Here is a 57,671-nt window from a genome sequence, read left to right as displayed (position 1 = left end):
GGCGCCGACTTCATGCTCGATTGCCTCGGTGCGGTGGCCGATGTCAACGCCATGAAGGACGCGATGATGGGCGTCAAACGCGGCGGCCGCATCGTCAACATCGGCGGCACCGGCAGCGACATGCTGTTCAACACCAAATGGTGGATGGACAATTCGATGGAGCTTCTCGGCTCAGCCTGGCTGACCACGGCCGAGGGCATGGAGATCGCCGATATGGTCCGCTCCGGCGCGATCGATCTTTCGGTGCTGGAGGCGCGGACGTATCCGCTCGAGCAGATCAACGAGGCCATCAATGGCGTCGCCTCCGGTGACGGCGGCTTCACCAGCTACGTGCTCGAACCCTAGGGGGACATCTGGCGGACCTCACCGTCCGCCGCTTGCCGGGAACCGCGGAACGGCGCAGCGGATCGACGATGCGTCAAATTGTGCGTGAAGAGAACGAAATGATCATCGACTGCCACGGCCACTACACGAGCGAACCGACGGGGCATCACGCCTTTCGCAAGGCGCAGGTCGAGTTCGTCGAAGGCAGGCGCGACGCCATGCCCGCCTATCCCGGCATCGCCGACGAAATGCTCAGGGCGACGATCGAGCAGAACCAATTGCGCCTGCAGCGCGAGCGAGGCACGGACCTGACCATCCTGTCGCCGCGGGCTTCGGGCATGGGCCACCATATCGGCAGCGCAGAGAACAATGCCGAATGGTCGCACATCTCCAACGATCTGATCGCACGCATCGTCGACATGTTCCCGACCAACTTCGCCGGCGTATGCCAACTGCCGCAATCGATGAGCGGTGACCTGAAGCCGGTCCTTGAAGAGCTCGAGCGTTGCGTCGTCGAGCTCGGCTTTGTCGGGTGCAACCTCAACCCCGATCCGTCCGGCGGCTTCTGGTCGGCGCCGCCGATCCACGACCGCTACTGGTATCCCCTCTTCGAAAAGATGATCGAGCTGCAGGTGCCGGCCATGATCCACGTCTCCGGCTCGTGCAGCGCCTGCCTGCATACCACCGGCGCGCACTACATCAATGCGGACACCGCCGTGTTCATGCAACTGATCCAGGGCGACCTGTTCAGCGCGTTTTCGGATCTCAAACTGATCATTCCGCATGGCGGTGGTGCGGCGCCCTATCATTGGGGACGTTATCGCGGCCTGGCGATGATGTTGGACAGACCCGGACTGGCCGAGCACCTGATGCGCAACGTCTTCTTCGACAGCTGCGTCTATCATCAGGCGGGTATCGATACGCTGTTCCGCGTCGTTGGTCCGGCCAACATCCTGTTTGGGTCCGAATTGCTCGGGGCGGTCAAGGCCATCGATCCAGAAACCGGCTTCGCCTTCGACGATACGCGGCGCTACATCGACGCACTTTCGCTCGGTGAGGTCGAACGCCACGCCGTGTTCGAAGGCAATGTCCGAAAGGTCTATCCGAGGCTGGATGCGCGGCTGAAGGCACAAGGGCGCTAGACCAGCCGATGAGCACTGTTCGGGTGCGGCGCCTGGTGCCGCACATCATCATTCCGGGAGAACACTTATGGGCAAAGTCGTAACCAAGACCGAGCGCACGCAGATCGAAACCTGTGATGCTCTTGGCCAACTTGGCGTGGCCACGGTTCACGAGGCACATGGGCGGACTGGCCTGCTCGCCGCGCGCCTGCGGCCCATCTATGATGGCGCCAGGATTGGCGGCAACGCGCTGACCTGTGAAGTCGCACCGGGCGACAACTGGATGATCCACGTCGCGCTGGAACAGGCGCGGCCAGGCGACATCCTGGTCGTCACCCCGACCTCGCCTTGCGAGGACGGCTATTTCGGCGACCTGCTGGCCGAATCGGCCAAGGCGCAAGGCATCAGGGGCCTCATCATCGATGCTGGCGTGCGCGATATCTCGACCCTGCGCTCCATGGCCTTCCCGGTCTGGTCGAAGGCGATCAGCGCACAAGGGACGGTCAAGGAGACGCTTGGCAACGTCCAGGTGCCGATCGTCTGCGCCGGCGCCCACATCCAGCCGGGCGACGTCATCGTGGCCGATGATGACGGCGTGTGCGTTGTGCCGCGCGAAGCCGCGGGAAGGGTTCTCGAAACCGCCCGCAGGCGCGAGGCGATGGAAGAAGAAAAGCGCAGTCTCTATGCCGCCGGCAAGCTCAGTCTCGATGTCAACGAAATGCGCGAGCGCCTGCGGCGCAAAGGCCTCGTCTACGAATAGGCAACCGCATAGCAGGTTCGCCGCCCGCAAGGAAAATCTTGATCCCGCGGGCACGCTCGATCACGCGTGCGCCAAGTCCATTTCAGGACACCGTCGGCCTCGCGCATTGCAGCGCAAGGCCAACGGCTGCCTTAGAATGAACGGCGCAAATTGCTCAGCCAGTGCAGCGAAGCCTGAACTGGCCGTTCTCTGAATGTGGGGAAAGGCGGTAGCGCTCTCCCGCTACCACCTTCAAAATTGCCCAACAATTCTCCGGCCCCTTCATGGCTCCCGGAAGCCCAGCGTTTGCGGGATGTGCGGCCGAAAGCTGGGGAGAGCGGAAACAACCTTCCCATTCAATCTGCTCTCCGAATGTCCATCATTCTCCGAAGCTGGGGAGCCTTTTGGATCTTCGGTCCGGCCCATCCGCGGGCACAATCTTTGCGTTCCCGCCAACGGTTCCGCCAATGGCGTCTCTATGACTTGCCCGCAAGCACCGCCGCAACCTATAGGTTTGCAACTAGCCTTATGGTTTGCTAGCTTCACCGTAGGGATGAGGAGATGCGGATTTTGTACCGCCTTTGGAAGTGGCTCTTACGTCCGAAAGCACAGGGTGCCGGAGCGAACAGGGAAGAGCTTTCACCGAGTCATCCGTCCTCCATCAGCGAAGCGCGTCTCCTGGACTTTTTGGCGAACACGACTGATGGTGTGTCGTTCTATGATCAGGACTTCCGCCTGACGCACTACGCAACCAACCTCAAAAGCATCCACAGCCGCCCGCTGGTTGCGGGCGTCGCTCTGAGGGAGATTTATCCGAACGTCGACACTGAGCTCATCGAAAAATTTGTTCGCGTGCTGCGCGGCGGCACTCCAATAAATGTCAATCTCCAGCGATCGCTGGGGGAGGCGCCCCGTTCCGCTGTCGTTTTCGGCGCTGCGAATGGAATTGGAATCATTGAATCCAGAGAAAGGGAGCGGGGCGGGCGGGGCTCACCGGAAGAGCAAGAGCGTATGATGCTCCTTCATCAGGCGACGCACGACGCATTAACCGGATTGCAGAACCGGCGGGGGTTCAGCGAAAACCTGCAACAAGCTCTGTCGGTGGTCGATGAGCCAAATGCCACTGCCCTGCTGCAAATCGACCTTGACGGTTTCAAAGCGGTCAATGACACACTCGGCCATGGCACGGGCGATACGTTGCTTCAACTGGCAGCAGGCCGGATCCGGGACACGCTGCAGGACGGCGAACGCGCATACCGGTTAGCTGGAGACGAGTTCGCCGTCATTCAATCGCGTACGGAACAGCCCGCCGAAGCGGAACGCCTCGCGGGGGCGTTAATTGAAGCATTCAAGGCGCCGTTTATGATCAACGACATCCCCGTCTTCGTCGGCGCGAGCATCGGAATTGCATTCGGACCGGGACACGCGACCGAGGGCGAGCAGTTGATGAAGGCCGCGGATATCGCCCTTTATGCAGCCAAAAGAGACGGACGCGGCTGTGCGCGAATTTTCAATCGCTCGATGCAGCTCCTGCTCGAACAGCGTGAAAACCTGAGGCGCAGTCTTCGAATGGCGCTGGACCGGAACGAGCTTTATCTTGAATATCAACCGCTCATTCGGGCACCCGAGTCGGTCGTGGGCTTCGAAGCGCTGCTGCGATGGCGGCATCCCGAAGTCGGGACCATTCCTCCGAGCGTGTTCATACCGATCGCCGAAGCCGACGGTCTCATGGACGAGATTGGACGATGGGTGATCGAAGAAGCCTGCCGCCAAGCAACGAGATGGCCGTCTTCACTGACGGTCGCCGTGAACCTGTCGCCGGCGCAGTTCCTGAGCGGTTCGCTCACGGACACGGTTGCTCAGATCGTCGACGCAGTCGGAATCCGCGCCGACCGGCTTGAGCTCGAGATTACCGAAACCGTTCTTCTCGAGCAAACCGTCGACAACATTGACACACTGAATACCCTGAATGTCCTCGGGATAAGGATCGCGCTAGACGATTTCGGCACCTACTACTCCTCGTTGAGTTACCTTAAGAACTTCCCGTTCGACACTTTGAAGATAGATCGATACTTCATAAAAGACTTAGAAACCGATCGAAAAAGTCAGACGATCGTGCGATCGATCATAGGCATGGCGCACGGCTTGGGGATAAGCGTCACCGCGGAGGGAGTTGAAACGCCGGGACAGGCACAATGGCTGATCAGGGAAAACTGTGATTACCTCCAGGGCGATTTCCTGGGACGGCCACTCGGAGCCGAGGCGACGCGCGATTTCATCAGGCGATCTTCCAAGGAACTAATACGCGAAAGTGGGGACGAAATCTGGCGATCCAGCGTCCGGCCCCATGCATAGCGGCGTGGACGAACCTGAGGGAAGCGAGGCAGAGCGATATGGATTTCCAGAGACAGGTCAACTGCCGTCCGGGAAGGGTTCGTCGCACCGCTCGACTAAAATGCAGCCAGAAACGAGTGAGGAACGCCAATGAACATTGCTTCTCATGACGAAGATGGCGAAGCAGTCTTTGAGACAATGATCCAGATCGATTTGGACGTCAAAACTTTTATGTCTGATTGGATACTCTGCGATCAACTCTCGACTTACTCGGCGCGAATGATCAGCCATAACAGACCTGACTCCGTACGGCATTCAAACCTCTTTTCCTCCGCGTTGAACGAATTATTGGAGGTCGCCTTTCGTACGCGGCATTACGGCGGTGAAATAGCCTGTAGGGTGTCACGCCGGGGTGAGACGGACAGGATCGAACTGACATTCCCTTGCATTCCCGAAGAACGACAATTCTTTGAAGAAGCGGTGTTTCAAATTACGGGATCCGAGGCAATGGAGCGCTATCTCAACTCAGTGTCCGGAGACCTCGCGCCCAGTCGTGAAGTCGTTCTCCTGGAACTCGTCATCGACTACAACGCGACCCTTCGAGTCGAGCAAGTCGGCGCTGATATCATCACCCTTGTCGTCGATCTTCCGCTTGAGGGCATGCCAAGTTGAGCGCGTACAACCTTTTCCCCCGTTTCAGAGCGCAATACGATGTAAACGATCAGGAGTTCTCGATATCGGGAATACTGCGGCCCCAGTCGATCGATGAGCTTGCGCCCAGCATTGCCCTGTTGAAGGAATCAATCGCTCGTGTACGCGGTACCCTGTACGTAAACGTCAAACGATTGACGCAAATGAACAACACCGCATTTCATGCTTTCTCGCGGGTCATTATTGACGCCTGTCGCGCTCGACCAGATCTCAGGTTCGTACTCGTAACGTCAAGCGTTGTCGGGTGGACGACCAGAAAATTCGGGCGCCTGAACGGAATCGAAGCGAACATCACGGTTCAAGAGTATGACAGTGATTTCTATCCGGGGCAGAGCTTCCTCGAAGAAGGCGGGTTCATTCCGATCCTCCGCACACAGACGAAGATGACTTGGCGCCACGAGCGCACAATCTTGCCGCGACACGGCATGCAACCCGGTATCATCATGGCCGACATCTGTTGCGGAATTGGTGATTTCGCCGTACTCGTGCAGAAAGAATTTCAGCCGTCACGGATTGTCGCTCTCGACCATTCCAGGTCAAGCCTTGCTTATGCGCGAAGCGTGGCTGCGGCGTTCGATATCGGAGGAATTGAATACACCTATGGCGACGCGTCAGAAATGCTGCTCGACCAAGATCAGTTTGACTTGGTCACATGCCGACACTCCCTGCAGGTGTTCAACAAGCCCGAACTGATTCTCAAGGAACTCTTTCGCATCTGCAAGCCGGGCGGACGCGTCTACATCACGAATGAAAAGAACTCGCACTGTCTGGGCGAACCGCGCGCCGATAGCATCCAGTGGACCTATAGTGAAGTCGCCAAGCTTTGGGCGCACTTCCAGATGGATATCGAGCTTGGCCCCAAAAGCCGTCGATACCTGGTCGAGGCGGGGTTCGAAGACATTCGAGTCGAGTCTTTCGTGGTCACTAACCACGACGGCGATCCGCAGGACTTCGCAGATGTCGTCGCGGCATGGGAGAACGTCTATGCAGGCGAGATGGCGACAAAGCGAGGTGACCCGCCGGCGTTCATCAGACGGTTCCGACAGGGTTTCCAGGATCACATTTTCGCTGCGCTCCACCCCAAGGGATACGCCGGCTGGCCAATCTGGGTTGCATCGGGACGTAAGCCACTGTGAGCGAGTCGCATGCCATTTCCCGCAAACCCTGGTCCGTTTTCCGGCCTAACAGCTTCCGCGCGAAATTCATAATCGTTGTAGGCGGGGCGGTGCTCTTCGACCTCCTGGTCGGTGGGAGCGTGGCCCTTTGGAACGTCAACCGGCTTTCCCGCGACGCGACGTACCAGATCGAGAGCGGCCTCACCAAGGCGAGCCAGGAATACCTCCAGAATTATATCGAGACGACTGCTCTGCGCGCCGATCTCCTGTTCGACCAAATGCACTCCGAGGTTACCGCACTTGCAGGCTCCATGCAGAGACTGATCGATCATCCAGAGGCGAAGGAGGCTATCGGCAACGCGCTGGCGACGGACTCCTATTTCAATGCGCCGCTTGTACATGACCCCAAGGGAAACTGGATGCAGAGCCCACAAGGGTCGCCTTCGGTCTTGAGTATCTGGGGATATCTTCTCTCCCCCGATGGCCGACCGAAGCCCGAAATTCTCCACAAAATTCAGGAGAGTGCGGCGTTCGACATTTTTGGCCCAAGCCAAATGGCAACAGGCGCCAGGAAGTTGCAGGTCTATTACGTTGGACCGAAGGCAGCACCTATCATGCGCACGACTCCTTACTCCGATCAGGCGCAAACCTTCGACAAGCTCTATCCGGGCCACAACAACGCAAATTTCTGGGATTTCTTCTTTCCTGGCGTCTATGAGCGCTGGCAGGGGTGGATCAGGGACCCGAATTCGCGTCCCGTAAAAGGCGATGACATCACGGCGACTGCCCCATATATCGATGCGATTACCGGTAAGCTCATAGTGAGTTTCTTCCATCCGCTCTGGACGAAGGACCGCAAGGATGTCGCCGGCATGGTCGCTTCCGACGTAACGCTCGATCAACTCGCTGAAATCGTCGAAAGCGTGAAGGTCGCTGAGACGGGCTTCGGTTTTCTCACCATGTCGAATGGCAATGTGCTCGCGATCAAGCCCGAAGGCGAGAAAACGCTCGGGCTCAAGATTGCAAGCGGTGCGGCGGGTCAAGGCGTTACCGGACTCGATCGCTCGCTCAAAAAGAGTACGCATTCGGCCGTTGCGGCGCTCGAACTTCCTGCCGACGACAAGACGGTCATCAAGCATATTTCGATTTGGGAGGAGGATGGCGAAGCCGAACCTCACATCGTCGCGCTTCGCCGACTGGAGGCAGTCAATCTCTGGAATAGCACGGGGTCCATCACAGCCGAAAACCAGATGCTCGGCTTCGTCGTCCCGGAGCGGGAAATCTATGCTTCCCTACTTGCAGCGCAACAGAGCATTTCCAGCGCGACCAACCGGATCCTGGTCTCCCAGATCATCGCAATTATCATTTCGCTCCTGATTGTCTTTGCGGCTGTCTTCGGAATCTCAAAGCGGATCACCGCAGGCCTCAGCGCGCTTGCAGCAGCCGCAAAGCGGCTCCAGGCACAAGACTATTCAGTTCGAGTAAGCATTCCGACGCATGACGAAGTGGGAGAGGTGGGGGTCGCGTTCAACCGGATGGCGGAGGAGATCAGCTTCCATACGGAAAATCTCGAGCAAATCGTCGATGAAAGAACGAAGGAGCTTGAAGACGCAAATCAGGAGATTTCCGCCCTCAACAGCAAATTGCGAGATGAGAACCTGCGCCTTGGTGCAGAGCTTGCAGTTGCCAAACATATCCAGATGATGGTTCTGCCGAGAGCCAGCGAACTCGAAGCCATCCACGGGGTCGAAATCGCCGCTTATATGCGGCCGGCCGACGAGGTCGGCGGCGACTACTACGACGTCTTGCAAGAGGGATCGCGGGTCAAGATCGGGATCGGCGATGTCACAGGCCACGGGCTCGAAAGCGGTGTGCTGATGCTGATGGTTCAATCCGTTGCACGCGCACTGCAGGAGACTGGCGAGGACAATCCACGTCAGTTTCTCGATCGACTGAACAGAGCCATCTATAAAAATATCGAACGGACCAACACCGACAAGCATCTCTCGCTGGCCTTTCTTGACTTTGAGAATGGGAGGGTGACCCTGTCAGGGCAGCATGAGGAGGTTCTCGTCGTTCGTGCAAATGGAGAGATCGAGCGTATCGATACCGCCAATCTTGGTCTGCCGATCGGCCTCGAACGCAACATCTTGCCGTTTATCGCAACGCGCGACATTCCGTTCAACAGCGGCGATGTGATCGTGCTCCACACGGATGGTGTGACCGAGGCGGAAGATCCGGAGGGAAAATTGTTCGGTTTGATACGCCTCTCTAACAGTGCGCGCCACTATCATCGCAGGAGCGCCGAGGAGATCAAAACTGGAATTATTGAGGACCTGATGGCCCATATCGGAACACAGAAAATCCACGACGACATCACGCTCGTGATCATGAGGCACAAGTAGGAATGACAACACTGTTCGGAACAGCCGACTTTGCAATTGGAATGAGAGAGAGCGTCAGCCGCGTGCGATTGTTCGATGGACCTCTCGACCTGAGTTGGCATCATTGCGCAACTACTTCGGACTTCATCGCGGACGTTTTTGCCCTGCGCTTCCAGTCTTCTCGCAACGACTACAGGGAAGTGCGACACAGCATTGGCTATCTAGTCAACGAACTGATTGAAAATGCGGTCAAGTTTCGTGCGCCAGGCGAGATCACGATCGAGGCGGCCATAGAATCGGAAAGTTTTAAAATCAAGGTTTCGAATGTTGTTGACGTCGAAACGACCGCTAAATTTCAAAATCTTCTGTCGGAGATCACAGCCGGCGATCCGGGTGATCTCCTGATCCAGCGAATCGAAGAGAATGCCGCGGACCCTCAGACAACAAATTCCGGTCTTGGATTGCTGACGTTGATGAGCGACTATGGCGCGAGCCTGGCTTGGGTCTTCAGCCCCGCCGACGAAAGGGATCAGGTTCGCCTGGAAACATATGCTTCAATTGTGGTATCATCAGAAACTTATAACTAAAACGAAATGAAGACAAAATCGTGGACATAACAACGACAAATTATCGCGTGTGGAACGAAGGAAGCGATGTTTATTTTGACGGCGTAATGAGGTTGTCCAGTTCTGAGGCCTATGCGCCTATTTTGCAGCTAATGATGAACGTCCTTACCTCCAATCCTACTACTATAACGATACATGTATCAGACTTGGAGTTCCTTAACTCGTCGGGCATCAATTTATTGGCCAAATTTACCATAGAGGTCAGAAAGCATCCAGAGATCCAACTCATTGTCCGGGGAAGCTCGGAAATACCTTGGCAGTCGAAATCGCTGCCAAATCTCAAAAAACTACATCCTGCGATGGTACTCTTCGTTGGCTGACAGGCGGTTTATCCAGGCGCCAAAGACCATTCGGCTACACTTTCCGGACGTCTGCCTTTTGAGATGAGAATCGCGGCTCCAAACCAGGACCGTTCCGTCCTTACGCTGCCTGCACGTTTTTCGAGATCCGCGCCCACTCCGGAATCCAGTCGCCGTGCGCGGCGAGCAGGTCGTCGACCAGCGACCAGATCTGGTCGAGATCGAGCTCAGCGGCGGTATGGGGATCCATCATCGCCGCGTGATAAAGATGCTCGCGGTTTTCCGTCATCAAGGCCGCGACAGTCAGTTCCTGCACATTGACATTGGTGCGGATGAGCGCCGTCAGTTGCGGCGGCAAGGTGCCGATGAAGGTCGGCTGGATGCCGGACGCATCGACCAGGCACGGCACTTCGGCCGCGCAATTTTCCGGCAGCGAGGTGATGCAGCCATTGTTGCGGACATTGCCGTAAATAACCGAGGGCTCGCCGGTCCAGACCGAGTTCATGATCGAGGAAGCATATTCATGGCTCTCCTCGATCTCGATGTTCTCGGCGCTCCGGTAGGCGGCCGCCTGCCCTTTCCAACGCTCGATCTGCTCGATGCAGCGTTTGGGATATTCATCGAGCGGAATGCCGAACTTCTCGATCAGATCGGGCCTGCCGTCCTTGATGAAATAGGGCGTGTATTCGGCGAAATGCTCCGAGCTTTCGGTGACGAAATAGCCGAGGCGGGTCAGCATCTCGTAACGCACCTTGTTCGGGCAGCGCGGATTCCAGTGGCTGGGTTTCGGAAATCGCCCGTCGCGGTAGCCGCGCACGAGATCCGGATAAAGGTCGCGGTAGCTGCCATCGGCCTGCCGATGCTCGAATTTCAGGTAGAAGGCCATGTGGTTGATGCCGGCGGCCCGGTAACGGATTTCCTCGAGCGGGATTTCGAGATCTCGGGCGAGTTCGAAAGCCGTTCCCTGCACCGAATGGCAGAGACCGACCTGCTTGATGAGCGGATACTTTTCCGCAATCGCCCAGGTGTTGATCGCCATCGGGTTGACGTATTGCAGGAGGATGGCATCGGGGCAGATTGCCATCATGTCTTCGCAGATTTTCCAGAGATGCGGAACGGTGCGCAAACCCCGCATGATGCCGCCAACGCCGAGCGTATCGGCGATCGTCTGGCGCAGGCCGTATTTCTTCGGCACCTCGAAATCAGTGACCGTGCAGGGCTCGTAGCCGCCGATCTGAAAGGCAACGACGACGAAGTCCGCGCCTTCTAGGGCCTTGCGCTGGCTGGAATGCGTCTCGATGATCGCCGCAGAGCCAAGCGTCTTGACCAGCTTTCCGGCGACGATCTCGCTTTCTTCCAGGCGCTGCGGATTGACGTCCATCAGCGCGATGGTAGCGCCCGAAAGAGACGGCCGCTGCAGCACATCGCCGATGACATTCTTCATGAAGACGGTGGAACCGGCCCCGATGAACGTGATTTTGGGTTGTCTCGTCATGAATTGCGCCTCTTGTCTGCGATTTATGCGGCTACCTCGAACGCGGCCTTGACGAGCCGTTCGGTGTAGGCGGTCCTCGGATGGGAAAGAACCTCGTCGACGGGTCCCTCCTCGACGATTTTACCGTGCTGCATCACCACGACCCGATGACAAAGCGCGCGTACGACCTTGAGATCGTGGGAAATGAAGAGATAGCTCAGGCCGCGCTCGTCCTGCAGTTTGCGCAGGAGGTCGATGATCTGGGCCTGAACGGAGAGATCGAGCGCCGATGTCGGCTCATCGAGCAGGATGAATTCCGGTTCGAGTGCGATTGCCCGCGCAATAGCGATGCGCTGGCGCTGTCCGCCGGAAAACTCGTGCGGAAAGCGCGACAGGATGTTGTGCGGAAGCCCGGCGCTGACAAGCGCCTGCTCCACGCGCTGCAACCGATCACTTTTGTTGTCGCCGAGCCGATTGACGATCAGCCCCTCCTCGATGATCTGGCCGACCGACATGCGCGGATTGAGCGAGGAGAACGGATCCTGAAAGACGACCTGCATGCGCGATCTGAGCGGCCGCATCTGGTCACGTGTCCTTGCGTGGATCGGTTCGCCGTCGAAGAAGATTTCGCCGCCGTCGGCCGTCAGAAGCTTCACCAGCGCCTGCCCGAACGTCGTCTTGCCGGACCCGGATTCGCCGACCAGCCCCAGCGTTTCGTACCGGTGAAGCTTTAGGCTGAGGCTGTCGACGGCGACGAGTTCCTTGAGCCGCGGCTTGAAGAACCCGCCATGCTTCAGCATGAACGACACCCGCACATTGCTGCCCTCGAGAATGACGGCTGAGTCCACCGGCGTCGGATTGGCCATGCCCTTTGGTTCGGACGCCAGAAGATGGCGCGTATAGGGATGCTGCGGGTTCTTGAAGAGCGCTTCAGTGGTGTTGTGCTCCTTCACCTCGCCCTGGCTCATGACATAGACGTAGTCGGAAAACTGGCGAACGACCGTCAGATCGTGAGTGATCAGGATTACCGCCATACCGAGCTTCTGCTGCAGATCACGGATGAGGTTGAGGATCTGCGCCTGCACGGTGACGTCGAGTGCCGTCGTGGGTTCGTCGGCGATGAGTACATCCGGATTATTGGCGAGCGCCATGGCGATCATGACGCGCTGGCGCTGACCGCCTGAAAGCTGGTGCGGATATTGGTTGAAGCGGCTTTCCGGGTCCGGAATCTGCACCTGCCGCAACAGCTCCAGCGTACGCTCCGCTGCTTGCCTGCGGCTCATCTTCTGATGAACGCGGATCGCCTCGATGATCTGCGCGCCGACCGTGTAGACCGGATTGAGCGAGCTCATCGGCTCCTGGAATATCATCGAAATGCGGTCGCCGCGCAGCGCCCGGCGCTGCCGGTCGGAGAATTTCAGCACATTCTTCCCATCATATTCGATCCGCGAGTGCACGGCCACGGTGGCGCGCTTGGTGAGCAGGCCCATGACCGTGCGCGCCGTCACCGACTTGCCGGAGCCGGATTCTCCCACCACAGCGATGGTCTCGCCGCGATAGAGCTGAAACGAGACATCCTTGACCGCGTCGACGGTTCCGCCTTCTATCTTGAACGTCACCGCGACATTGCGGGCGTCGATGATCGGACTGCCGGTCCTCACCGCATGATCGTGACGTTCGTCCGGCGCCATCGAGATTTTTTCCGTCAGAGCCATGGTGCCGGCCTTCTCAATAGGGATCGACGGCGTCGCGAAGACCATCGCCCAGCGCATTGAACGCAAAGACGGTGACCAGCACGAAACCCACGGGGGCAAGGATCCAGGGATAGGACCCAATGACGGAGTATGTCGCGGTATCCTGCAGCATCAGCCCCCAGGAGATCAGCGGCGGCTTCACCGCGAAACCGAGGAAGCCGAGGAAGGATTCAAGCAGCACGACATTGGGGATCGCCAGCGTGACGGCGACGATGACGTGGCTCATGACGTTGGGAAAAATATGCTGAAAGATGATCCGGCGGTCGGTTGCGCCGATCGCCATCGCCGCCCGCACATAGTCGATCCGCGCCAGCGCCAGAGTCTTGCCTCGAACTTCGCGCGACAGCTGTGCCCAGCCGAGCGCCGACATGACGACGATGACGAACGCGAGGAAGACATTGGTCGGCGCCGTCACCGGAATCAGCGAGGTGAGCGCGAGATAAAGCGGCAGTTGCGGAAAGGCGAGCACCAGTTCGACGAAGCGCTGTACCCATGCGTCGAACCTTCCGCCGAAATATCCGGACACCATGCCGACCGTCGTGCCGACTACCGTGATGATGAACACCACGGTCAGGGCGATCATCAGCGAAATGCGCGAGCCGTAGATGATGCGCGACAGCACATCGCGGCCGAATTTGTCGGTGCCGAGGAAATTGACCGGGCTTCCGTCGGTGGCGCCGAAGAAATGCCGCTGCGCCGGGATCAGTCCGAAAAGCCTGTATCCGAACCCTTTGACGAAAAAGCCTAGCGTCTGCGGGTTTTCGTAGTCGGGGCCTACGATCGGCTGGAACGTGACGGGGTCGAATTCATCTGTTTCACGAATCGGATAGCTGCGCGGCGGAAAGAACAAGTTCCCGCCCCGATCCGTCATGCTGATTGTCTGAGGCGGCGCGAAACCGACGCCGGTCAGCTTCGGATCGACGGGTGCGAAGAACTCCGCGAATATCGTCATGATCATCAGGAGGCAGACAAGGATCAGCCCTATCATGCCGGTCCAGGATCGCTTGAGACGGCGCCAGACAAGCGCGGTATAGGTTTCGTTGCCATTGCCTTTGGCCGGCGGCACGGAGGCGCAGATTATGGATTGGACGTCGGCTTTCATGCGTCGGTCCCTCCCCCAAGGCGAACCCGCGGGTCGAGCGCTGCAAGCAGCATGTCGGCGATGATATTGCCGACGATCAGGGTCACCGACAGAACCAACATGAAGGTCGCCGTGACATAGACGTCGCCGATCCACATCGAGCCGACGATGGCCGGGCCGACCGTCGGCAGGGCGAAGATGATCGCGGTTTCGATCTCGCCGGTCAGCATGTAGGGCAGCACGACGCCCTGATACATGACGAGCGGATGCAGCGCGTTCGGCACAGCGTGGCGCATGACCACCGTGCCCTCGCTCAAGCCCTTGGCCCGAGCCGTTTCGACATATTGGGCGTTCAGCGTATCGAGAAGATTGCCCCGCATGACGCGCATGTTGTAGGCGAGCCCGCCCAAAGTGGCGATCGCGATGACCGGCCAGACATGCTTGACCAGGTCGACGAACTTGCCCCACGACCAGGGCGCGCCGCCATAGCGGGCGGAATGGAAGCTGTTGATCTCAGTGACATTGAAGTGGAACACCAGGATATAGACGATGATCAGCGCCATCAGGAATCGCGGTATCGTCATGCCGAGAAACGAGATCCCCGACAGCAGGCTATCCACCCAGGAATATTGCCGGGTTGCCGCCAGAACGCCGAAGGTGATGCCGATCACCGACGCCAGTATGTGGCAGACGAGCGCCAGCGCCAGGGTGCGGGGCAATCGCTCGCCGACCACGTCGGCGACTGGCTTGTTGTAGAACAGGCTGTGGCCAAAATCGCCGCGGGTGACGATGCCGGTGATCCAGTTGACGTACTGGAGGGGCAAGGGCTTATCGAGCCCGTGGGCGACCTTGTAGGCCTGCGCCTGGGCGTCGGCCTTTTCGAAGGATGCGCCACCCTGGTTGATCAGTTGCGAGCGCACATAGTCGCTGTAGTCGCCCGGCGGGGCCTGGATGATCGCGAACGTCACGACGCTCAGGACGAAGAGGACAGGAATCGCCGAGGCGATACGCACAAGCAGAAATCTGAACATGATCGCGTTTGCTTCTCTTGTGGCTCGTGGCGATCTGCTCCTTCACGAGGCGCGGTATCTCCACGGTTCAATTCGCAACCTCCCCTCCGGCGGATGCTCGCCGGAGGGGAAATCGACTGCGGTCAGTTGATCGGACCGCCTTCACCGGGCTTGCCCGGAAGCTGCTCGGGGAACAGCTCGTAGTCGCCCTGCTTGTCGGCAGCGACGAAGACCCGTTCACGGATGATCGTGTCCTCCGCCCAATTGAACATGAAGATCGGCACGCCTTCCGGAATGTTGGAGAAGCGCTTGTTGATGATGAGCGCACCCGGATATTCTGTCAGGCCGATCGTATCGAGATTCGTCGTCGAGACCTTCTGGAACTGCTTCATCAGGTCAGCCCGCTCGTCATTGTCGTTGCTGGAGATGAACTTGTTGACGACGTCCACGAGTTCCTGTTCGAACGGCATCAGATCGACCGTGCCGTCCGTTCCTGCCCTGTGATGCCAACTCGTGCGCGGACCGGTCGGGGCAAGCTGGGTCGTGTTCTGCACAACTGAGGTCTGTTCCTGCTCGTTGCGGCGAACAAGCCAGTCGAAGCGCCCGGCATACTGGGTTGCGTCGCGCTTCGCGCCATCGATTGTGTTCAGCACGACCTTGAGGCCAAGCTGTTCCATCTGGCCGACCAGACCTTCCGCGAGATTGCGATCGGTGCTGTAGTCGGAATTCACCAGAAGCACGATCTGTACGTCCGAGCCGCCAGCTGTACCGGCCGGGAAGTTGACGGCGCCGTTGCCGTCCGTGTCCTTCAACCCGACCTTCTCCAGCAGCGCCTTGGCGCCTTCCAGATCAAACGGGTAGTACACCGTCGAGGCGCGGTCGTAAAAGCTCGTGCCAGAGGAAATGCCGCCGGGATAGATCGCGGTGAAGGGTCCTTTGACGAGGGATTCGCCGAGTTTCTTGCGATCGATGGCCATGGTCACGGCCTTACGGAAATCGACGTTGCGGTTGAGCTCGCGTACGGCCTGCGCCCGCTCGTCCGGCTCGCCCCAGCCATTGGCTGAAAAGTTCATGCGAAGATTGTAGCCGATCAGCCGGGCGCCAAAGGCCAGCCGCGCGGGAGCCGTTTCCTGTGCGGCGCGCTTCAGCGATTCCACGAAATTTTCAGGTTGCTCCAGGTTCGAGATATCGCCGGACCCGGCGATCGCCTGCACGTCGCGATCGGCCCAGGTCGAAAGCTTGTAGTGCAGTTCGTTGAGATAGGGCAGCTGATTTCCCTCTTCGTCGACCTTCCAATAGTAAGGATTGCGGCGAAGCACGATGACGTCGTCCGAACGGTATTCGATAGGCACCCAGGCGCCCATGACGGGCATATTCAAGTATTCCGGCGGAAAGCCGTTCTTGTACTCGTCGTAGGTGGTGCCTGCATATTTCGGATGCTTGGTCTTCAAAATGTGCGAGGGGCCAGGGCAGAAGGTTCCATAGGCCATCGCATAGAGATGCTGGCGCGGGAACGCGTCCTTAAAAGTCCATTTGACCGTATGTTTGTCTACCGCCTTCAGGGTGGTGCCTTCTCCGAACGTTTCCGGTGTTGCACCGTTCAGCGGCGAGACGTTCGGATCGACGACATTGTCGTCCCAATAGAACATCACGTCATCGGCGTCGAAGGGATCTCCGTCGGACCACTTTGCGCCTTCGATCACCTTCATCGTCAGTGTGTGGCCGTCTTCCGACCACTCCCAGCTCCGGGCAAGATTGGGCAGCGGCTCGACGTCTTTGGCATCGACCTGGAAGAGCGGCGCGGTGCGCGTCAGGCATTCGAACATCGCGATGTCAATGCCGCCCCAGCCTTGCGTCTGCCCGGCACTGTAGTTCCAGCCTTCCGGCCGGCCGCCGACGACGTGGCGCATCGTGTCGCCATAGACGCCTATCCCGTCGGGCATGTTGCCTGTCTTGAAGACCATCGGCTCCTTCGGCAGCCGCTCGGCCAACGGAGGCAGTTTCCCGGTCTTGACGAATTTTTCTGTGACCCACTCCGGCTCGCGATATTCGGATAGCGCCTTGAATTCCAGAATTGAATCGCGCGGCACGTAATTGATCGTGCCTTGCGCCGGAAACGGCGGCTGTTCCGGCACGATCGTCGGCTCGGAGGCCACGGCCTGGATCACGAACGCCGATATACCAAACAGGAGCGCGGCGGCGGTTTTCATGCGGCCAAAAATGTTCATTGTCCTGGTCTCTCCCTTATGCTTCGGGCCTGCCGCGATGGCATGGCTCTCCTCCTACAAGCATCGAACGAAGCGGTATTCCGCTTTCTCAGAAGCGGTATTCCGCTTCTCGGATGACAGTGCCGCGCTGCCCGGGCGCATTCGCCGAGGCACGATCCTGTCCGCCCGGTTTTCCGGAACATTGGCTTATCGCAACCAATGTCTCAGCCGGCCGCGCGCAACTTCATGGCGTCCTTTTCGGCCCTGATCTCTTCGATCGAGCGAACCTCGCGGCGGGCGACGCCCTTCCATTCCCGCGTTTTTACCGTCGCGCGGCTCAGCCGCTCCTTGGCGCTGTCGATCGCATGGGCGAATTGCGGTAGCCATTGCGCTTGCGCCACAACCATCTCGTCGACCATCTGCCAGACTTCTTCCGGCGTGCAGACGGCGCCAACCAGCGGATCGTGCAGCACGGCCAGTTTCAGGAGGTCGATGTCGCCGGAGATTGCCGCGTGGACGGACATGCGCTGGACATTGATCGACGAAATGCAGGTCGCGGCGCAGGCTTCCGGAAGCGTGATGCCGGCCACCATGTTGATGCCGAAGCGATCGACGAAACCAGGCGATTCGATGATTGCATCGGACGGAAGATTGGTGATGACGCCTTCGTTCTTGACGTTGAAGTGCCCGCGATAGACCCGGCCGGTCTCGAGCGCCTCCAGTATGTGGCTGGCGTGCTCGTTCGAGCGGCGCCCGGGATCGAAGGGCTTTCCCGCATCTTCGAGGAATTGCGGGAACTCGGTCTCGAACCAGTTCCGGGTTTCGGTCGAATAGCGCAGATAACCGCCGGTTTCGCCGTGGATCCAGTCCGACATGTCGATCCACTTGGCGGTCTCCTCAGGCCGTTTGCGGTACCAGGGCAGATATTCCGACAGGTGGCCGTTACTTTCGGTCGAATAGACGCCGAAGCGCTTCAACACGTCAATCCTGAGTTTCTCCTGCCGCGAGAAGACCGGATGCGCCTCGAAGGCGGCGATGAGCTCATCCTTGCCGATCTTGCGGCCCTTGACGCGAACGTCGACGAACCAGGTCTGGTGGTTGATGCCGGAGCAGACATAGTCGAGCTCGCCTTCCCCGGCGCCGAGGATCTCGGCAATCTGCTCGGCCCCATGCTGGACCCCATGGCAGAGACCGACCGTGTCGACCTTGCCGAATTCGATCGCCGCCCAGGTGTTCATCGCCATCGGGTTGGCATAGTTCAGGAATTTGGCGCCTGGCTCGGCCAGTTCGCGAATGTCCTTGCAGAAATCCAGAATGACCGGGATGTTGCGCTGGCCGTAGAGAATGCCACCGGCGCAGATCGTATCGCCGACGCACTGGTCGACGCCATATTTCAAGGGAATGCGGATATCGTCGGCATAGGCGGCGAGACCTCCGACGCGCACACAGCTAATGATGTAGCGCGCGCCCTCGATCGCCTTGCGGCGGTCCGTCGTCGCGGTCACCCGTGCAGGAAGCTGGCTCGACTTGACGATCCGCAGGAGAATTGACTCGATCATCTTGAGATTGTGCTCGCTGATGTCGGTCAGTGCGAACTCGATGTCGCGCAGCTCCGGCACACACAAAATGTCCGTGAAAAGCTTCTTGGTGAAACCGACGCTGCCCGCGCCAATGATTGCGATCTTAAATCTGCTCATTCGAACCTTCTCCGCAAGCGGATTGGACCGATAGGTAAAATCGGTTCGTGGAAATCCAGTCCAGGCGTGTTATTCGGAAGACACGCAACCAGGCGGCGTGCAACCGGGGTTTCATCCTCATCTCTTTTGTTTTTGGTCAATATGCGTAAGATCACGCCCCTCCGGTAGGGCGTAGATGTGCTTTGTAGGGTAATTTTGTGCTGCAAAAACTCGTCGACCTTGGGCCGGTGATGAAGATGATTTCCCTGCCGCGCGCTCGGCAGCGATTGCACACCATGCCGACGAGCACCGGCTACGACGTGAGAACGGATGCCGGCTACAGCTGGGATGGCCGCAGGCGCGGGCAGACGCCGTTCACAGTGATGCAGCACACCATCAGCGGCACCGGAAACCTGCGTTACGGAACCAGGTCCTACCGCATCGCTCCGGGCGAGACGATGCTGTTGGTTGTTCCGCATTCGCACCGCTACTGGGTCGAAAAAGGCGGGCGCTGGGAGTTTTTCTGGATATCGATGCATGGGGCGGAAGCGTTGCGCATCCATAGAGAGGTCCTGGCAACGAAAGGACCGGTGTTCAGGCTTCGGGCAGCGACCGTCGATAATCTGGCCGACTGCGCCTACCGGCTGGTCAAAGGCGACGGCTCAACGCCGGCACGCGCCTCGGCAATTTCCTATGAGGCGGCCATGGCACTCTATGACGACGTGTTCGAACTGCACGGAAATGACGTGGCGGAGAATTCGGTAGTGCGTCAGGTGACTGACTATATCGGTGCGCATCTGCATCTGCCGTTGCCGGTCGATGAGCTGGCGCGGCTTTCCGGTCTCAGTCGCGCCCATTTCTCACGTGTGTTCGCGGCGCATGAAGGTATTCCTCCGGCTGAGTTCGTCCTCAACCGACGCCTCGACCGCGCCGCAAAGCTACTGACCATGTCCGCCGACCTTCCGGTGAAGGATATTTCCGGCATGTGCGGCTTCGAAGATCCCAACTACTTCGCCAAGGTATTCCGACGTGGCTTCGGCGTCAGTCCGACAGAATTCAGAACCACTGGCATGTATGCAAGCGCCGGTCATCAGCAGGGGCAGATTTTGGACAGATGACAAATAGCGCTGACCTGTCACCTTTGATGGCTGCTTTTAGCGCGAGAGAGACCGTCAACCTGGTCACTCGGACATCAGCTTTCAGGAGGCGGCAAAGCTGGCCTTGTAAGCAAAAAGCGTCCCGAAAGGCGCCTCTCAATAGCTTGATTCCCTTGAGAGAACTTGGAGCGGATGAAGCGATTCGAACTCTCGACCTCAACCTTGGAAACGTCTATTTCTGCCAACGCCGCCTTATCCGAATCTTCGCTGCCAATCCGAGATGATCAAGACCAGAAAATGATGCAGGTTCTCTGGACCAGCGTGGCTGCTGAGCAGACGCAGCTTCCTGGCTTCTGCATATGGACCCTCTTGGGTAATTGATAATTGCGCCGTCATGTTCCAAAACAGGTCGGCAGACCCGCGAGGATGGTTTCGTGCGGGGTCGTCCACGGTCCTCAGGCGAGAATTCCAAAAGACGTTCAACAATGACCCAGCACGTACAAAATGCTCGAATTCTCATGTACAGCCACGACACGTTCGGGCTCGGCCACTTGCAGCGCTGCCGGACGATCGCGCATTCGCTGGTCGAGGATTTCCGCGGACTTCAGGTGCTTATCATTTCGGGTGCGACTATCGCTGGCGCCTTCGACTACCGCGCCCGTGTCGACTTCGTGAAGATCCCCAGCGTCATCAAGTTGCGCAACGGCGAATACACCTCGCTGGAAAAGGATATCGATCTGCATGAGACGCTAAGGATGCGCCAGTCGATCATCCGCCACACAGCCGAGACCTTCCGGCCGGATATTTTCATCGTCGACAAGGAACCGCTCGGCCTGCGCGGTGAGATCGAGGACACGCTGTCCTACCTCAAGACGCGGGGCACCACGCTCGTGCTTGGTCTGCGCGAGGTGATGGACGCGCCGCATCTGCTCGAAGCAGAGTGGGCACACAGGGATGTGATGCGCAAGATAGGCCTGTTCTACGACAAGGTCTGGGTCTATGGTCCGCCGGATTTCTACGATCCGCTGATCGGTTTGGACGTGCCGCCGGCTGTCAGGGCAAAGATGAAGTTCGTCGGTTTCCTGCAACGGAGCCTGCAGAAGAACGAGTTGCCCGGCCACCGGCCCGACGGCGATTATATCCTCGTTACCACCGGTGGCGGCGGTGACGGCGGCGACCTGATCCACAGTGTCATCGATGCCTATCAGCAGGATCCGCAATTGCAGCATAGGGCGCTGATCGTGCTTGGGCCTTACATGCCGGCGCGCAAGCGCAACAAGCTGCTCAAGAAGGGGGCCAAGATCCCCTATATCAAGATCATCGAGTTCGACAACCGCATGGAAGATCTCATTGCCGGTGCCAAGGCGGTCGTGGCGATGGGCGGTTACAACACCTATTGCGAGATACTGTCTTTCGACAAGCCGGCGCTGATCGTGCCGCGCGTCAAGCCCCGCGAGGAACAACTGATCCGAGCACGGCGCGCAGCCGAACTCGGCCTCATTGAGATGCTTTTGCCGGAAGAAGCCGAGGATTCCCAGCGGTTTGCCAATGCGCTGGAGGTGCTGCCGGCCCGGCCCGGCCCATCGCAGAGCCATCCGCATCTGACGCTGGAAGGGCTGCCTCACATTTCTGAAATCGTCGCGGAACTGCTCGACCGGCGGGGCGGCCATCACCTTTCGGTCATTGAAGGCATGATCTGAGTTGCAACATCGCAAGATCGTCGTGGTTCTGAAGGGCTATCCGCGGCTGTCGGAAACCTTCATCGCGCAGGAACTGCTCGGTCTGGAGCGTGCGGGGTTCGACCTGATACTCTTCGCCCTCAGGCGGCCGACCGACGCAAAACGCCACCCCGTGCATGACGAGATCAAAGCGCCCGTCCATTATCTGCCGGAATATCTGCATGAAGAGCCGCTGCGCGTGGTTCGCTCGCTGTTTGCTTATCTGCTTCGGCCGGGCTTCTGGCGCGCGCTCGGATCGCTGGCTATCGACCTCGGCCGCGACTTTACGCGCAATCGCGCGCGCCGCTTCGGACAAGCGCTCGTGCTGGCGGCCGAATGGCCGGAAGACGCGGGCTGGCTGCACGCACATTTCGCGCACACTCCGGCATCGGTGACGCGCTATGCCAGCCAGCTTCGTGGCCTGCCCTGGAGCTGCTCGGCCCATGCCAAGGACATCTGGACTTCGGCGGACTGGGATCTGGCTGGCAAGCTTTCCTCGGCCCGCTGGACGGTCACTTGCACGAAAACCGGCTTCGACCGTCTGAAAAAACTCGCTAACGGCAACGCGTCTGTGCATCTGAGCTATCATGGGCTCGACCTTGATCGCTTCGGCAGTTTCGGCGAGGCGCGAAAACAGCATGACGGCTCGGCGCCGGACGAACCGGTTATCATTCTGAGTGTCGGGCGCGCCGTTGAAAAGAAAGGTTACGATACGTTGCTGGGGGCCCTTGCCCTCTTGCCTGGTGATTTGGCGTGGCGTTTCGAGCATATCGGCGGCGGCGAGGAACTGGAACGGTTCAAGGCGCTGGCGCAAAAGCTCGGCCTGGATGGCCGCGTCTTTTGGAAAGGCGCGCTTGCGCAGGAGGAGGTGCTTGAGCACTACCGCTGCGCCGACATCTTCGCCCTGGCCTGCAGGATCGCCGCAAATGGCGACCGGGACGGTCTGCCGAATGTCCTGGTGGAGGCGGCTAGCCAGCGGCTTGCCTGCGTGTCGACCGATATTTCCGGCGTGCCGGAGCTTCTATCGCCGGATGAAACCGGGCTGCTGGTTCCGACGGAAAACCCAATTGCCCTGGCGCAGGCGCTGGAGCGCCTGATCCGTGATCCCGTGCTGCGCGCCCGCCTCGGCGACGCCGCAGAGCGGCGCGTGCGCGGTAATTTCGATCATTTGGCAAGCATTGGACAGCTCAAGGAACTGTTCGAGCGGGAGTGGCGGGCCGCCGAATGAAGCGGCTGCGGGCTTTCTTCTATGTCCAGCACCTGCTCGGTATCGGCCATCTCGCGCGCGCCAGCCGCATTGCGGCGGCTCTGGTCGATGACGGGTTTGACGTAACGGTCGTGACCGGCGGAGCGCCGATCGCGGGGTTTCCGGGAGTGGGTGTGAAATCTGTAACCCTGCCACCTGTCACCTCCGGTGATGAAGGATTTTCCGGACTTGTCGACCTGCGGGGCAAACCCATCGACGATGATTTCAAGAGATGGCGTTCAGAGATGCTGCTGCAGGCCTTCCGAGATTGCAGGCCTGATATCGTCATTGTCGAGGCGTTTCCATTTGGACGCCGGCAGATGCGTTTCGAACTCCTGCCGCTGATCGAGGCCATCGACGCGACGTCGCCCAGACCGCTGCTGGCGACGTCCGTCCGTGATATCCTTCAGCAGCGCGTCAAGCCGGGCCGAAACGAGGAAACGGTCGATCTGATCAACAGGCATTTCGACCTTGTCATGGTCCACGGCGATCCGGCTTTCGCAACCATCGACAAGACATTTCCACTGGCTGGGGCGATCAAGGCCGAGGTCACCTACACAGGGCTCGTTGCCGCGCCGCCATCGCCCGCGGCCTCCGCGCGGTTCGACGTTCTGGTGTCGGTTGGCGGCGGGGCTGCCGGAAAGAGCCTTGTCAGTTCCACCATCGCAGCGGCGCGGCATGCCAACAACGCTGGGAAATGGTGTTTGATCACCGGCCCCAACCTGCCGAAAGACGAGTTTGACGCGATCACACGCGATGCCTCGCCGGTCCTGTCCATCTTCCGGTTCCGCGAGGATTTCGCCAGCCTGCTGACCGGCGCCCGCCTGTCAGTCTCGCAGGCGGGTTACAACACGGTCTGCGATGTCCTGCGCGCGGGTTGTCGCTCTCTGCTCGTTCCATTTGCAGCCGGCGGGGAAACCGAACAGACGGTTCGCACCCTGAGGCTCGAAGAACTCGGTCTTGCAACGGTGCTGATGGAGAAGGACCTAACGCCTGAAGGTTTGGCGCAAGCGATCGAACAGGCGCTTGCGGGACCGACGCCAGCCGCGCATCGTCTCGATCTGGAGGGCGCGCATCGCTCGGCGCAAATTCTGCGCCAGCGGTATCGAACATGGTCCCTAAAAGTGGGGCCCGGTTTCGGAGAAGTTCATGATCAAAACAGACGATAGATGCTAACGCGCGTCGCGTCTGGCGAGGTTCGTGCGACGCGCTTCATCCCCTCGTTTATGCATGTCGTTGTCCCAAACCGGGCGAAATGCGTCAAACAGTTCCAATCAGCATGAAGCGCGTATAATTTTTTGTCGGCAGTTCGCCGGAGAACCGCACCTCCTGTAACGCCGCCATTGCTTCGAAGGCTGCAAGCGAAGCCACGCAGTTGATGTGCGTCGGCTCGCTGAAATAATCGTTCGATTGCAGCAGTACAGTCGTGCCCCGCGGAAGCAGGGCAAGCCAGGCTCGCAGATCGGCTATGTGTTCGCAGCTCGTATTGACCATCAGGTCGGGCCGCCCGGCCGCATAGTCGAGTGCGTACATATCTGCCGTCAGTGCCCGGAAACGGTCGCCGGCTTCCCGGTTGAGGGTCCGGGCGACCGGCGCGACTTCGGGATCGATGTCGATGCTATCGACCGCCGCGATGTCGAAGCGAGCGTCGTTAAAAAGCATAGCCGGCAATACGCCGTACCATCCACCCAGAACCCATATGCGCCCGAACCGGCCGCCGCAGCTTTCGAACAGCCTGTCGAGCGCCCACATCTTGCAGGCGACCTGCTTGTGGTTGAAGGCGTTGGCGATATCGGCGTTCGGATGCCTGGTGATGACGCGCGCCAGCGCTGCCACCAGGGGGCACTTGACATAGGCAGCAATTCCCCGCGTCAGGTCAAAGGCTTGCTCGTGCCAGTCCATGCCGGCATTGCGTGGTTGCGTGACATCCATCATATTCGTCTTGTAGGTTGGGATTTCGGGCGACACAACGCAATCTTGCCTCCCGGAAGGCTGTTGATTCGCGGACGTGATTATGCTGGAAGCCGCTTCGCCATTGCCCGGTGCCGGAGAGAGCCTGTTGCATCTGTCCGGACCAGCGGCGTCCATTCGCCAGCACCAGCCGCGCAGCTGCTGCCTCGTGCTGCTCGGCTATTCGCCGAAACCCTACCGAAGCCGCGAGCCGTTTGGCCAGCCGCATTCTTCGATGATCAGCAATGCCGATGTCGTTGTTATCGATCATGCGCCGGAACTGGATCGCGCCGCCTCGCATGTTCCTTCCATCGTTGAGCGCAGGACAATCTCCGTGCGCTGCAGCTTCGAGCTTGTCTTTGGCGACGAAGAAATTGCCGATACGCCATTCGCCAGCAGGTGCTTTTACATCCTGCATCGTTCCAACTGAAGGGTCCACAGCCGCATATGGAACCCAGCCTAGCCCGCTATATCTGGACGCACACCAAGAAGCAGCAGCTCTGGATATTGATGATCGTCGTGCTTTCGATGATCCCGTATTTCATGTCCTTCGACCTGCCGAAGCTGATCATCAACGGCCCGATCCAAGGTAGCGGGTTCGAGCAACCGGGCGCGACCCAGCCATTCATGAGGCTGCACTATAACCTGCCGTTCATCGGAGAGGTCCAGTTCTTCTCCGGTTTTCAGCTCGACCGCGTGGCGACGCTGTTTGCGCTGAGCCTTGTGTTCCTCTTGCTGGTCGTCATCAACGGCCTGTTCAAATTCTATATCAACACCTACAAGGGCCGCCTCGGCGAACGCATGCTGCGGCGTATCCGCTTCGATCTGGTCGATCGTGTGCTGCGGTTTCCGCCGTTTTACTTCAAGCGGGTGAAATCCGCCGAAGTGGCGACCATGGTGAAGGACGAGGTGGAGCCGCTGGGCGGCTTCATCGGCGATGCCTTCGTGCAGCCGGTGCTGCTCGGCGGCCAGGCGCTGACGGCCATGCTGTTCATCGTGGTCCAGAATTTCTGGCTCGGAATGATCGCGGCCGGGATCGTGGCGGTCCAGATCGTGCTCATCCCGCGAATGCGGCGGCGGCTGATCGTGCTCGGGCGCGAACGGCAGTTGACGGCGCGCGCGCTTTCGGGCCGGGTTGGCGAAATCGTCGACGGCATCGGCGCGGTTCACGTCCACGACACATCAAATTACGAGCGCGCCGACATAGCTGCGCGGCTCGGGCTCATCTTCAAGATCCGCTTCGATCTTTACCAATGGAAATTCATGGTGAAGTTTCTGAACAATTTTCTCGCGCAGCTCACGCCCTTTCTGTTTTACATGATCGGCGGGTATCTGGTCATCCAGGGGCGGCTGGACGTCGGTCAGCTCGTGGCCGTGATCGGCGCCTACAAGGACCTGCCCGGACCGATGAAGGAACTGATCGACTGGGATCAGGCGCGGCAGGATGTCCAGGTCAAATATCAGCAGGTCGTTGAACAATTCACCGTCGATCGGCTCATTGCGCCGAGGATCGGGGCATTGACGATCGACGATCCCGATCCGATGACCAAGCCCCTGTCGGCGATCGGTCTGTCGATAGCAGATGATGGCGGTGCAATGCTCCTCGACCGTGTCTCCCTCAAGATCAAGCCGGGTGAGACGGTGGCGCTGCTCAGTACCGCAACAGGTGGAGCCGAGGCGCTTGCAGAAGCCTTCGCAAGGCTGAACTGGCCGGACAGCGGAAGGGTCGCTTCGGGCGCCGACGACTTGCTTGAACTCCCCGAAGCAGTGACCGGCCGGCGCATGTCCTATGCCTCGTCGGATGTCTTCCTGTTCCAGGCAAGCCTACGCGATAACCTGCTCTACGGGCTGAAGCATGCGCCGCTGACATCGGTGCCTTATGACGATGCTGCGGCAGACCAGCACCGCTGGAACATGCATGAGGCGCGCCTGTCGGGCAATCCGGATCTTGATATCCACAGCGACTGGATCAACTATGTTTCCGCCGGCGCTACCGGCCCGCACGACCTCTTTGAAGCCGTGCGCCGGGTACTCGACGCGGTTGTTCTATCGCGCGATATCCTGGATCTTGGCTTGCGCTCTTCGGCCGATCTCACGCGTCACAGCGAGCTTGCCCGGCGGATCGTCGAACTGCGTGCGGCGCTGCGAACCCGGCTGGAACACGAAGGGCTGAGCGGACTGGTGGTTCCTTTCGAACCGGGCGCCTACAACAAGGAAGCAACGATCGGCCAAAACCTGCTCTTCGGCGCTGCCGCCGGCCCCGAACTGGCCGACAGGGCTATGGCGGCCAATTCCTATTTTGCTTCTGTTCTGAGGCAAGCCGGCCTCGACCGCACGCTCTACGAAATGGGCATGGAGATCGCCGAACAGGCGATCGAGCTGTTTGCCGACCTGCCGCCCGATCACCCGTTCTTCCAGCAACTTGCCTTCATGAGCGCCGAGGAGATACCCACCTACGAAACCTTGCTGCAACGGCTCAAGAACCGTCCCCACGAGGCGGTTTCGGAGAGCGACCGCGCCATGATCGTCACCTTGAGCTTTGCCTATATCGAGCCCCGGCACCGCTTCGGCCTGCTGAGCGACGAACTGATGAGCAAGATCGTCGCTGCACGCAACCTGTTCTATGAACACCTGCCGCCCGAGCTGCAGAATGCCATCGAACGGTATGATCCCGCCAAATACATTGCCGCGGCCACCGTCATGGATAATGTCCTGTTCGGGCGTGTGGGCAACAACCATCCCGACGCGCCGGATCGCATACGCTCCATCGTCTATGACATTCTTGACGAACTTGGGCTTTATGCCGAACTTCTGGATGTCGGCCTGGACTTCAACGTCGGCTCCAGCGGCAGGCGGCTGACCAGCGGGCAGCGACAGAAACTCGATGTTGCCCGGGCCCTGCTCAAGCGTCCTGATTTTCTCATTCTCAACCGGCCGCTGTCGGCGCTCGACCAGCGCATGCAGGACAAGGTGCTGCGGAACGTGCTCGAGGAAGCCAGGCGCGACGGCCATTCGCCGGCAATTGTGTGGGTCGTGACGAATCCGGCGATGGCGATGATGTTCGATCGCGTTATCGTCTTCGATTCGGGTAAATTGGTGGAAGACGGAACACCCGAGACACTTTTGGCAGGGAACGGTACATTCAAGGGACTGTTGTCATAGAGCAGCGGACATTCAGATGGGATCATTCTGCCGGTGGGAATTTACTGCAAGGTCAAGGGATTCGACGACGGGCGTAGCGAGGCCACATCCCGCCGAAACCCGAAGGGTTTGCCGCAGATTCATCCGGCTCTTCGAGTTTCCGGTTGGCGGACGCCATTGCCAGGCGGCATCGCCCGATCGCACGACATCGGGCTCGCCACCTTTCGCGCGGTTCGTCTCGCCATCCCGGAAACAGAATTCATTCCATCTGGGCGTCCATTGCTCTAGTCTGGCAAACGCGAATTTTGGGAAGGTTTGCGACAATGCTGCTCAAGGATGAAGTTGCAATGCTGCAACGCGTTCCCTTGTTCTCTGCCATCGACCCGACAAAGCTCAAGCTGCTTGCGTTCACATCCGATCGTGTGAGCTACAGCGCCGGCCAGATCCTTTTCCGGCAGGGCGACGAGGGAGACGCCGCCTATGTCATCCTTTCAGGCAGGGCGGATATTCTGGTCGATTCCGACAGCGGACCGATAAAAGTTGCCGAACTGGAGCCAAATTCGATTGTTGGCGAGATCGCCATATTGTGCAACAGCTCTCGCACCGCCACCGTCAGAGCGGCAAGTCCGCTGGAAGTCTTGAGGATCCGCAAGGATCATTTCCTGAGGCTTATGAGGGAGTTCCCGGAAATGACCATCGAGATATTGCGGGTTCTTGCCGATCGCCTAAGCCATACGACCGCGGATCTGATCGATGCACGAAGCACCAAATAACGGATGACGTGCGCTCGATCCTCGCCGTCGCGATGGCACTGGCCTCTTGCTGAGAAGGTTACCCCGGAGAAAACCTGTCTCGCCTAGCAGCAGTTGTTTGGCTACGATGGGCGACGGGGACTGGGAAGGGGTAGCATGGACTACGAAGTTTTCCTGGTCAGGTTTTGGGGCGTGCGCGGCAGCACTCCGGTATCGGGGCCAGAATTCTCTCGCTATGGCGGCAACACGAGCTGCATTGAGATGCGATGCGGCAAGCATACGCTTCTGTTCGACGCGGGCTCTGGCCTACGGCCTGCCGGCGCCGCACTTCGGGCGTCAGGCGTGACCGATTTCGACCTGCTTTTCACCCATTGCCATTACGATCACATCATCGGGCTGCCGTTTTTTGCGCCGATCTATGACCGGAGCGTCAAGCTTACGCTTTGGTCCGGGCATCTTGCAGGACGCATGACGACCCGGCAGATGGTCGATGAGTTCATGCGGCCGCCGTGGTTTCCGGTGAAACTGGAGATCTGCAAGGCAAGCCTCGACTGCCGCGATTTCGTATCCGGAGACGTGCTTCGCCCGCGCGAAGGGGTGGTGGTCCGAACCGGCAGTCTTATCCATCCGGGCGGCTGCATAGGCTACCGGGTCGAATGGGGCGGCCGGGTCGTGGCGGTGATCACAGACACTGAGCACGAGCCGGACAAACTCGATCAGGCGGTGCTCGCCCTGATCGAAGATGCCGACCTCGTCATTTACGATTGCACCTACACCGACCAGGAAATGGAACGCCGCCGCGGTAACGGGCATTCGACCTGGCAACAGGGCGTCAAGCTCTGTGAGGCGGCCGGTGCGCGGCGGCTTGCGCTGTTTCACCACGATCCGACACGCACCGACGAGGAACTGGACAAGATCGAGAAACTGGCCAAAGACAGGTTTGCCGGCGCTTTTGCCGCTCGGGATGGCCAGACGCTCAAATTTCCGGGCTCATTGCACAAAAAGCGCTGAGCTATTTCCTCTACCGGCGCTGCGCCCGATCAATGTCCCGATCGGAAGCCATGCGCAGGCTTCAGTCTGTGCGGTGACTGTGAACAGCCGTTCGAGGAACAGCCAGGCCGATTCATCATGTACGAGATGGTGGGTGAGCAGGCCGACCGGTTCGCCGCCGTCGATTGCACGCTGCAATTGCGCGATAATAGCCTGAACCAATAGGCCATGATCGCGGCAGCCGCGCGTGCCATGCCAATCCATGATGTCGACATTGCTGTTGATGACCGCCAGTGGAGCCGGCTTCGGCGGCCCATAGACCGACAATGCCGCAAATCCTATCGATCCAAGGTTGGGTACCAAGCCGGCGTCGATCCTGTTCCAGGGTGGCACCAGCATCGGAACGGCACGTGCGCCGTGCAGGCCGGTTACGTGCGACAGCCCGCGAGCCAGATCATCGAGCACCGCCTCGCGTGGCCGATGCGCGCCGAGCTCCTGCTTTTTCTGGTCCTCGGGCGCATGATTTCGGTGCGCCCAGCCATGGATGGCGACCGCGGCATGCGGCGCCTCGTCAAGCCGGACGACAAGCTTCTCATCAGTCAGGGCCGGAATGACGGCAAGAGTGACCGGAACCGCGAATTCACCGGTGAGGTCGAGCAGCCGATCGAGCGCAGGCGTCGGATCCACGGCGTCATCGTCACGCAGCCAGAACTCTGCCTTTCGGTCCGCCCGTTGCCGGCACGCCAGTTCTTCCACCAAGGGCTGCCAGATCCGATCGGATGTCATGAGACCGGGATCTTCGCAAGAAGTTCGGCCAGACGCGCCGCCGCAACACCGAGGGAGCGTTCTTCGAGGATGAAACGTCTGGCTTCCGCGGCCATGATGGTTCTTTCGTCGTTGCGGGCGAGAAGCCTTTCAATGGCAGAAGCGAACGCCGCCACATCGCCCGGCGGGGTGAGAAACCCGGTCTGGCCATCCCGCACGACCTCCGGCACGCCGGCGATGTCCTGAGCCACCACCGGAAGGCCGGCGGCCTGTGCTTCAAGATAGGCAACGCCATAGGCCTCGCCGTAACCCGGCCAGACGTAAATTCCCCCACTGTAGAGGACATCCGCCACGGCGGCTGGCTCAATCGCGCCAAGCCATACGATACGGTCGGCGGGCAAGCCGGCGAATTGCGCTTTGACCTCGTCACGGGCAGGCCCATCCCCGACGACCGACATGGTCCAGGGCAGGTGGCCGATCGGACCGAGCGCCTGCGCCAGCATGCGATAGCTTTCGACTTTGTCGCCCGGGCGCATCATGGCGACGGTAACGAGGCGCGTCGGACAACCCCGTGTCGGCATTTCCCGGAATGCCGATGTGTCGATGAAGGGCGAGAGCATACCGAGAGCGGCGTCGGGAATCGCATCTGCCAGTCCCTTACGATCCCTTTGCGTGAAGCAGATGTTCAGCGCTGCCTGTTCGACGGCTCGCGCCACCAACGCCTGCGTGTCGGCCCACAAACCGGCGTTGCGCCGCCTCGAATAGGAGGCTTCTGCTGTCACACAGGGGATAGCAAAGTCTGACGCCAGCTCGGGTCCGATCAGGTCGGGCGCCTTGTAATAGGGATGATAGCTGAACCAGAGATCGGGCTTGCCGTCACGATCCCAAAGCCTTGTCAGCCGCGCGGCTTCCTCTCGGGCCTCGATCTTGAGCGCATCGAAAATTTTCGGAACTGGTTCGCGTAGATAGAAGCGCAATTCGGACGCCAGTTCGACGCTATGCCCTGCATGCTCCAGCGCCTTGACCAGCGTCCGTGCCATCTGGCGGTCGCCGGAGGCAACGGGATGATTGGGCGACTTCAGCGGCGCGTAGAAGGCAATTCGCATCGCCCGACCCTATCATCGGAAAGCCTGCGCAAGTCAATTTCGAAGCATGATCGACTCACTTTCAAGCAGTGGAATGTGGTATCTGATGCTCATGGAAACAGCTGCAGCGTCCGATCCGTTTGTCGCTTCTTTGCCGGTCTTCGCAAGGTTCGAAAGCGTTGCCGATATCGATAACTATCGGCCTCTCCCGGATGGCTGGGCGCTGGCCACCGCCGACATCGTCGGCTCGACCAAGGCGATCGACGCTGGGCGCTATAAAACCGTCAATATGGCCGGCGCCAGCGTCATCTCGGCGCTGCTCAATGCACTGGGTCGGCGAGATCTTCCCTTTGTCTTCGGCGGCGACGGCGCGCTCGTGGCGTTTCCCGGCTCGGCGCTGGAGATCACCCGCAACGCGCTGGCGGCTGTCCAGAGATGGGTGGCGGACGAACTGGACCTGACCTTGCGTGCCGCAATCGTGCCGATAGAGGATATAAGAGCGCAAGGCCTCGACGTTCGCGTGGCGAGGTTCCGGGCCTCCGAAGCGGTCTTCTATGCCATGTTCGCGGGCGGTGGCGGCAGTTGGGCGGAAGCCGAGATGAAAGCGGGGCGCTACCGCATCGATCCTGCGCCAGCCGGCACACGGCCGGATCTTACCGGCCTCTCCTGCCGCTGGAACCCGATCGACGCCCGGCATGGCGAAATCGTCTCGATCATAGCCATCCCGGGGCCGTCGCGCGACTTGCGCGGTTTTCAGTCTTTGGCTTCCGACATCATCGCCCTTGCCGGGGGGCAGGAACGCGATGGCCACCCGTTGCCGGTAAACGGTCCGGCCTACAGTTTTTCGCCCGCCGGCCTCGATATCGAGGCGCGGGCCATGGCGCCGGCAGGATGGCGGTGGCTGTCGAAGCTGTGGATATTGTTCCAGCTGACGCTTACGGCTGTCACCGATAGATATGGCTGGACGATCGGCAGCTTCGATCCGAAGATCTACAAACGCGACGTGGCCAGCAATTCGGATTTCCGGAAGTTCGACGACGGCTTGAAGATGACTATCGACGTCGACGCGGATGTGTTGCAACGGATCGAGACCCGGCTGAAACAGGCGGAAGAGGCGGGCATCTGCAACTATGGCCTGCACCGCCAGAAATCGGCCTTGATGACATGCCTCGTCGCCTCGCCGCTGCAGCGCGATCACGTTCATTTCATCGATGGCGCCGCCGGCGGCTATGCGATGGCCGCCGCAAGCCTGAAGGCGAAGGTGCCGGTCTGACGGCAGCTTGCGGAAATCGATTTTCCGCAATATGCCTCGGGGTTCTTGGGGACCAGGTGAGCCTTGCCATGGGCGCGCGGACGGCCTGTCCGAATTGACGGAAAGCAGATTTTTGGACGCCTCACGATCGACATATGACCGTCTTCTGAACCTGATTTCGACGCGCACCGCGCAAGTCGGTGTGATCGGGCTGGGCTATGTCGGGTTGCCGCTGGCAGTTGCGATCGCACGCGCCGGCTTCCCGGTTTCCGGCTTCGACATCGAAGCCCAGAAGGTCGAGAGCCTGAACAACGGCCAATCCTACATTGAGGCGGTGACGTCGACGGCCCTTGCCGGCCAGGTGGCAAGCGGACGGTTCCGCGGCACTGCGGATTTTGCCGAACTGGCCGTCTGCGATGTCATCATCATCTGCGTTCCGACACCGCTGACGAAAAACCGTGAGCCGGACCTCTCCTTTGTCAGGAACACGGCAGGCACCGTGGCGAAGCATCTGCGTCTCGGCCAGCTGATCGTGCTGGAATCGACCACCTATCCCGGCACCACCGACGACGTGATCAAGCCGATACTGGAAGAAACCGGCTTGCAGTCGAAGATAGACTTCTTCCTCGGTTTCTCGCCCGAACGCGAGGATCCCGGCAACCGCAGCTTTGAAGTCGCGACAATCCCCAAGGTCGTGGCAGGCGACGGCATTGAAGCGGCGATACTCGTGCAGGCTTTCTACCAGGGCGTGGTCAAGACCATCGTTCCGGTTTCCACCACGGCGACCGCCGAGGCGGTCAAGCTGACAGAAAACATCTTCCGCTCCGTCAACATAGCCCTGGTCAACGAGTTGAAGGTCGTGCTCGGTGCGATGGGCATCGACATCTGGGAGGTGATCGAGGCGGCAAAGAGCAAGCCCTTCGGCTACATGCCTTTCTATCCTGGCCCCGGGCTTGGCGGGCACTGCGTTCCGATCGATCCCTTCTACCTGACGTGGAAGGCGCGCGAATACGAAATGCCGACCCGCTTCATCGAGCTGGCGGCAGAGATCAACACGGCCATGCCGCGTCATGTGGTCGATGAACTGGCGAAGGCGCTGGACCAGCGCTGCGGCAAGGCGCTCAGCCGCTCGCGCATTCTCATCATCGGGCTCGCCTACAAGAAGAATGTGCCCGACATCCGCGAGAGCCCCTCATTGCGGCTCATTGAACTCATCGAGGAATGGGGCGGCAAGGCGGAATTCCACGATCCGCATGTTACCGAGATCCCGGCCACACGGGAGCATATGGCGATCAAGGGGCGGCGCTCGGTCGACTTGACCGAGGCGGAATTGAAGGATTTCGATGCTGTCGTCATTGCAACCGACCACGACGCGATCGACTATCAGGCGATCGCTGATCACGCTCTTCTGATCGTCGACACACGCAATGTTTTTGGCCGCCTCGGGCTAGCCCGAGAGACGGTGGTGAAGGCCTGACGGCGTCTGGGCTGGCGAGTTTTTTTGCCGGATGTCAGGATCGTGATTGAACTCCGCCGGCAGCCTCGCCACATAATGCCCCTTCGCCGGCTTTTGCCCCAAGCCGGCTTCATTGATTTCGGGGGTCTTGTCTCTGGGGTCGTTAGCGGAGCGTGTTATGGCGGATCAAAGGAGAATGGCTCGTCTTCGACGGGTCTCAAGATAGCATGAGCACAGCGCAAGCAGAAATTTCCACCATTCTCATGGATAAGGTTGCCGATTGGCTGACCCAATCGGCGCTGGCGGGCGACGCCCTGGAAACATTGGTAAAGGGCTTTTGTGAACGGCTGGCTGCTGCCGGCCTGCCGCTGAAGCGGGTGCATTTGAGCTTTTCGATGCTTCATCCGCTTTATGACGCGCTTGGCTTCACCTGGCTTCGTGGCCAAGGCATGGAAGTGGAAGGCTTCCGCAAAGAGGACGGCGTTCATTCTGACAGATTCCTGACCAGCCCATACTACCATCTGCTCAGCAACAAGCTCGACCATCTGCGGCGCCGGCTCGACCCGTCGATGCCGTCGGAATTTCCTGTTTTCGATGATCTCAGACTTATGGGCGTGACCGATTACATGGCTTTCGTCCATCCCTTCAACGGCAATACCAGTCAGGGCATGATGGGATCCTGGTCCACCGACAGCGCTGCAGGCTTCAGCGACAACATGATTTCAGCGCTGCTGCGCATCCAGAATCATCTCGCTATCGCAACGAAGATGGCGGTGCTCACCAAGCTGGCCGACAACATGATGACCACTTATCTCGGCGGTGACGCCGGCAGGCGTGTGCTGGACGGCCAGATCAAGCGCGGCGAGGGCGACACAATCCGGGCCGCACTGGTCATGGCCGATATGCGCGGGTCGACAAGGCTTGCCGAAACTTCCGGCCGCGAAATCTACATCGATACGCTGAACCAGTTTTTCGATGCCATTGCTGCACCTTTCAATCGCAGAGGCGGGCAGATCATGAGTTTCCTGGGGGATGGCTTCATTGCCGTCTACCCTTGCGAAAGGCACCGCTCGCAGTCCGAGATCGCCTGCCAGGCTGCTCTTGCAGCAGCGCACAAGGCCACCGCGCGCATGATGGATCTCAATCTGCGCAGAAAGGAGCAGGGATTGGGCGACATAAACTTTGGCATTGGCCTGCATGTCGGCAATGTGATGTTCGGCAATGTCGGGCTTACAGACCGGCTCACATTCTCTGTCTTCGGCTCGGCTGTAAACGAGGTCCAGCGCCTCCAGACCCTGACCAAGAAATATTCGCACAGCGTTCTCGCCAGCAAAGACTTCGCCAGCTATTGCGGCGCCATCGGCTGGCTGACGCTCGGCAACGAGGAACTGGCGGGCATCAAGCAGAAGCTGACGGTGCTTTCACCCGATCTGTCGGGTGCTCTCGCACTCGATGAGGACGGTGCGCTGGAGCCGATTTACGACCGAATATCCGACGCCGAGCAGGTCATGCTGCTTCATCGCGATGCCGCGCGGCTGTCGGCGGCCGACCCGAGGAAGCTCCAGTAACCGCCACGATCTGATCCGAACGCCTTTCGGATGCAATCCGGTCGCCGGTTCCGCCAGGGAACTGGCGACCGATTTCGAATCCAAGTTGCTCTGCGCTGCCAATGCGTTAGTCTCGCTTTCTGGGCCCGCCGCCCGGCGGGCTGCCAGAGTGGGGCTGGTGTGAGAATGAATTCGGGTGTTGATCTGCTGCGGATCGAGGATGTTGGCATCTCTTTTGCCATTATCGGCGGACCGTTGCATGCCGTCAGACGTGCAAATCTTCGCGTCTTGCCCGGCAAGGTCACTGCGCTTGTAGGCGAGTCCGGTTCCGGAAAATCGGTTCTCAGCCAGGCAGTGATGGGCATTTTGCCAAACACAGCCCATGTTCGCGGCCGTATCCTGTTTTCCGATCCTGAAAAGCCCGGCACGACGCAGGATATCCTGCAGATGCCGCGTGACGGACCCGAAATCCGGGCGTTGAGAGGCAGCCGCATCGGCAAGATCTTTCAGGAGCCGATGACATCACTGTCGCCGCTGCACACGGTCGGCAATCAGGTCAGCGAATCCCTGCAGATTCATACGCCCATGGCTCGGGTGGAGCGCAAGGCGCGGGCCGTGGAAATGCTCGACCTTGTCGGCTTTCCCAACCCCAAGCGCGCCTATGACATGTATCCCTTTGAACTTTCGGGAGGATTGCGTCAACGCGCCATGATCGCCATGGCGCTTATCTGCCGGCCCGCCCTGTTGATCGCCGACGAGCCGACAACGGCGTTGGACGTCACCATCCAGGCGCAAATCCTGCAATTGCTGCGCGGGCTTCAGGCCAAGCTGAACATGGCGATGCTGCTGATCACGCACGACCTTGGCGTGGTCGCCAATGTCGCCGACGAGGTGGTGGTCATGTACCATGGCGAGATCATGGAAGCGGGACCTGTCGAGGCGATATTCCGCCGGCCAGGCCACCCTTACCTGAAGGGCCTGATGGCAGCCGTTCCTCATTTCGACCTGAAGCCTGGCGAAAGGCTAAAGGCGCTCCGCGAGGTGCCGGTGAATGTCGGGAACCTGCTCGGCAAGCAGACGGCGCCGGCATCGAAGGGGCCGGACGACATCCTGCTGTCGGTCAGGGATCTGACAAAGACCTTCACCATCCGCAAGTCCGGATGGTTCGGCGGAGATCATCAAACCTCTGTTCGCGCCGTCGACGGTGTGAGCTTCGATATCAGGCGGGGTGAGTGTCTGGGTCTTGTCGGCGAAAGCGGCTCCGGCAAAACCACCGTCAGCAAGATCCTCATGCGGGCTGTCACACCAAGCGGCGGCTCTGTGATCTTCAACGGCAGCGATGGTCCAATCGACGTCCTGGAAGCCGAGGGAGACGCCCTGCGCATGCTGCGCGCGAAAATCCAGATGGTCTTCCAGGACCCGGTTTCGTCGCTTTCACCTCGCATGACGGTGGAGAACATCTTGAGCGAGCCGCTGGAAATCCATCAACGTGGCAATGCCGCGTCCCGACTCGTCACGGTCAAGAGCCTGATGCAGGCAATCGGGCTCGATCCGCGCTTCATAAAGCGTTATCCGCACAGTTTCTCCGGCGGGCAGCGTCAGCGTATCGGCATCGCGCGCGCGTTGGCGCTGGGGCCTGAACTCCTGATCTGCGACGAGCCGGTTTCGGCACTCGATGTCTCTGTCCAGGCGCAGATCCTGAACCTTCTGAAGGACCTGCAGAAGGAACTGGGCCTGACCTACCTGTTCATATCCCACAACCTGGCGGTGGTGGACTACATGGCAGACCGCATCGCGGTGATGTGCGGCGGCCGTATCGTCGAGCTCGCGCCGCGCGAAATTCTGCTTAGGAAACCGGTCCACCCCTACACGCGCTCACTGGTCGCCGCAGTACCTTTCCCCGATCTCGACAGGCCGATGGACTTCAAAACGCTGAAGCTCGACGGCGCTTCCGACACCAGCGCATGGGGACCGCAATTCCGCGACGGGAGCGACAAGGATATGCTGTCGCCGCTCGACCTTGGCGGCGGCCACCTCGTGCTGGCCCGGCGTACGGCCGATGTCAGCGAGTTACGCCATTGATCAGCCGGCGCACCGCCCTTGGACTTATGGCTTCGGCATTTCTGCCGGGCACGTCGCGCGCCGGCGATCTGGAGCCGGAATTTCTTCAGCCGCAGCTGAAGGCCAAGGCGCTGCCGGCACTCGCCGAACGCTTGCCCAAGAGCCCGCGCGCGTTGAACCTCGCCGCGATGGGCCGGCAGCCCGGCCAGTATGGCGGCACGCTGCGCACGATCATCGGCAGCCAGAAAGATATCCGGATGATGACGATCTACGGGTATGCTCGCCTGGTCGGCTATGACGAAAAGCTCAACTTGCAAGCCGACATTCTCGAAAGTTTCGACGTAGCGGATGATCGCGTCTTCACTTTCAAGATTCGGGAAGGCCATAAATGGTCTGACGGTAGCCTGCTGACGCCGGAGGATTTTCGCTATTGCTGGGAAGATGTCTGGCTGAACGATGAGCTTTCGCAAGGCGGGCTTGCCCCTGCCCTGCTGGCGAACGCCAAGCCGCCACGCTTCGAGATCGTCGATCCGTCGACGGTCCGCTATAGTTGGGATGCGCCCAATCCCGACTTCCTGCCCAAGCTTGCTGCTGCTTCGCCGCTATCGCTGGTTCTGCCGGCCACCTATCTCAAGCAGTTCCACAAGAAATACCAGGATCCATTTCGGCTCGCCGGCCTGATGAAGGAGAACCGGGCCAAGAAATGGACGCTCCTGCATATCCGCATGTCGCGGCAGTATCGCCCGGAGAACCCGGAACTGCCGACGCTCGATCCATGGCGGAACCGGACCAAGCCCCCGGCCGAGCAATTCGTCTTCGAGCGCAACCCGTTCTTTCATCGAGTAGACGAGAATGGCCGGCAAATGCCCTATGTTGACCGGATTGTCATGAATGTCAGCTCGCCGGCGATCATTTCCGCCAAGACCGGTGCGGGCGAGAGCGACCTGCAAAGCATGGGAATTGACTTCACCGACTACTCCTTCCTGAAGGATGCGGAGAAGCGCTACCCGGTGAAGATGCATCTCTGGAAACGCACACAGGGTTCGCGGCTGGCGCTGCTGCCCAATCTGAATTGTGCCGACCAGGTGTGGCGTGGCCTTCTTCGTGACGTTCGCGTGCGCCGCGCCCTTTCGCTCGCTGTGGATAGGCGCGAGATCAATTTGGCCGTGTTCTACGGACTGGGGCAGGAAAGTGCCGATACGGTCCTGCCGGAGAGCCCGCTCTACCGGCCGGAATTCGCGAAAGCCTGGGTCGCCCATGATCCCGACCAGGCCAATGCCCTGCTCGACGAGGCCGGGCTTCAGACGCGTGACGATGAAGGCATGCGGATACTTCCCGATGGACGCCCTGCGCAGATCATAGTGGAAACGGCCGGCGAAAGCACGCTGGAAACCGACGCGCTCGAACTCATCACCGATCACTGGCGCAAGATCGGGATCGCCCTGTTCATCCGGACTTCGCAGCGCGATATCTTCCGCAGCCGCGCGCTTGGCGGCCAGATCATGATGTCGATGTGGTCGGGAATCGACAATGGCGTGCCGACCGCCGACATGAACCCGTACCAGTTGGCCCCAACTATGGACGACCAGCTGCAATGGCCGCTCTGGGGTGCTCACCACTTGTCTCATGGCAAGGTCGGTGAGGCGCCCGATCTTCCGCCTGTGGTCGAGCTGATGGCTTTGCTCAAGCGCTGGAAGGCATCGACCGAAGCCACGGAGCGTGCCGAAATCTGGAATTCAATGCTGTCGATCTACACCGATCAGGTGTTTTCGATCGGCACCGTGAACGGAACGCATCAGCCGGTTCTGGTGTCCTCGCGGCTGCGCAATCTGCCTGACAAGGCGCTCTACGGCTACGACCCGACCGCCTATTTCGGCGTCTACATGCCGGATACATTCTGGCTTGGAGAGTCCTGAGCGTGCTTCGATATTTTGTCTGGCGCATTGCCGTGATGGTTCCAACGCTGCTGGTCATATCGGCACTGGTGTTCACGATCATCGAACTTCCCCCTGGCGACTATTTCGACAGCTATGTTGCCGAGCTTCGGGCTCAGGGCGAAGCGGTGGATTCCGATCGCATCGAGATGATGCGCAAGGACTATGGTTTCGACCAGCCACCGGTCATTCGCTACTTCTACTGGGTCGGCGGGATGCTGCGCGGCGATTTTGGCTATTCCTTCGAATATGAGCTGCCGGTCCGCGACGTCGTCGGGGACCGAATGTGGCTGACCGTGCTGGTTTCCTTCGTCACGATCATCTTTACCTGGCTCATCGCCTTTCCGATCGGCATGTACTCCGCCACGCATCAATACAGCTGGGGCGACTACGGCCTGACTCTCTTCGGCCTTCTCGGCCTTGCCATTCCGAACTTCATGCTGGCGCTGATCCTGATGTATTTCGCCAACATCTGGTTCGGCACATCCATCGGCCATCTCATGGACCAGCAATATCTCGGCGAGCCGATGAGCTGGGCCAAGGCGAAGTCGATCCTCGCCCATCTCTGGATTCCGGTCTTGATCATCGGCACCGGGGGCACGGCAAGCATGATCCGGCGGCTGCGCGCCAATCTCCTCGACGAGCTACACAAGCAATATGTCGTGACCGCGCGCGCCAAGGGACTTCATCCGTTCAAGGCGCTGGTCAAATATCCGCTGCGCATGGCGCTCAATTTCTTCATTTCCGACATCGGCTCTATCCTACCGGCCATCATCTCCGGCGCCGAAATCACGGCGATCGTGCTGTCTTTGGAAACTACCGGGCCGATGCTGATCAAGGCGCTGCAAAGCCAGGACATGTACCTGGCAGGGTCGTTCCTCATGTTCCTCGCCTTCCTGACGGTCATCGGTGTCCTGATTTCCGACCTGGCGCTGGCGCTGCTTGATCCAAGAATTCGTTTGCAGGGCGGTAGCACCAAATGAGCACGCATTCGCCGCTGCCCGCTCCGGGTGCTCCGCTGCAACACTACGTTTCCACCGCGCCCTTTGACCTGGAGTCGGTCGAGGCGATGACGCCGGAGCAGTCGAAGGTCTTTCAGGCGTCGCAGTTGCGGCTGATGTGGTGGAAATTCCGGGAGCACCGGCTTGCCGTTATTTCAGGCATATTCCTGGCAGCACTTTATTTCGGAATACTGATCTGCGAGTTCCTGGCCCCCTACAATCTGCACACGCGCAACATGGACTACATCTATTCGCCGCCGCAGCGGGTGCACCTGTTCCACAACGGCCAGTTCGTCGGGCCGTTCGTTTATGGCCGCCAGATGACGCTGGATATGGACACGCTCAAGCGGAACTACATCGAGAATCAAGATGATGTTCAGCGGATCCGTTTCTTCTGCAAGGGCGACAGTTATCGGTTCTGGGGCCTGATCGAAGGTGACAGGCATTTTGTCTGCCCTGCCGAAAACGGCCAGCTCTTTCTGGCCGGCACTGACAGGCTGGGGCGCGACGTGCTCTCGCGCATCATCTATGGCGCACGCATTTCACTGACAATCGGCCTCGTCGGCATCAGTTTCAGCTTCCTGCTCGGCATCGTCATCGGCGGACTGGCCGGCTATCACGGCGGTATATTCGACCTGATCGTTCAACGGATAATCGAAGTTCTGCAGTCAATCCCCAGCATCCCGCTATGGCTGGCTCTGGCTGCGATCATGCCGATAACCTGGAGTCCGATCCTGATCTATTTCGGCATCACCGTCATCCTCGGGCTGCTCGACTGGACCGGACTGGCGCGGGCCGTGCGTTCCAAGCTTCTAGCCTTGCGCGAGGAGGATTACGTTCTGGCCGCGCAATTGATGGGCGCCAGAAGCAGCCGCATCATCGGGCGGCATCTCATTCCCGGCTTCATGTCGCATCTGATCGCGACGGCCACGATCTCCATACCCGGCATGATCCTGGGCGAGACGGCGCTGAGCTTCCTCGGGCTCGGCCTGAGGGCGCCGATAACCAGCTGGGGCATCCTGCTCACCGAGGCGCGCAGCGTCAGCGTCATCGCGTTCTATCCATGGCTGCTTTTGCCGATGCTCCCCGTCATTCTCGTCATCCTGGCGTTCAACTTCCTCGGCGACGGCCTGCGGGACGCCGCAGATCCCTACAAGTGAGATCGCTATTCCGCCGCGCGCCGGCCGCCGACTCCACCCGGTATGATCCTGTCGGCAGCCTGTTCGGTTATTGCAGCGTTCATCGTTCGCCTCTATAGGTGCCGAGACGCAATCGGGGTTTAACACGTCGCCCTCGGGTTTCACCTGTGAACCGTTCTGGTCGCGGGCATTGCCCATCCGTTGGGCTGGTTTCAGGACACACAAACGCATATGACTCGCCTTGAGAATTTCATCAGCAGGATGACCGCACAGCGCGACATTCTCGATCAAGTTTGCCCCGAGGTGGCGAAGATGGAAGGGCTGGTGCTCGAGTTCGGCCTCGGCAACGGCCGGACGTTCCACCATCTGCGCGAGCGCCTGCCCGGACGCCGGATCGTGGTGTTCGACCGCGAACTTAGCGCACACGCCAGCTCAATTCCCAACGCTGAAGACTTCGTGCTCGGCGAAATACGCGAGACGGCGAAGAGGTTCATTGGCATCGACGCGGCTCTTGTTCATGCTGACATCGGCACCGGCTATGACGATCGCGATGCAGTGACCTCTACCTGGCTCCCCGATCTGATCGCGCGCCTGCTTCGCGTCGGCGGCTTCGCGGTCAGCGGCACGCCCCTCGAGCACCCGCTGTTGCAACGCCTCCAGCCGCCGCCTTCGGTGCCCGCCGATCGTTATTTTGTCTGCAGGCGCGTGTGAGGGGCCGAGACGACCCAAATCTTCGGGGCCAAATCTTCAGGGGATCATATATACTGCTATCTCCCGCTCAATGCCGCGCAGCGAGACGTCGTGGGGCACGGGCGTCAGCGCGTTCCTGTGCAACAGATCGGCGGTGAGATTGTCGCCGACTACGGCACGAGTGGCGAAGATCGCCTGTGCATTGGCAAGGTTCTGGACCCGCGAAGCAATGTTGACCGTCTGGCCGAAATAGTCCTGTCGCTCGTTCATGGACACGGCGATGCACGGGCCGGCATGGACTCCGATCTTGAGCAGCAGATCCTCGCGCCCGCTCTTGTCGTTGAGCTCACGCATGGCATCGCGCATCCTGAGGGCCGCAGCAATCGCACGATCAGGCGTCGCGAAGGTCGCCATCACCGCATCACCGATCGTCTTGACCACCGCGCCTGCCTCCGCCGCAACGATCTCGTGCAGAACCTGGAAATGCACGCGCACGAGATCGAAGGCCGAAAGATCGCCCACCCGCTCGTAAAGCTCGGTCGATCCGCGCAGGTCGGTGAACAGGAAGGTCAGGCTGGTGATTTTCAGGCGCTGGTCGATGTCGAGCGTATCCGTGCGATAGAGATCGCGGAACGTCTGGTTGGTGAGCAGGCGCTTGGCGGTCAGGAAGGGCCGGCGTTTACCCAGGAGACCATGCAATTCCTGGCCGGCGATGAAGACCGTCGGCAGCACGCGTGTGTCGGTCCTGTTCTCCAGCGAAATGCGCAACGGGCCGGGTTGCATCTCCAGCGTCTGGTTCTGGACATGGTCGCGGTCGAAGACCAAAGAGAGGCTTCGGCGCTCTTTTGTTGGTTCGCCCTTCACGTCGATGAACTGTGCTGAATGGGTGACCGGCTCGAAGACGATGACGAATTCAGACGGAAGCTGTATGGGCAGAACCGCCTTTTCGCCGGGGGCAAGCTCGATATCCTCCAGCGAGAACGCTTCGATCTTTTTCGCGAAATCCTCTTCCGGCAGATCGACGCCGGACGCCCAGTAGATCTGGCGGTAATATTCCAGCAAGGGCAGTTCGTGTGGATTGTGGGCGGCAATCCTGCGCACGCGGGGACTGACGGTGAATGTCACCTCGACCATCTCGTCGAGGGTCGGCGAATAGCCCTCGGAGCACAGCGCGCAGGTGTATTCGTCCTTCTGCAGGGTTTTCAGCGTGGCGTTTGTGTCGAGCACGCCGCCACAGCCGGGGCATAGAACATTCCAGGAAATGTCGAAGATGCCTACCCGTGCCGCATGGAGAAAGGCGCTTATGGCGCGTTCCTCGTCGAGGCCATGCTTGCTGGCGAAGGCTGGCGCATTGATGCGGCAAAGTTCGCGGTCCTTGCCCTCCGCGATGGTTCGCTTGATCGCGTCGATTGCCTGCGGATCGACACCGGTCGATTGCCGCAGAAGCGAGAACAGATCCTGAGCTTCGTTCATCGTGCAGGCTCCGGAAAATGCGCCCCCGGAGGCGTCTTTGGTCCCAGTACTCCATCTTACTTCGAAACGCATCCTACGGCCAATCGAATAGATGGGCATGGTGACAGTTCAATTTCCATTCGGCGGATTTTCACCGGCCGCAAGCGGCACTATGATGGTCCATGGGGCATTCATCTTGGGGACTTTCTCCCATGCCGACATCCAACAACCCGCCATTTCCCGCGGCCCTGCGCCTATTCTCTGTGGTGGTCATCATCGTGCTGATCGTAGGCGCCGGCCTGTTTTTCGCGCCTGTGCTGGTCAAGCCGCGCTGGCCTTGGGCCGTCACGCCGTTCAATGCCCGCTTCCTCGGCGGCTTCTACACCGCCGAAATAGTCGTGATGGCGGCGCTGCTGGTCTGGAATCGCTGGTCGCCCGGCAGGCTCGTGCTCGTCATGGCCTTCATCTTCACCGTCATCGTGTCGCTGGCTTCGTTCATCAATCTCGGCTATTTCAACTTCGAGCGCAAAGCGCCCTGGCTCTGGTTTTTGGTCTATCTCGCTTCGGTCGCGGTATCCGGGCTGTTCCTGTGGAGGGCCAAGGCCCGTCCTTCTGCAAAAGGCGTGACCTTAAATCCGGCATGGCGCGGCTACATGCCGGTGGAATCGGCGATCCTTGGGCTCTATGGCCTAGGCCTGTTGCTGTTTCCCCTGACATTCGGCAGCCTCTGGCCATGGCCGATCGATGCCTTCCATGCTCAGGTCTACAGCGCCATCTTCCTGGCCGGTGCGGGCGGTGTATATCTCGTCTGGAGAAGCGCGCCGCGCGAGGAACTGCTGGTGCTCGGCCTGGCGCAGTTTCTCACTGGCCTGCTTGCCATCCTTGGCCTCGTTATCACCGACGCTGCGGTGCACCGGATTGACTGGACAGCGACCAGGACATTGTGCTGGCTCGGCCTTCTCGGCTGGATCGGCATCAGCGGCGTCTTCAAATTCTACGCCGCCTCTCGGTATTTTAGCTCGCAATCGGCGTCATAGGTTGAAGAGACCGCTGGATTTTCAGGTGACGTCCGGTGCATCGTGGCGGGCCGATTGCCTTCGCCGGGAAAGCCATGACCACCACGACCTCGCCCTCCTCGGAGAAAATCCAGCCGCAGCTCCGGTCCGTCCGGCTAAGCGATGCGGATGCGCTTTGCGCTATCTTCAACATGCCGGGCTTCCGCTGGGGCACGCTCAGGATGCCCTTCGAGATGGTGGAGCAGGTGGAGCGGCGCATCGCCAAGTCCGGCCAGGAAACCACCTGGATCGTCGCCGAGCTGGACGGCAAGGTCGTCGGCCATGGCAGCCTGGTCGTGCAGGGTTCGCCGCGCCGTTCACATATCGGCGAGATCAATATCGGCGTTGACGATGCCTTTGTCGGCAAGGGTATCGGCTCTGCCATACTCGGCGCGCTGCTTGACGTGGCCGACAACTGGCGCGCCCTGAAGCGGGTCGAATTGACCGTCTTTGCCGACAACGAACCGGCCGTCCGTCTCTACACAAGCCACGGCTTCGAGGTCGAAGGCCGGCATGTGAAGGCCGGGTTTACCGACGGGCAGTACCACGACCTCCTGAGCATGGCCCGGCTGCGGTTCTGATATCCGCTATTGTCTGGTCTCCCTTGGCGTTTGCACGGCAAGCGGCTAGACGGGACCAATGACCGCCGTCTTTGACCCATCCCCTACGCCTCCGGCGGAAATTCTGGCAGTGCTGTCGCTGCTCTGCCCGGAAGTCGTGCGCGACATCGAGCAGAACTGGAATGCACCGGTTTCCGACTACGCCCGCCATCTGTGGCGGCCGGTGGCAAGGCCTGCATCGGGCCCGGCGATCGCTGCCCGCTCGATCCTGCGCGAAGTCCTGCATCAGCGCCTTGGTGTGATCATGCAGCCTGAAGAGATCGGCAAGGTCCTCGACGAGTTCGAGTCCAGACCGGTGATTCAGTCCGGCCTGCACTGCCTGCTTCTGATGGACCGGATCACCTTCGATGCCCTCCTGCTTGCCTGGCTCGGCGCGGTCGAAAACGGGCTGTCGGCCTTCTTCAGCTTCATGGGAACGACGATGACCATGGAGACAATTGGCCGGGAGGGGCCGGGATGGCTCGATGTCGGTGACGACAAGGTCAACCTGTTTGGCATGGGGCGCCACAAACTGTGCCGCAAAAGCGCCTGCGTGGCCGGTCCCGTCACCCTCAACAAGCGCGCGCTCGAAGCGGTGGGCGACGAAACGGATGCCAGCCGCTGGCTGGGCACACTGCTTGCCAGCCAGGACAAGGTGTTTGGAACCGCCGCCGATGCGCTGACAGCCCTCAACGAGGATCTGGTCGCCGATTGGGATCGTTCCGGCATGGCCCAGCCGGTTTTCATCGATGATCGGCTCGCCGCGGCTGCCATGGCGCGGCATCTGGAAAATGACGGCAGCCTTGTTTCCAGGCTGCTCCTTGAGCCCGCAAGGCGCCAGCGTCTCGAACGTGCCTTGCAAGCAGCCGCATCGAGCCCATTTGGCAGGTTCCTGCCCAATGCCACGGCCTATTTCTGGGGTATCCGCGAGGAGCGCGTGCGCAAGCTCGTCCTCGATAACGGGCACCTGATCGAGCCTGGCAGGCCGCATGGTCTTTCCATCCCGTTCGAGCGACCGCATCTCAGGCAGGCGCTGCTGGACGGCATGCTGCTGCCGAACTTGTTCCTGATGTTCCTGGTCCTTGCCATATTGCCGCGCGTGCGGGTTGTAGGCGGCCTGAGACAGATTGGTTATGTAGCGCTTTTCCACTCGATCCTGCTGGCTGCGCTAGATGAAAACGCGCCGGAAGAGCGCGATCTGGCTGCGGAGTTGCAGGTTCGGGAAAATGCCTGGGGCATGCGGGTCATCGACGAAAAGATCTCGGTCCGCGAGCAGCTTGCCGGCCTGCCGAAAGGGGCGGTCTTCCCGGACCTGCTCCGGCAATACCGTTTGCGGACGTTTGCCGAGGCGACCGACGACCTGAAGCTGGTTCGCGAAAACGCCCGATGGCGCAAGATCGGCCAGGCAGAGATCAAGGCGAACTGAGCCTACTTCAGGTTGATTTTCTGGTGCGCAACCGCAAGCGACGGCGATCTATCGGTGAGCCTCTGGCGTCTGATCCGGCCGCTTCCTTGACGCTGATGCATTTCGGGATTTCGACGACGGCTTCCGCCTCGATCGGCAGCGCTATGCCACCGGACCCACACGGATCGCTCGATGCCCATTTGCGCTGCCGCTTGCTGGTCGACGGCTATCGGTTCATTCTTGTGAACCTTGGCCGTGAAGTGCGTAGCGAGATCACGCCGTCACGGCCCCTAGTGAGGTCTTGTTCGATGGACTGCTCGGGCTGCGGTTTCGAGGTTGAGGGCGGTTACGCTTTCTGTCCGAGGTGTGGCAGGCGCCAGCCAGTGCCATGCGCCAGTTGCGGCTACCGCTGCGCACCTGATTTCGAGTTCTGTCCGAAATGTGGGGCAAGCGTCGGGGCGCCCGCAAAAGCCGTCGAACGGCCTGCTCCGACGCCAAGCCGGACCATTGTGCAGCCTTCTCGAACTCCGTCGCTGCTTCCGAACATCGAAAGCGAAGATGGGCTGTATCCCGTCTCTGACGCCGATCGCCGGACGGTAACGGTCCTGTTCGCCGACCTTTGCGGCTTCACGACACTCAGCGAGCAGCTCGACCCCGAGGTCATGCAAGCGCTGCAGAACGAACTGTTCAAGGAATTGACGGCGGCCGTGCGAAACTTTGGCGGTTTCGTCGACAAATTCATCGGCGATGCACTGCTCGCTTTGTTCGGTGCGCCGGTCGCGCATGAGGACGATCCGGAACGTGCGCTTCGCGCCGCTCTCGACATGATCGCCCGGACGGCGCGGCTCGGCGAAGGCACCCCCCACTCCGGCTCGCCTCTGTCACTCCATATCGGCATAAACACTGGTCCGGTCGTCACTGGCGGATTTGGCGTCGGCACGGCCAAATCCTATTCGGTGACCGGCGACACAGTGAATACGGCGCAACGCCTGCAATCGCTGGCCGCACCGGGTGAGGTGCTGGTAGGCGAGCTCACTCACAGGCTGACCCGGCATGCCTTCTCTTACGAGTCGCTGGGTGATGTCGTGCTTCGCGGCAAGGCTGGCAGTGTGCTCGTCCATCGGCTGGATGCACCGCTTGCGGCGCCGCGTGCAGCACGTGGGCTCGAGGTGCTCGGCCTCAGTGCGCCGATGATAGGTCGTGGTGCCGAGCTCAATAGAATGCTGGCCAGCCTTGACCAGGCGTGCGGCGGCTCGGCCCAACTTGTCCGCCTCGTCGGAGAAGCCGGTATCGGGAAATCGCGGCTGGTGAAGGAGTTCGTCGCCCGCGTCGGCGACGAGGATCGTTTTCGCAACGTCGCCGTGCGGCTGGCCACGTGCTCACCGCTGGGCGAACAATCATTTGGCGCCTTGGGCGCAGTGGTGCGCAGCGCTGCCGGGATGATGCAGAACGACAATGGGGACGAAATGCGGGGAAAGCTCGCAGGCTTGCTTGCGAATCTCGGCCTGGAGGGCGAGGAGGCGAAGCGGCTGATGCCTTTGCTCTACCATGTGCTCGGCCTTGGCGACCCCGATGCCACCTTGCAGCATGTCGAGCCCGAGCAGCTGCGGCGGCAAATTCTCTACGCAGTCCGCACAATCATCGAACGGCGGCTTGCGTTGTCGCCGCTGTTGATTGTCGTCGAAGACCTGCACTGGGCCGACGCCGTGTCGCTCGAGGCACTACGTTTCGTGATGGACAGGTTGGAACGGACGCGCTTGATGTTGCTGGTCACGCATCGTCCGGCGCCGGACAACGACCAGCTCGGCTCAAGCCGGGTCAGTCACACAGCGCTCAGGCTTTCGCCGCTCAACAATGATGAAGGTCGCAGCCTGCTGGCGGCGCTTTTCGGCGAAAGCTGGGTAAACTCCGCAGGAGGGCTTCTCGACCAGATCCTCGAGCGCGCGGGTGGCAACCCCCTCTTTGTAGAGGAGATCGTCCGCGGCCTTATCGATCGCGGCGTACTGATGCGCGAGGGCCAGCGATGGCGGACTGCGGCAGGCGAAGTCGCAACCGGCATTCCCGCCACTATCCAGGCAATGTTGCTTGCTCGCGTCGATCGGCTGCCCCAAGAGGTGCGCCGGTTGGCCCAGGAAGCCGCGGTCATCGGCCCGCGCTTCGATGCCACAGTTCTGAAAGCCGTGACGTCCGATCCCGGCCGGCTGGAAGCCGGCTGCGAACTGCTTTGCGATGCGGAAATCATCGAGGAAGTTGCCGGATCAGGCTCGGTCTCGTCGCAAAGCTACCGCTTTACGCAAACATTGCTGCAGGATGTGATCTACCAGAACATGCTCCTGCAACGCCGGACCGACATCCACGGGCGGGTCGGTGCTGCCTTGGAGCAATTGTGCGGCGACAAGCCGGAACGGCTCGAGGATTTGACCGTGCTCGGTCATCATTTCGCACAGAGCGCCGAGCGGGAGAGAGGCGCGCATTACCTGCAGGCGGCGGGCGATCGCGCTCGCCTGATATACGCCAACGACGACGCACTTCGTTTCTACGAGCGAGCACTGACTGCGTTGAGCGCGATCGGGCAAACACCGCTCAAACTGGAAATTGCAGAGCGCATTGCCGATTTGAGCGGCCCGATGGGCCGCCGCGAGATCGCGCACCGGCACTACGAAACGGTGTTGCAGGCATACCGCGAGTCAGCCAATCGTGTCGCGTCGGCGCGCGTTTTGCGAAAGATGGGTCGGCTGCTCTGGGACGTCGGCAAGCGGGACAACGCAGAATCCCGCTATGCTGAAGCGGCAGCGCTCCTCGATGGAGCGGATGCCCCGATCGAGCAGGCGCATCTCTGGCAAGAACGTGGCCGACAGGCGTTCCGTAGCGGAGATCACGCTCTCGCGGCAAAATGGGCAGACGCGGCGCTGGATTGCGTACGCTCTCTGACGACGGAGCATGTCTCCGAGGTAGGGTGTGATGCCACCCTTGTGACCGCCGAGGCACTTAATACCAAGGCTGTCGCGCTGGCTCGCCTTGGGCGAAACCGTGAAGCCGTGCGTCAGGTTGAGCGTAGCATTGAATTGGCCGAAGCCGCCGGTCTGCTGGGCGCGGCCTGCCGCGGCTACACCAATCTGGGCGTGCTTTACACGACCATCGATCCGGCACAGGCGATGGAGGTCTGTCGGCGCGGTCTTGAAGTGGCGCGCCATATTGGTGATTTGGGTTTCCAGGCGCGCCTCCTCGCCAATCTGGCGGTCGCTTGTTGTACTTTCACGGATCGCTGTCCAACGGAGGGCGTGCCTGCTGCCGAGAAGGCCATCGAGATCGACCGGGCGCTCGACCAGCGCGAGCACCTGCCGGTGCCGTTGATCGTGCTTGGGCAGATCCACCAGTGCAACGGCCATCCGGAACTAGCGGTTGGCTTGTTCCACGAAGCACTGGACGTAGCCCGCGAAACGGGCGAACCCCAACTGCTGTTTCCGTGCTATGATGGTCTCGCAACGCTCAATCTCGACCTCGACAATCTGGCCGAGGCCGAACGCTACTTTTCCCTGGCGCAGGGTATATGCGCCCAGCACGGGCTCGACCCGGAAGCGCTTGTGGTGCTGCCTTTTCTCGATTAACCGGGGTCGGAGGTTGGAAATGTCCGCGCGTAGCGACTTGGTACCGCTTCAACCGGGCGACCGTGCGCCGAACGTGGTACTCGACGCCATTACCCAGGAAGGCAAGATAGCGCTTGACGACTTTCGCGGACAAAAGCCGGTGCTGGTCGGCCTGTTTCGAGGTCTGCATTGTGCGTTTTGCCGGCGCCATATCGCCGCCCAGGCGCGGCTTGATCCGGAGCTGCGCGAAAAGGGCGTGGAGAGCCTGACGGTGGTCAACACGCCGATCGAACGGGCGCGTCTCTATTTCCGCTACCACCCGATGCCGAATCTGCTTGCGGCCTCCGACCCTGAACGCGCATCACATCGTGCTTTTGGACTGCCCAATCTCGAATTCACCGAAAACGAGACGAACTGGCCGTACAAGGTCTCGATGGCAGCGGCAAAGGATATGCGGGTCGACATACCAGGCGAGTTGCCTGGTCCTATGGATCCTATTGCTGCCAGCGAACTCCTCAACAAGAGGGACCATTACGAACTGACCGAAGCCGACGAGCAGATGATCGCAACCGGACACGGACAACTGGTCGGTCAGTTCCTGCTGGACCGGCAGGGGATCGTCCGCTGGAGCTTCACCGAGATTCCAGAGGGTGGGCGATACATGTTTGGGGCGCCAAACCCGCAGGAGCTGATGTCAGCCGTTTCCCAAGTCGCCCAATAGACTAGCGAACGAGGTAAACGGGCGGGACACTGACAAGTTCACCGCTCTTCGAGCACCGCCTCGACCTTGGCAACAAAGTCATCGAGTGAGCGATCCCCGCGAATTTCGATGCGCGGAAGGTCGATGGGATCGCAATCGAGGTCCGCCGGCCCGTGTCTGCCGCCGAAGCCGATCCGATAGCCGCACTCCTTGGCCAGCCGGCCAAGCCGTCGGTCGGTGACAGAGAAGGGTGCCGCGAACGCCGTGGTTGGCCGACCGGTCCACCGTTCGATGAACATGCGAGAGCGCAGGAGCTCGGCGGCCAAGTCAGAACTCGACAGACCATCGATCGCGCGATGCGTCGCCAGATGGCTTCCGAAGAACGCACCTTCGGCGGCGAGACGTCGCACCGTGCCGGCGTCCATAAGCGGCGTCGGCGGGCCGCTGTCGGCGTCCCACAGTGCACTTTCCCCCACCAGGTCCGTCACCAGGAACACTTCCGCGGTCAGGTCGTTCGCGCGCAAGATCGGCCAGGCATGGTCGGCAAAGTTCTGGAAGCCGTCGTCGAAGGTGATGAGCACTGGGCGGCCGGCGACAGGTTGACGGTTGGCGATGAACCGTTCCAGCTGCTCGGACATGATGGCGTGAAAGCCATTGGCGCGCAGCCATGCCATCTGGCCATGGAATGCGGCGGGCGCGAGCCGAAAACGGGCGAGCGCGGCCGGACCTTCGTCGGCGACGCTGTGATACATGAGGACAGGGATACGCTGCCGACGCTCGCTACGCGCAACGTCGCGGCGCAGGGCCCGCGCCCCGCCCCAGACGATATTTCGCGCGACCCCGATTTCGAGGCGCGCGCGGATTGGCGCATGATCAATCATCGGTTCCGTCGCCGCCTCGTCCGGTGACTGGCGGCGGAAGCGGTCTACGCGATAGAGCTCGGTCTGGATCGATTGATCGAGGACGAGACCTTCGGTCCCTGCCAGCGTCTCTGAGATCGCTTGTGCACCGAATGTGTTCCAGTCGAAGCCGGTCCTTTCAACATTGTCACGTAAGACGAATGCGTGTGCGTTGATGAAACTGCCGCCAGGCGCCAATGCGTCAACGATTTTTTTGGCGAAGCGCCGCAGCTCGGCGAGATCATCCAGATAATAGAGCACTTCCGAACAGACGATCAGGTCCATCTCACCAGGCAGCGTGTCCGCGCAAAAGTCCAATACGCCGAACTCGACATTCGGCTGATCGCTGCATCGCGCGCGCGCTCGCCCGATAGCTACGGCGGAGATGTCGGTTGCGGTCAAATGGCTCACTCGCGGCGCCAGCTGCCGCGTGAAGTGCCCCTCCGCGCAGGCCAGCTCAAGCGCTCGTCCGATCGGGCCGGCAGGCAGAATTTCGAGCTGCCGCTCATATTTTTCCTGCTCATAGGAGGAACCGTAGTTCCAGGGATCCTCGGTCGCGAAATAGCCATTCCAGAACGACGTGCGATCCATGTCGTGCCTGGGCCGTGCGCGGCGCGGCGCCGCAGGAGGCGCCGCAGCTTCGGCGCTCGACCGAACCAGCCTCCGCGCTTCCGCGGCCAACCGCGCGAGTTTGCCAAAGTGGCTGTCCGGATCGGGTCCGCGTTCAGCTGTGGCCGACAATGCCTCGGCTGCGAGCGTGTTTGACGTGTCGGCGCCGGCGGCCTGTTGCGGTACAGGTGATCGTCTCGCAAACCTTGCCGCACTGTCTACAAGCCGCTCAGCGGCCACGACATTCTGGATCAATTCAATCCAATGGCGCCTTGTCACTTTCCCGAGTACGCCGAACTGCACGACAGCCTCGATCTGGCTATCCATCATCAGATAGGCATAAATTTGATCGATTCCTTCCGGAACTTCGATCGAGGTCGGATTTCGAATATCGACGCGAATTCCAAGCGTCCGCGCCAGCCGGCGCGGCGCGGCAAGATCGTCGAAGTCGAGAAGCATTTCCTCAAGGTGATACTGGACGCGGCGACCCGCGACGGGATCGTCCCAGACCTTGCCGAGTTCGGTGATCAACTCGGTGAGGGAGCCGCCGAACCTGTCCCATCTGGCAGCCAATTGCGCTGGCACCGATAGGCTTCCTACCATAAGGCCATCGAAGGCCACCTTGGCGATCTCACGCGCCCACTTACGTCCTGCCGGGAGCGCGCGCAGGAACTGCGGGCTGATCGAGCGGCGGCCGCTGCCGCAATCCGACGCGGCGTTCCACAACGCGAACCACGCGAGTGCTTCGGAAGCGGTGCGGCCGTTCGTTTCGATCGCACCATTGGCGTGAGCCGATGCCGGCTTTTTGACCCTGGGATCAGGAGAAAAGCCGCGGGCGATCACGATTTCCGCATCGGCCAGCATCTGTGTCGAATTGCGGGTGAGCGAGTTGGGACTGGTCCGATAGAAAGCGAGCGGTTCGTCGACCATCACCCAACGTTTGCCTAGACGTGCCAGGCGCTGCCACAGATCCCAGTCCTCGCAGGTGCGCAACGAAACATCGAAGCCGCCCAACTCGACAATTGTCTTCCGGTCGACGAGCAACGCGTGAGTGCGGATGGGGCAACGGCGCGCGAATGTTTCGAAGGGCTGGATCGCAACCTCCGTCGGGATGCTCGACGGGGTGAGTTCGCCATCGGGCATCACGCGCCGGGAACCGCAATAGGCGGTGACCGCATCGGGCGCGGCTTCAAGTGCGGCCAGCATTTTCGCAAGGAAGCCGGCGTCCACCCAATCGTCCGCATCCAGGAACATGAGCCAGCGTCCGCGCGCAGTCGAAATCCCGCTATTGCGCGCGCCGGCGGCGCTATACGCAGAAGCGCTCAACGTCCGAAACCGGGCATCGTGCTCCACATAGCCGGCGATGATCGCGGCGGTGGCGTCCGTGGAGACGTCGTCGACGACGATCGCCTCCCAATCCACTATTTCCTGATCGACAACGCAATCGAGTGCGCGCGGCAGCGTTACCTCCGCGTTGTGCGCAGGAACCACGATTGAAACCAAGGGATTATGCGCCACGCCGTCTTACCCGCGCCTGGTTCGAAGGTAGAACAAGAGTCCCGAAACATAGCCGGCGATTTCCTGCCAAAGGAAACGGTCCTCAGCGACACCGCGTCCAAACAGTCTCCTGCGAACGCTTCCGAGCCGCCGCGACGCCGCCATTTGGCTGCAGAGCGAGCTTGCTCCTGTCGTGCTACCGATGTTGGAAGCCGGGCGCAGCATTCGCATCCGTGCCGCCGAGCTTGGGCGCCAGCTGTCGCAAAGGGACGTCAAGGCCAAGCATGCCGCATAGTCATGTCGTCGGTCCCCGGAGTCGGCGCCATGACCACGAGCTGCGGTCCCTGGCATCGTGCAATAGCTATGGCAACCTGACGTCTTTTGCAATCGGGACGCAATAGATACAAGCCCACTGAAGCGTTGGTGTGAATGACTGCAGTGATTGGGACTATTGCTCCCCGCCTATCGACCGAAACGCCTCGATTCGGAGGTGCATTCTCGAACAGCCGTTCTCCGTGCGAAACAAGACCTTCCTTCTACCGTTGGGCCCGCATCGGAAGCTGATCGTCGCAGTATACAGCCGGGTGCGAGACAGTATGTGCACCGCCAGACCCGCTATTTTAGATACTTCTAATGAATATGCGCTACTTAATTGAGTTCCAAGTAGCTATAGACTGACATTGTATTACTCATTTCTATAGTAGATTGCGTCAAATGGTCGATTAGATTAGCCGGTTATGACTGCTATCACGAAGAGATGTGCGGGCGACGTAACTCGGAACCCGTTCATTTGCCGCTAGTCAAGAGATGTAAAAGGGACCCACGAATTGGCTTAAGGCAAGAAGATTCCGGCTTGCGAGCCGGCTATTTTGCTGACATGTTTGGGCGTTTTTGGGTTTTGCACTGTGGCAGGTGTTCAAATGAAGGGGCATAAGGATGGCTAAGGAATCTTCGAGTACCGCTTCTTCGGCAAGTAAAGCGGACGAAAATTTGATAAACAATCCAGATGGAAACGGGCTGGCCTTCATGGGGGTCCAGGCCCGCGAGAGCGGGGTGCCCGGCGACGCTGTAGGTGTCGACAAGATACGTGATCTGCTGTTCGGCAACCAGATGCAGGACTACGACCGCCGTTTTTCCAAGCTTGAAGAACGGTTCTTGCAGCGCTTCAAGGATGTCGAATCCGAGGCCAAGCGCAATCTTGAAATGTACGAGTCGAATGCAAAGAAGCAGGTCGAATCGCTCGCGGCGCAATTGCGGAACGAAAAAGATGCACGAGCCGAGGCCGACAAGGAGATTGACCGGAATCTTCGCGAGCAAAATCAGGCGCTTGAAAAGCAGGTGCGCGCGTTGTCGGATCAATTGAGCGAGCTTGAGCGCGAAGTGGCGGACCGGATAAATCGAAGCGATCAATTGCTGCGTGAGGAAATCAAGCAAAAGAATGAAAGCATTCAGATGCTGATTGAGAAAATGTTTTCCGATCTCAGCAACGTCAAGACCGACCGAAATCTTTTGGCCGGCCTGTTTGTCGAGGTTGCAAAATGTCTAAATCAGGATCCCGTCGGCAGCAAGCACAACTCGGAACGCAGCTGGAAAGTGAGTTGATCGGAACTTGACGTCGACCGTCGACCCAATCAGCCTTCCTCAAAGAGCAGCTTCGAACGATCCAGAGATTGATCGCGAGGCTCTGGCTAATCTTTTGGTCGAAATTGCCCGGAACGTCGATCCGGACTATCGTGCGCGTCTCGACGGAGTTCCAACCGCCGATCCTCGCATGGAAACGCTGCGCCAGTTGCTGGTCGGCCGCGAAATTTCGGAGCTTTCACGAGTTGCGCACCTGCTCGACGAACCTGAGCAGCTTGCGTCTGCAGTGGGGGGTGTTCTCCCCAGCGCAGCCGCACGTGCGCCTCATGTACAACTCGGCGAGGCCCTTACGCCAGCTGTCGAGAGGGCCGTGCAACGGTCCATCCAGAAGAGCCCGCGTACGCTTACGGATATATTATACCCGGTGTTTCTGCCGGCAATTCGCAAGTCGATCGGGGAAAAGATCGATCAGACCTTTCAGTCGCTGAATGAAACTCTAAGACATATATTTACCTGGCATGGGCTCAAGTGGAGATTTGAAGCTTGGAGAACGGGTGCAAGCTTCTCAGAAGTTGTTCTTAAGCATTCTCTTGTCTATCGTGTAGAGCATGTATTTCTCATCAACCGCAATTCCGGGATTTTGATAGCGCATGTAACAGCCGATAATGCAACGAGCGAAGATCCTCAACTCATTTCTTCGATGCTTAGTGCTATTCAAGATTTTGTGAAAGACTCATTTAACGAGAAAGAACAAAGCGGCCTGGACACTATCCGTTTCGGAGAGCTTCGTCTCTGGTCGGAAGTTGGACCGTTTGCGACCTTGGTCGCGGTGATCCGGGGAAATCCGCCAGAGGAATTACATGAAATCGTTCGCGATGTGTTGTTTCGCATCCATGATGAATACTCCCAGGCTTTAGAGCAGTTTGACGGCGACAGTTCGCAGTTGGCCGGCATAGAGGCGCAGTTGCAATCCTGCGTTGAACTGAAGCAGGAGGACTCAAACCAGGGATTTCCGTGGCTGGTGGTGGCTGCAGTCCTGCTGGTTTTGATTCCAGCAGGCGGTTGGTTCTTTCTTTCCTGGCAATCCGGGCAACGCTGGCAGGCCTATGTGTCGCGGCTGAGTACCCAGCCGGGCATCATCGTTGCCGAACAAAAGGTGCGCGATGGCCAATTCTATATTGCCGGCCTGAGAGACCCGCTTGCCGCCGACCCGCAGGCTTTGCTGTCCGGAACGCAGGTCGATCCCGCCCGCGTTCGTTCGCAGTGGCAATTCTATCAGAGCCTTGAGCCGGAGTTCGTGCTGAAGCGGCTAACGGCGTCGCTAGCTCCGCCGGATTCAGTACGATTTTCGATCGTCAATGATCGCATCGTTGCCGAGGGTGACGCTCCCGACACCTGGATAGATCGGGCACGCGCAGCGGCCCGACAGCTTGAGGCAGGCGGACCGGTATTCGACATCTCCAAGGTTCGTGATGTGAGCCCCGAAGCACGCGCGGCGGAGCACTGGCAGGCCTATGTGTCGCGACTGGGAACCCAGCCGGGCATCATCGTTGCCGAACAAAAGGTGCGCGATGGCCAATTCTATATTGCCGGCCTGAGAGACCCGCT

At 60.0% G+C, this 57,671-nt stretch carries 43 protein-coding genes (1 of these 43 only partly in view); 31 read left to right on the top strand and 12 right to left on the bottom strand.

Translation table 11 applies throughout. The features are described 5' to 3' along the window. The 9 genes from AC0L2V_RS00750 to AC0L2V_RS00710 form a co-directional block, all read left to right on the top strand. Positions 1-345: the end of an alcohol dehydrogenase catalytic domain-containing protein gene (locus tag AC0L2V_RS00750; RefSeq protein WP_473519390.1), read on the top strand. It extends 765 nt beyond the left edge of the window; the window shows 345 of its 1,110 coding nt (coding positions 766-1,110); its start codon lies off the left edge, out of view; the stop codon is at positions 343-345. Positions 346-443: 98 nt separating this feature from the next. After that, the gene (locus tag AC0L2V_RS00745) at positions 444-1,466 is read left to right on the top strand and encodes an amidohydrolase family protein (protein WP_473508206.1); all 1,023 of its coding nucleotides are present in this window, start codon (positions 444-446) and stop codon (positions 1,464-1,466) included. Between the two features lie 67 nt (positions 1,467-1,533). Further along, positions 1,534-2,205, top strand: coding sequence for a 4-carboxy-4-hydroxy-2-oxoadipate aldolase/oxaloacetate decarboxylase (locus AC0L2V_RS00740; protein ID WP_473508205.1), 672 nt, complete (start codon positions 1,534-1,536; stop codon positions 2,203-2,205). A gap of 540 nt (positions 2,206-2,745) precedes the next feature. Beyond that, positions 2,746-4,539 (top strand): putative bifunctional diguanylate cyclase/phosphodiesterase, encoded by a 1,794-nt coding sequence (locus tag AC0L2V_RS00735; RefSeq protein WP_473508204.1) that lies wholly within the window; start codon positions 2,746-2,748, stop codon positions 4,537-4,539. 129 nt (positions 4,540-4,668) lie between these two features. Next, on the top strand, positions 4,669-5,190 hold the full coding sequence (locus AC0L2V_RS00730; protein WP_167366450.1) for a ubiquinone biosynthesis methyltransferase UbiE: 522 nt from the start codon (positions 4,669-4,671) through the stop codon (positions 5,188-5,190). After that, a complete protein-coding gene (locus AC0L2V_RS00725) occupies positions 5,187-6,365 on the top strand; it encodes a methyltransferase domain-containing protein (protein WP_473508202.1) in 1,179 nt (392 codons plus the stop codon). The genes AC0L2V_RS00730 and AC0L2V_RS00725 overlap by 4 nt, the downstream gene beginning before the upstream one ends. Continuing rightward, on the top strand, positions 6,362-8,749 hold the full coding sequence (locus AC0L2V_RS00720) for a SpoIIE family protein phosphatase (RefSeq protein WP_473519156.1): 2,388 nt from the start codon (positions 6,362-6,364) through the stop codon (positions 8,747-8,749). Before AC0L2V_RS00725 ends, AC0L2V_RS00720 begins: the two co-directional genes overlap by 4 nt. Before the next feature lie 2 nt (positions 8,750-8,751). Next, positions 8,752-9,315, top strand: a complete 564-nt coding sequence (locus AC0L2V_RS00715) for a slr1658 superfamily regulator (RefSeq protein WP_473508201.1) — start codon at positions 8,752-8,754, stop codon at positions 9,313-9,315. Between the two features lie 20 nt (positions 9,316-9,335). Next, positions 9,336-9,674, top strand: a complete 339-nt coding sequence (locus AC0L2V_RS00710; RefSeq protein ID WP_023797948.1) for a slr1659 superfamily regulator — start codon at positions 9,336-9,338, stop codon at positions 9,672-9,674. Between the two features lie 100 nt (positions 9,675-9,774). Here AC0L2V_RS00710 and melA (AC0L2V_RS00705) read toward each other — a convergent pair whose 3' ends face one another. The 6 genes from melA (AC0L2V_RS00705) to melA (AC0L2V_RS00680) form a co-directional block, all read right to left on the bottom strand. After that, positions 9,775-11,148 carry an alpha-galactosidase gene (gene melA / locus AC0L2V_RS00705; RefSeq protein ID WP_473508200.1) on the bottom strand — a complete coding sequence of 458 codons (1,374 nt, stop codon included), beginning with the start codon at positions 11,146-11,148 and terminating at the stop codon, positions 9,775-9,777. Between the two features lie 23 nt (positions 11,149-11,171). Beyond that, the gene (locus tag AC0L2V_RS00700; RefSeq protein WP_473508199.1) at positions 11,172-12,842 is read right to left on the bottom strand and encodes an ABC transporter ATP-binding protein; all 1,671 of its coding nucleotides are present in this window, start codon (positions 12,840-12,842) and stop codon (positions 11,172-11,174) included. Between the two features lie 13 nt (positions 12,843-12,855). Beyond that, the gene (locus AC0L2V_RS00695) at positions 12,856-13,983 is read right to left on the bottom strand and encodes an ABC transporter permease (protein ID WP_473508198.1); all 1,128 of its coding nucleotides are present in this window, start codon (positions 13,981-13,983) and stop codon (positions 12,856-12,858) included. Next, positions 13,980-14,993 (bottom strand): ABC transporter permease, encoded by a 1,014-nt coding sequence (locus AC0L2V_RS00690; RefSeq protein ID WP_473508197.1) that lies wholly within the window; start codon positions 14,991-14,993, stop codon positions 13,980-13,982. Before AC0L2V_RS00690 ends, AC0L2V_RS00695 begins: the two co-directional genes overlap by 4 nt. Before the next feature lie 122 nt (positions 14,994-15,115). Then, on the bottom strand, positions 15,116-17,200 hold the full coding sequence (locus tag AC0L2V_RS00685; protein WP_473519155.1) for an ABC transporter substrate-binding protein: 2,085 nt from the start codon (positions 17,198-17,200) through the stop codon (positions 15,116-15,118). A gap of 203 nt (positions 17,201-17,403) precedes the next feature. Further along, the gene (melA, locus tag AC0L2V_RS00680) at positions 17,404-18,876 is read right to left on the bottom strand and encodes an alpha-galactosidase (protein ID WP_473508195.1); all 1,473 of its coding nucleotides are present in this window, start codon (positions 18,874-18,876) and stop codon (positions 17,404-17,406) included. A 230-nt stretch (positions 18,877-19,106) separates the two neighbouring features. On the opposite strand from melA (AC0L2V_RS00680), the gene AC0L2V_RS00675 reads away from it, so the two are divergent. The 4 genes from AC0L2V_RS00675 (at position 19,107) to AC0L2V_RS00660 (ending at position 24,085) form a co-directional block, all read left to right on the top strand. Beyond that, complete coding sequence (locus AC0L2V_RS00675) at positions 19,107-19,973, top strand: AraC family ligand binding domain-containing protein (protein ID WP_473508369.1); 867 nt, start codon at positions 19,107-19,109, stop codon at positions 19,971-19,973. A gap of 464 nt (positions 19,974-20,437) precedes the next feature. Further along, positions 20,438-21,652: a glycosyltransferase family protein gene (locus tag AC0L2V_RS00670; RefSeq protein ID WP_473508194.1), complete on the top strand. Its 1,215-nt coding sequence runs from the start codon at positions 20,438-20,440 to the stop codon at positions 21,650-21,652. Between the two features lies 1 nt (position 21,653). Beyond that, positions 21,654-22,898: a glycosyltransferase gene (locus AC0L2V_RS00665; protein WP_473508193.1), complete on the top strand. Its 1,245-nt coding sequence runs from the start codon at positions 21,654-21,656 to the stop codon at positions 22,896-22,898. Then, positions 22,895-24,085 carry a glycosyltransferase family protein gene (locus AC0L2V_RS00660; RefSeq protein WP_473508192.1) on the top strand — a complete coding sequence of 397 codons (1,191 nt, stop codon included), beginning with the start codon at positions 22,895-22,897 and terminating at the stop codon, positions 24,083-24,085. Before AC0L2V_RS00665 ends, AC0L2V_RS00660 begins: the two co-directional genes overlap by 4 nt. Positions 24,086-24,176: 91 nt before the next feature. On the opposite strand, the gene AC0L2V_RS00655 is transcribed toward AC0L2V_RS00660, so the two are convergent. Next, a complete protein-coding gene (locus AC0L2V_RS00655; protein ID WP_473508368.1) occupies positions 24,177-24,848 on the bottom strand; it encodes a methyltransferase domain-containing protein in 672 nt (223 codons plus the stop codon). Then, a complete protein-coding gene (locus tag AC0L2V_RS00650; protein WP_473508191.1) occupies positions 24,793-25,284 on the bottom strand; it encodes a hypothetical protein in 492 nt (163 codons plus the stop codon). Before AC0L2V_RS00650 ends, AC0L2V_RS00655 begins: the two co-directional genes overlap by 56 nt. A gap of 29 nt (positions 25,285-25,313) precedes the next feature. Between AC0L2V_RS00650 and AC0L2V_RS00645 the strand changes: the two genes are divergently transcribed. The 3 genes from AC0L2V_RS00645 to AC0L2V_RS00635 all read left to right on the top strand — a co-directional run bounded on the left by AC0L2V_RS00645 (position 25,314) and on the right by AC0L2V_RS00635 (position 29,770). After that, entirely contained in the window at positions 25,314-28,028 is a 2,715-nt protein-coding gene (locus AC0L2V_RS00645) for an ABC transporter transmembrane domain-containing protein (protein WP_473519154.1), read from the top strand. A 302-nt stretch (positions 28,029-28,330) separates the two neighbouring features. Continuing rightward, on the top strand, positions 28,331-28,780 hold the full coding sequence (locus AC0L2V_RS00640; RefSeq protein WP_091594718.1) for a cyclic nucleotide-binding domain-containing protein: 450 nt from the start codon (positions 28,331-28,333) through the stop codon (positions 28,778-28,780). Positions 28,781-28,915: 135 nt separating this feature from the next. Then, complete coding sequence (locus AC0L2V_RS00635) at positions 28,916-29,770, top strand: MBL fold metallo-hydrolase (RefSeq protein ID WP_473508189.1); 855 nt, start codon at positions 28,916-28,918, stop codon at positions 29,768-29,770. Here AC0L2V_RS00635 and AC0L2V_RS00630 read toward each other — a convergent pair. Together AC0L2V_RS00630 and AC0L2V_RS00625 are read right to left on the bottom strand one after the other, a co-directional pair. Beyond that, a complete protein-coding gene (locus tag AC0L2V_RS00630; RefSeq protein WP_473490991.1) occupies positions 29,750-30,535 on the bottom strand; it encodes a polysaccharide deacetylase family protein in 786 nt (261 codons plus the stop codon). The two genes, AC0L2V_RS00635 and AC0L2V_RS00630, sit on opposite strands and share 21 nt — an antisense overlap. Then, positions 30,532-31,620 (bottom strand): glycosyltransferase family 4 protein, encoded by a 1,089-nt coding sequence (locus AC0L2V_RS00625; RefSeq protein WP_473508188.1) that lies wholly within the window; start codon positions 31,618-31,620, stop codon positions 30,532-30,534. Before AC0L2V_RS00625 ends, AC0L2V_RS00630 begins: the two co-directional genes overlap by 4 nt. A gap of 73 nt (positions 31,621-31,693) precedes the next feature. On the opposite strand from AC0L2V_RS00625, the gene AC0L2V_RS00620 reads away from it, so the two are divergent. The 8 genes from AC0L2V_RS00620 to AC0L2V_RS00585 all read left to right on the top strand — a co-directional run bounded on the left by AC0L2V_RS00620 (position 31,694) and on the right by AC0L2V_RS00585 (position 42,700). After that, positions 31,694-32,872: a DUF3095 domain-containing protein gene (locus AC0L2V_RS00620; protein ID WP_473508187.1), complete on the top strand. Its 1,179-nt coding sequence runs from the start codon at positions 31,694-31,696 to the stop codon at positions 32,870-32,872. Positions 32,873-32,984: 112 nt separating this feature from the next. Next, complete coding sequence (locus AC0L2V_RS00615) at positions 32,985-34,328, top strand: nucleotide sugar dehydrogenase (RefSeq protein WP_473508186.1); 1,344 nt, start codon at positions 32,985-32,987, stop codon at positions 34,326-34,328. A 206-nt stretch (positions 34,329-34,534) separates the two neighbouring features. Continuing rightward, positions 34,535-35,875, top strand: coding sequence for an adenylate/guanylate cyclase domain-containing protein (locus AC0L2V_RS00610; protein ID WP_473519153.1), 1,341 nt, complete (start codon positions 34,535-34,537; stop codon positions 35,873-35,875). A 165-nt stretch (positions 35,876-36,040) separates the two neighbouring features. Further along, positions 36,041-37,936 carry an ABC transporter ATP-binding protein gene (locus tag AC0L2V_RS00605; RefSeq protein ID WP_473508184.1) on the top strand — a complete coding sequence of 632 codons (1,896 nt, stop codon included), beginning with the start codon at positions 36,041-36,043 and terminating at the stop codon, positions 37,934-37,936. Next, positions 37,933-39,831, top strand: coding sequence for an ABC transporter substrate-binding protein (locus tag AC0L2V_RS00600; protein ID WP_473508183.1), 1,899 nt, complete (start codon positions 37,933-37,935; stop codon positions 39,829-39,831). The genes AC0L2V_RS00605 and AC0L2V_RS00600 overlap by 4 nt, the downstream gene beginning before the upstream one ends. Positions 39,832-39,833: 2 nt before the next feature. Beyond that, a complete protein-coding gene (locus AC0L2V_RS00595) occupies positions 39,834-40,832 on the top strand; it encodes an ABC transporter permease (RefSeq protein ID WP_023797971.1) in 999 nt (332 codons plus the stop codon). Further along, positions 40,829-42,010, top strand: coding sequence for an ABC transporter permease (locus AC0L2V_RS00590; RefSeq protein ID WP_091594734.1), 1,182 nt, complete (start codon positions 40,829-40,831; stop codon positions 42,008-42,010). Before AC0L2V_RS00595 ends, AC0L2V_RS00590 begins: the two co-directional genes overlap by 4 nt. 210 nt (positions 42,011-42,220) lie before the next feature. Further along, positions 42,221-42,700, top strand: coding sequence for a class I SAM-dependent methyltransferase (locus AC0L2V_RS00585; protein WP_473508182.1), 480 nt, complete (start codon positions 42,221-42,223; stop codon positions 42,698-42,700). A 36-nt stretch (positions 42,701-42,736) separates the two neighbouring features. Here the strand turns inward: AC0L2V_RS00585 and AC0L2V_RS00580 are convergent, their stop codons facing one another. Next, positions 42,737-44,152, bottom strand: a complete 1,416-nt coding sequence (locus AC0L2V_RS00580; RefSeq protein WP_473508181.1) for a DUF5939 domain-containing protein — start codon at positions 44,150-44,152, stop codon at positions 42,737-42,739. A 191-nt stretch (positions 44,153-44,343) separates the two neighbouring features. On the opposite strand from AC0L2V_RS00580, the gene AC0L2V_RS00575 reads away from it, so the two are divergent. The 5 genes from AC0L2V_RS00575 to AC0L2V_RS00555 all read left to right on the top strand — a co-directional run bounded on the left by AC0L2V_RS00575 (position 44,344) and on the right by AC0L2V_RS00555 (position 51,498). Beyond that, positions 44,344-45,168 carry a hypothetical protein gene (locus AC0L2V_RS00575; RefSeq protein WP_473508180.1) on the top strand — a complete coding sequence of 275 codons (825 nt, stop codon included), beginning with the start codon at positions 44,344-44,346 and terminating at the stop codon, positions 45,166-45,168. 74 nt (positions 45,169-45,242) lie between these two features. After that, positions 45,243-45,767: a GNAT family N-acetyltransferase gene (locus AC0L2V_RS00570; RefSeq protein ID WP_473508179.1), complete on the top strand. Its 525-nt coding sequence runs from the start codon at positions 45,243-45,245 to the stop codon at positions 45,765-45,767. A gap of 58 nt (positions 45,768-45,825) precedes the next feature. Then, on the top strand, positions 45,826-47,211 hold the full coding sequence (locus AC0L2V_RS00565; RefSeq protein ID WP_473508178.1) for a hypothetical protein: 1,386 nt from the start codon (positions 45,826-45,828) through the stop codon (positions 47,209-47,211). A 287-nt stretch (positions 47,212-47,498) separates the two neighbouring features. Next, positions 47,499-50,798: an ATP-binding protein gene (locus AC0L2V_RS00560; RefSeq protein WP_473519389.1), complete on the top strand. Its 3,300-nt coding sequence runs from the start codon at positions 47,499-47,501 to the stop codon at positions 50,796-50,798. A 19-nt stretch (positions 50,799-50,817) separates the two neighbouring features. After that, positions 50,818-51,498 carry a peroxiredoxin-like family protein gene (locus AC0L2V_RS00555; RefSeq protein ID WP_091594747.1) on the top strand — a complete coding sequence of 227 codons (681 nt, stop codon included), beginning with the start codon at positions 50,818-50,820 and terminating at the stop codon, positions 51,496-51,498. 38 nt (positions 51,499-51,536) lie between these two features. On the opposite strand, the gene AC0L2V_RS00550 is transcribed toward AC0L2V_RS00555, so the two are convergent. After that, positions 51,537-54,503 carry a trifunctional glycosyltransferase/class I SAM-dependent methyltransferase/polysaccharide deacetylase gene (locus AC0L2V_RS00550; RefSeq protein WP_473508176.1) on the bottom strand — a complete coding sequence of 989 codons (2,967 nt, stop codon included), beginning with the start codon at positions 54,501-54,503 and terminating at the stop codon, positions 51,537-51,539. A gap of 915 nt (positions 54,504-55,418) precedes the next feature. On the opposite strand from AC0L2V_RS00550, the gene AC0L2V_RS00545 reads away from it, so the two are divergent. Both AC0L2V_RS00545 and AC0L2V_RS00540 read left to right on the top strand, forming a co-directional pair. Further along, a complete protein-coding gene (locus AC0L2V_RS00545) occupies positions 55,419-56,084 on the top strand; it encodes a hypothetical protein (protein ID WP_473508174.1) in 666 nt (221 codons plus the stop codon). Between the two features lie 7 nt (positions 56,085-56,091). After that, a partial coding sequence (locus AC0L2V_RS00540; RefSeq protein ID WP_473519152.1) for a protein kinase family protein occupies positions 56,092-57,671 on the top strand: 1,580 nt, incomplete at its 3' end.

Source organism: Mesorhizobium sp. WSM4814 (assembly GCF_055811595.1).
The sequence above is the reverse complement of the archived record's forward strand: the minus strand, read 5'-3'. Positions and strand labels throughout refer to the sequence as shown.

Bases quoted from the DNA above. Each gene is read 5' to 3' on its own strand.
- AC0L2V_RS00745 (WP_473508206.1), top strand. From the start codon at position 444: ATGATCATCGACTGCCACGGCCACTACACGAGCGAACCGACGGGGCAT.
- AC0L2V_RS00730 (WP_167366450.1), top strand. From the start codon at position 4,669: ATGAACATTGCTTCTCATGACGAAGATGGCGAAGCAGTCTTTGAGACA.
- AC0L2V_RS00590 (WP_091594734.1), top strand. From the start codon at position 40,829: ATGAGCACGCATTCGCCGCTGCCCGCTCCGGGTGCTCCGCTGCAACAC.
- AC0L2V_RS00610 (WP_473519153.1), top strand. From the start codon at position 34,535: ATGAGCACAGCGCAAGCAGAAATTTCCACCATTCTCATGGATAAGGTT.
- AC0L2V_RS00605 (WP_473508184.1), top strand. From the start codon at position 36,041: ATGAATTCGGGTGTTGATCTGCTGCGGATCGAGGATGTTGGCATCTCT.
- AC0L2V_RS00635 (WP_473508189.1), top strand. From the start codon at position 28,916: ATGGACTACGAAGTTTTCCTGGTCAGGTTTTGGGGCGTGCGCGGCAGC.
- AC0L2V_RS00685 (WP_473519155.1), bottom strand. From the start codon at position 17,200: ATGAACATTTTTGGCCGCATGAAAACCGCCGCCGCGCTCCTGTTTGGT.
- AC0L2V_RS00585 (WP_473508182.1), top strand. From the start codon at position 42,221: ATGACTCGCCTTGAGAATTTCATCAGCAGGATGACCGCACAGCGCGAC.
- AC0L2V_RS00655 (WP_473508368.1), bottom strand. From the start codon at position 24,848: ATGGATGTCACGCAACCACGCAATGCCGGCATGGACTGGCACGAGCAA.
- AC0L2V_RS00620 (WP_473508187.1), top strand. From the start codon at position 31,694: ATGTGGTATCTGATGCTCATGGAAACAGCTGCAGCGTCCGATCCGTTT.
- AC0L2V_RS00735 (WP_473508204.1), top strand. From the start codon at position 2,746: ATGCGGATTTTGTACCGCCTTTGGAAGTGGCTCTTACGTCCGAAAGCA.
- AC0L2V_RS00575 (WP_473508180.1), top strand. From the start codon at position 44,344: ATGCCGACATCCAACAACCCGCCATTTCCCGCGGCCCTGCGCCTATTC.
- AC0L2V_RS00650 (WP_473508191.1), bottom strand. From the start codon at position 25,284: ATGCAGGATGTAAAAGCACCTGCTGGCGAATGGCGTATCGGCAATTTC.
- AC0L2V_RS00740 (WP_473508205.1), top strand. From the start codon at position 1,534: ATGGGCAAAGTCGTAACCAAGACCGAGCGCACGCAGATCGAAACCTGT.
- AC0L2V_RS00640 (WP_091594718.1), top strand. From the start codon at position 28,331: ATGCTGCTCAAGGATGAAGTTGCAATGCTGCAACGCGTTCCCTTGTTC.
- AC0L2V_RS00580 (WP_473508181.1), bottom strand. From the start codon at position 44,152: ATGAACGAAGCTCAGGATCTGTTCTCGCTTCTGCGGCAATCGACCGGT.
- AC0L2V_RS00625 (WP_473508188.1), bottom strand. From the start codon at position 31,620: ATGCGAATTGCCTTCTACGCGCCGCTGAAGTCGCCCAATCATCCCGTT.
- AC0L2V_RS00660 (WP_473508192.1), top strand. From the start codon at position 22,895: ATGAAGCGGCTGCGGGCTTTCTTCTATGTCCAGCACCTGCTCGGTATC.
- AC0L2V_RS00715 (WP_473508201.1), top strand. From the start codon at position 8,752: ATGACAACACTGTTCGGAACAGCCGACTTTGCAATTGGAATGAGAGAG.
- AC0L2V_RS00570 (WP_473508179.1), top strand. From the start codon at position 45,243: ATGACCACCACGACCTCGCCCTCCTCGGAGAAAATCCAGCCGCAGCTC.
- AC0L2V_RS00690 (WP_473508197.1), bottom strand. From the start codon at position 14,993: ATGTTCAGATTTCTGCTTGTGCGTATCGCCTCGGCGATTCCTGTCCTC.
- AC0L2V_RS00645 (WP_473519154.1), top strand. From the start codon at position 25,314: ATGGAACCCAGCCTAGCCCGCTATATCTGGACGCACACCAAGAAGCAG.
- AC0L2V_RS00560 (WP_473519389.1), top strand. From the start codon at position 47,499: ATGGACTGCTCGGGCTGCGGTTTCGAGGTTGAGGGCGGTTACGCTTTC.
- AC0L2V_RS00675 (WP_473508369.1), top strand. From the start codon at position 19,107: ATGAAGATGATTTCCCTGCCGCGCGCTCGGCAGCGATTGCACACCATG.
- AC0L2V_RS00545 (WP_473508174.1), top strand. From the start codon at position 55,419: ATGGCTAAGGAATCTTCGAGTACCGCTTCTTCGGCAAGTAAAGCGGAC.
- AC0L2V_RS00565 (WP_473508178.1), top strand. From the start codon at position 45,826: ATGACCGCCGTCTTTGACCCATCCCCTACGCCTCCGGCGGAAATTCTG.
- melA (WP_473508200.1), bottom strand. From the start codon at position 11,148: ATGACGAGACAACCCAAAATCACGTTCATCGGGGCCGGTTCCACCGTC.
- AC0L2V_RS00695 (WP_473508198.1), bottom strand. From the start codon at position 13,983: ATGAAAGCCGACGTCCAATCCATAATCTGCGCCTCCGTGCCGCCGGCC.
- melA (WP_473508195.1), bottom strand. From the start codon at position 18,876: ATGAGCAGATTTAAGATCGCAATCATTGGCGCGGGCAGCGTCGGTTTC.
- AC0L2V_RS00630 (WP_473490991.1), bottom strand. From the start codon at position 30,535: ATGACATCCGATCGGATCTGGCAGCCCTTGGTGGAAGAACTGGCGTGC.
- AC0L2V_RS00670 (WP_473508194.1), top strand. From the start codon at position 20,438: ATGACCCAGCACGTACAAAATGCTCGAATTCTCATGTACAGCCACGAC.
- AC0L2V_RS00700 (WP_473508199.1), bottom strand. From the start codon at position 12,842: ATGGCTCTGACGGAAAAAATCTCGATGGCGCCGGACGAACGTCACGAT.
- AC0L2V_RS00555 (WP_091594747.1), top strand. From the start codon at position 50,818: ATGTCCGCGCGTAGCGACTTGGTACCGCTTCAACCGGGCGACCGTGCG.